61 protein-coding genes, 8 tRNA genes, 1 rRNA gene and 1 pseudogene (1 of these 71 running past the window's edge) are annotated in these 57671 nt (G+C 51.0%); 15 read left to right on the top strand and 56 right to left on the bottom strand.

From position 1 onward, the window contains the following. A protein-coding gene (locus OHJ21_RS20975; RefSeq protein ID WP_486021080.1) for an amino acid ABC transporter ATP-binding protein crosses the window boundary here: on the top strand, positions 1-541 show its 3' portion. Its footprint begins 188 nt before the window's first position; the window shows 541 of its 729 coding nt (coding positions 189-729); the start codon falls outside the window, past its left edge; the stop codon is at positions 539-541. Between the two features lie 46 nt (positions 542-587). Here OHJ21_RS20975 and OHJ21_RS20970 read toward each other — a convergent pair whose 3' ends face one another. From OHJ21_RS20970 to OHJ21_RS20930, 9 genes are all read right to left on the bottom strand, one after another. Continuing rightward, the gene (locus OHJ21_RS20970) at positions 588-890 is read right to left on the bottom strand and encodes a hypothetical protein (RefSeq protein ID WP_486021079.1); all 303 of its coding nucleotides are present in this window, start codon (positions 888-890) and stop codon (positions 588-590) included. A 738-nt stretch (positions 891-1628) separates the two neighbouring features. Next, complete coding sequence (locus tag OHJ21_RS20965; protein ID WP_486021078.1) at positions 1629-2708, bottom strand: HAMP domain-containing sensor histidine kinase; 1080 nt, start codon at positions 2706-2708, stop codon at positions 1629-1631. Further along, positions 2705-3388 carry a response regulator transcription factor gene (locus OHJ21_RS20960; protein ID WP_486021077.1) on the bottom strand — a complete coding sequence of 228 codons (684 nt, stop codon included), beginning with the start codon at positions 3386-3388 and terminating at the stop codon, positions 2705-2707. Before OHJ21_RS20960 ends, OHJ21_RS20965 begins: the two co-directional genes overlap by 4 nt. Positions 3389-3417: 29 nt before the next feature. Continuing rightward, entirely contained in the window at positions 3418-5226 is a 1809-nt protein-coding gene (locus OHJ21_RS20955) for an ABC transporter ATP-binding protein (RefSeq protein ID WP_486021076.1), read from the bottom strand. Between the two features lie 338 nt (positions 5227-5564). Further along, positions 5565-5834, bottom strand: a complete 270-nt coding sequence (locus OHJ21_RS20950) for an HPr family phosphocarrier protein (RefSeq protein WP_006207570.1) — start codon at positions 5832-5834, stop codon at positions 5565-5567. Between the two features lie 102 nt (positions 5835-5936). Further along, positions 5937-6866, bottom strand: coding sequence for a DNA-binding protein WhiA (whiA, locus tag OHJ21_RS20945; protein WP_100539578.1), 930 nt, complete (start codon positions 6864-6866; stop codon positions 5937-5939). Between the two features lie 5 nt (positions 6867-6871). Next, complete coding sequence (locus OHJ21_RS20940; RefSeq protein WP_174819264.1) at positions 6872-7813, bottom strand: gluconeogenesis factor YvcK family protein; 942 nt, start codon at positions 7811-7813, stop codon at positions 6872-6874. A gap of 57 nt (positions 7814-7870) precedes the next feature. Further along, entirely contained in the window at positions 7871-8779 is a 909-nt protein-coding gene (rapZ, locus tag OHJ21_RS20935) for an RNase adapter RapZ (protein ID WP_071219481.1), read from the bottom strand. A 52-nt stretch (positions 8780-8831) separates the two neighbouring features. Continuing rightward, positions 8832-9782: an ROK family glucokinase gene (locus tag OHJ21_RS20930; RefSeq protein ID WP_098741335.1), complete on the bottom strand. Its 951-nt coding sequence runs from the start codon at positions 9780-9782 to the stop codon at positions 8832-8834. Positions 9783-10092: 310 nt separating this feature from the next. On the opposite strand from OHJ21_RS20930, the gene OHJ21_RS20925 reads away from it, so the two are divergent. The 8 genes from OHJ21_RS20925 (at position 10093) to OHJ21_RS20890 (ending at position 16181) form a co-directional block, all read left to right on the top strand. Continuing rightward, on the top strand, positions 10093-11016 hold the full coding sequence (locus OHJ21_RS20925) for an ABC transporter ATP-binding protein (RefSeq protein ID WP_394057536.1): 924 nt from the start codon (positions 10093-10095) through the stop codon (positions 11014-11016). 2 nt (positions 11017-11018) lie between these two features. Beyond that, positions 11019-11765 (top strand): ABC transporter permease, encoded by a 747-nt coding sequence (locus OHJ21_RS20920; protein ID WP_100539576.1) that lies wholly within the window; start codon positions 11019-11021, stop codon positions 11763-11765. A gap of 20 nt (positions 11766-11785) precedes the next feature. Next, complete coding sequence (locus OHJ21_RS20915) at positions 11786-13015, top strand: sensor histidine kinase (protein WP_100539575.1); 1230 nt, start codon at positions 11786-11788, stop codon at positions 13013-13015. Continuing rightward, on the top strand, positions 12948-13559 hold the full coding sequence (locus OHJ21_RS20910) for a response regulator transcription factor (protein ID WP_486021075.1): 612 nt from the start codon (positions 12948-12950) through the stop codon (positions 13557-13559). Before OHJ21_RS20915 ends, OHJ21_RS20910 begins: the two co-directional genes overlap by 68 nt. Positions 13560-13732: 173 nt before the next feature. After that, positions 13733-14101, top strand: a complete 369-nt coding sequence (locus tag OHJ21_RS20905) for a GntR family transcriptional regulator (RefSeq protein ID WP_207797519.1) — start codon at positions 13733-13735, stop codon at positions 14099-14101. Then, a complete protein-coding gene (locus OHJ21_RS20900) occupies positions 14091-14987 on the top strand; it encodes an ATP-binding cassette domain-containing protein (protein ID WP_486021300.1) in 897 nt (298 codons plus the stop codon). The genes OHJ21_RS20905 and OHJ21_RS20900 overlap by 11 nt, the downstream gene beginning before the upstream one ends. Then, positions 14980-15669, top strand: a complete 690-nt coding sequence (locus tag OHJ21_RS20895; protein WP_100539571.1) for a hypothetical protein — start codon at positions 14980-14982, stop codon at positions 15667-15669. The genes OHJ21_RS20900 and OHJ21_RS20895 overlap by 8 nt, the downstream gene beginning before the upstream one ends. Before the next feature lie 59 nt (positions 15670-15728). After that, positions 15729-16181, top strand: coding sequence for a hypothetical protein (locus OHJ21_RS20890; RefSeq protein ID WP_100539570.1), 453 nt, complete (start codon positions 15729-15731; stop codon positions 16179-16181). Positions 16182-16272: 91 nt separating this feature from the next. Here the strand turns inward: OHJ21_RS20890 and OHJ21_RS20885 are convergent, their stop codons facing one another. The 14 genes and pseudogenes from OHJ21_RS20885 to OHJ21_RS20820 all read right to left on the bottom strand — a co-directional run bounded on the left by OHJ21_RS20885 (position 16273) and on the right by OHJ21_RS20820 (position 26964). Next, positions 16273-17286: a serine hydrolase domain-containing protein gene (locus OHJ21_RS20885; protein ID WP_100539569.1), complete on the bottom strand. Its 1014-nt coding sequence runs from the start codon at positions 17284-17286 to the stop codon at positions 16273-16275. 159 nt (positions 17287-17445) lie between these two features. Further along, positions 17446-17640: a hypothetical protein gene (locus tag OHJ21_RS20880; RefSeq protein WP_100539568.1), complete on the bottom strand. Its 195-nt coding sequence runs from the start codon at positions 17638-17640 to the stop codon at positions 17446-17448. Between the two features lie 270 nt (positions 17641-17910). Next, positions 17911-18720 (bottom strand): DUF368 domain-containing protein, encoded by an 810-nt coding sequence (locus OHJ21_RS20875; RefSeq protein WP_326111851.1) that lies wholly within the window; start codon positions 18718-18720, stop codon positions 17911-17913. 63 nt (positions 18721-18783) lie between these two features. Further along, positions 18784-18960 carry a hypothetical protein gene (locus OHJ21_RS20870; protein ID WP_009595674.1) on the bottom strand — a complete coding sequence of 59 codons (177 nt, stop codon included), beginning with the start codon at positions 18958-18960 and terminating at the stop codon, positions 18784-18786. A gap of 104 nt (positions 18961-19064) precedes the next feature. After that, complete coding sequence (locus OHJ21_RS20865) at positions 19065-19814, bottom strand: DUF3891 family protein (protein ID WP_100539566.1); 750 nt, start codon at positions 19812-19814, stop codon at positions 19065-19067. A gap of 26 nt (positions 19815-19840) precedes the next feature. Next, the gene (locus OHJ21_RS20860) at positions 19841-20044 is read right to left on the bottom strand and encodes a DUF4177 domain-containing protein (RefSeq protein ID WP_006207549.1); all 204 of its coding nucleotides are present in this window, start codon (positions 20042-20044) and stop codon (positions 19841-19843) included. A gap of 64 nt (positions 20045-20108) precedes the next feature. Then, positions 20109-20570 (bottom strand): NUDIX domain-containing protein, encoded by a 462-nt coding sequence (locus OHJ21_RS20855; RefSeq protein WP_100539565.1) that lies wholly within the window; start codon positions 20568-20570, stop codon positions 20109-20111. A gap of 191 nt (positions 20571-20761) precedes the next feature. Continuing rightward, entirely contained in the window at positions 20762-21238 is a 477-nt protein-coding gene (locus OHJ21_RS20850; RefSeq protein ID WP_486021074.1) for a hypothetical protein, read from the bottom strand. A gap of 45 nt (positions 21239-21283) precedes the next feature. Continuing rightward, positions 21284-21901 carry a cytochrome c oxidase subunit 3 family protein gene (locus OHJ21_RS20845; protein WP_243390886.1) on the bottom strand — a complete coding sequence of 206 codons (618 nt, stop codon included), beginning with the start codon at positions 21899-21901 and terminating at the stop codon, positions 21284-21286. 103 nt (positions 21902-22004) lie between these two features. Next, positions 22005-23111, bottom strand: coding sequence for a VanZ family protein (locus OHJ21_RS20840; RefSeq protein ID WP_486021073.1), 1107 nt, complete (start codon positions 23109-23111; stop codon positions 22005-22007). A 307-nt stretch (positions 23112-23418) separates the two neighbouring features. Beyond that, positions 23419-23832 carry a hypothetical protein gene (locus OHJ21_RS20835; protein ID WP_100539561.1) on the bottom strand — a complete coding sequence of 138 codons (414 nt, stop codon included), beginning with the start codon at positions 23830-23832 and terminating at the stop codon, positions 23419-23421. Positions 23833-23916: 84 nt separating this feature from the next. Then, positions 23917-24576 (bottom strand): annotated as a pseudogene (locus tag OHJ21_RS20830) (HAD family hydrolase). Between the two features lie 113 nt (positions 24577-24689). Beyond that, positions 24690-25376, bottom strand: coding sequence for a response regulator (locus OHJ21_RS20825; RefSeq protein ID WP_486021072.1), 687 nt, complete (start codon positions 25374-25376; stop codon positions 24690-24692). Beyond that, positions 25354-26964 (bottom strand): ATP-binding protein, encoded by a 1611-nt coding sequence (locus OHJ21_RS20820; RefSeq protein WP_486021071.1) that lies wholly within the window; start codon positions 26962-26964, stop codon positions 25354-25356. Before OHJ21_RS20820 ends, OHJ21_RS20825 begins: the two co-directional genes overlap by 23 nt. Positions 26965-27223: 259 nt before the next feature. On the opposite strand from OHJ21_RS20820, the gene OHJ21_RS20815 reads away from it, so the two are divergent. The 4 genes from OHJ21_RS20815 to OHJ21_RS20800 all read left to right on the top strand — a co-directional run bounded on the left by OHJ21_RS20815 (position 27224) and on the right by OHJ21_RS20800 (position 31752). Continuing rightward, positions 27224-28231 carry a Bug family tripartite tricarboxylate transporter substrate binding protein gene (locus OHJ21_RS20815; protein ID WP_486021070.1) on the top strand — a complete coding sequence of 336 codons (1008 nt, stop codon included), beginning with the start codon at positions 27224-27226 and terminating at the stop codon, positions 28229-28231. Positions 28232-28294: 63 nt separating this feature from the next. Next, a complete protein-coding gene (locus OHJ21_RS20810; protein ID WP_100539556.1) occupies positions 28295-28750 on the top strand; it encodes a tripartite tricarboxylate transporter TctB family protein in 456 nt (151 codons plus the stop codon). Positions 28751-28768: 18 nt separating this feature from the next. After that, positions 28769-30295 carry a tripartite tricarboxylate transporter permease gene (locus OHJ21_RS20805; protein WP_486021069.1) on the top strand — a complete coding sequence of 509 codons (1527 nt, stop codon included), beginning with the start codon at positions 28769-28771 and terminating at the stop codon, positions 30293-30295. Between the two features lie 35 nt (positions 30296-30330). Then, positions 30331-31752 carry an NAD-dependent malic enzyme gene (locus OHJ21_RS20800; protein ID WP_486021068.1) on the top strand — a complete coding sequence of 474 codons (1422 nt, stop codon included), beginning with the start codon at positions 30331-30333 and terminating at the stop codon, positions 31750-31752. A 134-nt stretch (positions 31753-31886) separates the two neighbouring features. Here OHJ21_RS20800 and OHJ21_RS20795 read toward each other — a convergent pair whose 3' ends face one another. The 5 genes from OHJ21_RS20795 to OHJ21_RS20775 all read right to left on the bottom strand — a co-directional run bounded on the left by OHJ21_RS20795 (position 31887) and on the right by OHJ21_RS20775 (position 35448). After that, positions 31887-32438 carry a GNAT family N-acetyltransferase gene (locus OHJ21_RS20795; RefSeq protein ID WP_486021067.1) on the bottom strand — a complete coding sequence of 184 codons (552 nt, stop codon included), beginning with the start codon at positions 32436-32438 and terminating at the stop codon, positions 31887-31889. Positions 32439-32482: 44 nt separating this feature from the next. Next, positions 32483-32977, bottom strand: a complete 495-nt coding sequence (locus OHJ21_RS20790; protein WP_100539552.1) for a GNAT family N-acetyltransferase — start codon at positions 32975-32977, stop codon at positions 32483-32485. A 19-nt stretch (positions 32978-32996) separates the two neighbouring features. Beyond that, positions 32997-33773 carry an aminoglycoside 3'-phosphotransferase gene (locus OHJ21_RS20785; RefSeq protein ID WP_394057515.1) on the bottom strand — a complete coding sequence of 259 codons (777 nt, stop codon included), beginning with the start codon at positions 33771-33773 and terminating at the stop codon, positions 32997-32999. Between the two features lie 169 nt (positions 33774-33942). Next, on the bottom strand, positions 33943-34281 hold the full coding sequence (locus OHJ21_RS20780) for a DUF2642 domain-containing protein (protein ID WP_100539550.1): 339 nt from the start codon (positions 34279-34281) through the stop codon (positions 33943-33945). Positions 34282-34629: 348 nt separating this feature from the next. Beyond that, positions 34630-35448, bottom strand: coding sequence for a methyltransferase domain-containing protein (locus tag OHJ21_RS20775; protein ID WP_100539549.1), 819 nt, complete (start codon positions 35446-35448; stop codon positions 34630-34632). 186 nt (positions 35449-35634) lie between these two features. Between OHJ21_RS20775 and OHJ21_RS20770 the strand changes: the two genes are divergently transcribed. After that, on the top strand, positions 35635-36087 hold the full coding sequence (locus tag OHJ21_RS20770; protein WP_100539548.1) for a GNAT family N-acetyltransferase: 453 nt from the start codon (positions 35635-35637) through the stop codon (positions 36085-36087). A gap of 83 nt (positions 36088-36170) precedes the next feature. Beyond that, positions 36171-36653 (top strand): spore coat protein, encoded by a 483-nt coding sequence (locus OHJ21_RS20765; RefSeq protein ID WP_394057512.1) that lies wholly within the window; start codon positions 36171-36173, stop codon positions 36651-36653. Positions 36654-36779: 126 nt separating this feature from the next. On the opposite strand, the gene trxB is transcribed toward OHJ21_RS20765, so the two are convergent. The 28 genes from trxB to OHJ21_RS20625 form a co-directional block, all read right to left on the bottom strand. After that, positions 36780-37733: a thioredoxin-disulfide reductase gene (gene trxB, locus OHJ21_RS20760; RefSeq protein WP_076326141.1), complete on the bottom strand. Its 954-nt coding sequence runs from the start codon at positions 37731-37733 to the stop codon at positions 36780-36782. Between the two features lie 111 nt (positions 37734-37844). Next, on the bottom strand, positions 37845-39581 hold the full coding sequence (locus OHJ21_RS20755; protein WP_411829505.1) for a tetratricopeptide repeat protein: 1737 nt from the start codon (positions 39579-39581) through the stop codon (positions 37845-37847). An 89-nt stretch (positions 39582-39670) separates the two neighbouring features. Further along, the gene (locus OHJ21_RS20750; protein ID WP_486021066.1) at positions 39671-40621 is read right to left on the bottom strand and encodes a ribose-phosphate diphosphokinase; all 951 of its coding nucleotides are present in this window, start codon (positions 40619-40621) and stop codon (positions 39671-39673) included. Positions 40622-40793: 172 nt separating this feature from the next. Then, on the bottom strand, positions 40794-41633 hold the full coding sequence (gene hisJ, locus OHJ21_RS20745; RefSeq protein ID WP_486021065.1) for a histidinol-phosphatase HisJ: 840 nt from the start codon (positions 41631-41633) through the stop codon (positions 40794-40796). A 12-nt stretch (positions 41634-41645) separates the two neighbouring features. Next, positions 41646-42347, bottom strand: coding sequence for a bifunctional phosphoribosyl-AMP cyclohydrolase/phosphoribosyl-ATP diphosphatase HisIE (gene hisIE, locus OHJ21_RS20740; RefSeq protein ID WP_486021064.1), 702 nt, complete (start codon positions 42345-42347; stop codon positions 41646-41648). Then, positions 42344-43102, bottom strand: coding sequence for an imidazole glycerol phosphate synthase subunit HisF (hisF, locus tag OHJ21_RS20735; protein WP_100539542.1), 759 nt, complete (start codon positions 43100-43102; stop codon positions 42344-42346). Before hisF ends, hisIE begins: the two co-directional genes overlap by 4 nt. A 68-nt stretch (positions 43103-43170) precedes the next feature. Then, complete coding sequence (hisA, locus tag OHJ21_RS20730; RefSeq protein WP_326111873.1) at positions 43171-43902, bottom strand: 1-(5-phosphoribosyl)-5-[(5-phosphoribosylamino)methylideneamino]imidazole-4-carboxamide isomerase; 732 nt, start codon at positions 43900-43902, stop codon at positions 43171-43173. Between the two features lie 54 nt (positions 43903-43956). After that, positions 43957-44565, bottom strand: a complete 609-nt coding sequence (gene hisH, locus OHJ21_RS20725) for an imidazole glycerol phosphate synthase subunit HisH (RefSeq protein WP_100539540.1) — start codon at positions 44563-44565, stop codon at positions 43957-43959. Between the two features lie 3 nt (positions 44566-44568). Further along, positions 44569-45174, bottom strand: coding sequence for an imidazoleglycerol-phosphate dehydratase HisB (gene hisB / locus OHJ21_RS20720; protein WP_009595657.1), 606 nt, complete (start codon positions 45172-45174; stop codon positions 44569-44571). 62 nt (positions 45175-45236) lie between these two features. Next, complete coding sequence (gene hisD, locus OHJ21_RS20715; protein WP_486021063.1) at positions 45237-46520, bottom strand: histidinol dehydrogenase; 1284 nt, start codon at positions 46518-46520, stop codon at positions 45237-45239. A gap of 125 nt (positions 46521-46645) precedes the next feature. Then, a complete protein-coding gene (gene hisG, locus OHJ21_RS20710) occupies positions 46646-47293 on the bottom strand; it encodes an ATP phosphoribosyltransferase (protein WP_100539538.1) in 648 nt (215 codons plus the stop codon). A 53-nt stretch (positions 47294-47346) separates the two neighbouring features. Then, entirely contained in the window at positions 47347-48540 is a 1194-nt protein-coding gene (locus OHJ21_RS20705; RefSeq protein ID WP_486021062.1) for an ATP phosphoribosyltransferase regulatory subunit, read from the bottom strand. A 338-nt stretch (positions 48541-48878) separates the two neighbouring features. Next, a complete protein-coding gene (locus OHJ21_RS20700; RefSeq protein WP_100539536.1) occupies positions 48879-50105 on the bottom strand; it encodes an acyltransferase in 1227 nt (408 codons plus the stop codon). A gap of 181 nt (positions 50106-50286) precedes the next feature. After that, positions 50287-50793, bottom strand: a complete 507-nt coding sequence (locus OHJ21_RS20695) for an acyltransferase (protein ID WP_486021061.1) — start codon at positions 50791-50793, stop codon at positions 50287-50289. Between the two features lie 13 nt (positions 50794-50806). Continuing rightward, positions 50807-51457 carry a pyrophosphatase PpaX gene (gene ppaX / locus OHJ21_RS20690; protein ID WP_127594982.1) on the bottom strand — a complete coding sequence of 217 codons (651 nt, stop codon included), beginning with the start codon at positions 51455-51457 and terminating at the stop codon, positions 50807-50809. Between the two features lie 7 nt (positions 51458-51464). Continuing rightward, entirely contained in the window at positions 51465-52592 is a 1128-nt protein-coding gene (gene lgt / locus OHJ21_RS20685) for a prolipoprotein diacylglyceryl transferase (RefSeq protein WP_326118283.1), read from the bottom strand. A gap of 20 nt (positions 52593-52612) precedes the next feature. Next, entirely contained in the window at positions 52613-53551 is a 939-nt protein-coding gene (gene hprK / locus OHJ21_RS20680) for an HPr(Ser) kinase/phosphatase (RefSeq protein WP_071219440.1), read from the bottom strand. Between the two features lie 548 nt (positions 53552-54099). Continuing rightward, positions 54100-55224 (bottom strand): ABC transporter ATP-binding protein, encoded by a 1125-nt coding sequence (locus tag OHJ21_RS20675; protein WP_100539532.1) that lies wholly within the window; start codon positions 55222-55224, stop codon positions 54100-54102. Positions 55225-55332: 108 nt separating this feature from the next. After that, a complete protein-coding gene (locus OHJ21_RS20670; RefSeq protein ID WP_243390885.1) occupies positions 55333-56553 on the bottom strand; it encodes a PucR family transcriptional regulator in 1221 nt (406 codons plus the stop codon). 139 nt (positions 56554-56692) lie between these two features. Further along, positions 56693-56765 (bottom strand) — tRNA-Lys (locus OHJ21_RS20665). A gap of 7 nt (positions 56766-56772) precedes the next feature. Then, positions 56773-56858 (bottom strand) — tRNA-Tyr (locus OHJ21_RS20660). Positions 56859-56870: 12 nt separating this feature from the next. Then, positions 56871-56943, bottom strand: a tRNA-Phe gene (locus tag OHJ21_RS20655). 75 nt (positions 56944-57018) lie between these two features. Beyond that, positions 57019-57095: transfer RNA gene (locus OHJ21_RS20650), tRNA-Asp, on the bottom strand. Between the two features lie 13 nt (positions 57096-57108). After that, positions 57109-57184 (bottom strand) — tRNA-Thr (locus OHJ21_RS20645). A gap of 25 nt (positions 57185-57209) precedes the next feature. Continuing rightward, a tRNA-Val gene (locus OHJ21_RS20640) sits at positions 57210-57285 on the bottom strand. Between the two features lie 9 nt (positions 57286-57294). Further along, positions 57295-57371: transfer RNA gene (locus tag OHJ21_RS20635), tRNA-Met, on the bottom strand. Positions 57372-57403: 32 nt separating this feature from the next. Then, positions 57404-57495, bottom strand: a tRNA-Ser gene (locus OHJ21_RS20630). An 80-nt stretch (positions 57496-57575) separates the two neighbouring features. After that, a 23S ribosomal RNA gene (locus OHJ21_RS20625) occupies positions 57576-57671 on the bottom strand; the annotation flags it as partial.

Below are 57671 nucleotides of genomic sequence, written 5' to 3'. Positions count from 1 at the left end.
TGACAAGGATATCAATGACCCTAAAACAGACATCAACAAGGCGCGCCAGAACATCGGCATGGTGTTCCAGCATTTTAATCTGTTCCCTCACTTCAACGTGCTGAAGAACATTACATTTGCCCCGGTCGAGCTGGGCAAGCAGAACGCATCCGAGGCTCGTGCCACGGGGCTAAAGCTTCTGGAGCAAGTAGGCCTCTCCGATAAAGCGGAGGCCTTCCCAAGCCAGCTTTCAGGCGGTCAGAAGCAGCGTGTGGCGATCGCCCGGGCGCTGGCGATGAATCCGGACATCATGCTGTTTGACGAGCCGACTTCAGCACTGGACCCGGAGATGGTCGGCGAAGTGCTCGGCGTCATGAAGGATCTGGCACGCGAAGGCATGACGATGATGATCGTCACGCACGAGATGGGCTTTGCCCGCGAGGTTGCGGACCGGGTGATCTTTATGGATGGCGGGTATATCGTAGAGGAAGGCCCGCCGGAGGAAGTATTCGGCCAACCGAAGCATGAGCGTACGATCAGTTTTTTGGAGAAGGTGCTGTAATCATGCAGCTAACCTATCTTTAACAAGCCGCTGCCGTGCGGCTGCATCATCCGTGCGCACAACTCCCTGTGCGCACGGTGCGTGGCCCTCGGGGTGTGCTTGGCATGGCAGCACGCACCTTGCGGGTTGCTCCTTGTGTGTACTGCTCTCTGTGCGTTCTGCTCCCTGTGCTCACAGCCCCCTGTGCGCAATGCTCCCTGTGCGGGCTGCTCCCTGTGCTCACTGCTCCCTGTGCGGGCTGCTCCCTGTGCTCACTGCTCCCTGTGCGGGCTGCTCCCTGTGCGCACTGCTCCCTGTGCGCACGGTGTGTGGTCCGGAGCAGGCTTGGAGGGCTGTCGACTAGATTCATGCAGTAACCAGTGACCCTTCCGGCTAGCCCGTTAGGGTGAGACTAACATACGGATAGTAATGGCATGTGCATTAAAATTAGAGTCGACTGCGGTGGCTGCACGCTGCTTTAGTGGAGCTAACGGACCGAGAGTACCTTATTTGAGGGAAAATGGCGGTTTTCCGGAAACTTCCGGACCAAGGATCCGCTATTCCTTACAAAAGGCGGCATTTACCTAAACAAATCCTAAGATAACGGATCTGGAGTCCGTTATTTTAGAATACGGCGCTTAATTCGGCAAATAAGGTCATTGGTGTCCGCTAAATTCGCGACCGTTTTAGCTAATTCACCTGCTTTAACCCAACTCGGTGAGTTTGTCCATATCGCATCACGCACAGCTCAAACAGGAGTAGGAGCGATCATAGCCCTTACTCCTGTTCTATGGACATATCCGGTTCAAGTTGTTCCAGATATGGCGGGTAAGCAGCCATATCCTCACACCTTAGTTCTAAATCTGCTTGGGAACATCCCCGAAACAGTCCTAATCCTCTATACCTTCCCGCCTTCCTGGAGGAGAGTCACACGATCAGCGTCCTTTTTATGTCAGCTCCCCACGTACTTCATTAAACCCATCTATTCTTCATATCCAAGCCCAACAATTCTTCATATTCGAATCTTCATATTCGAATCTTCATATCCAACTTCATGTCCATGTCACATCTTCACGTACAATTTTAATGTCAAACCTTCACTGCTCAATCAATGCTTCGTATCCGGAGATCGCTTGTAAGGCACCATCACGGTAAAAACAGATCCCTTTCCTAGCTCGGATTGGACCGTTATCTTCCCCTGATGAATATCGACGATCCGCTTCACGATGGATAATCCCAGCCCACTGCCGCCAGCGGCGCGATTGCGCGATTTATCGGCTTTGTAGAAGCGTTCGAATATATGCAGCTGATCCGACTCCGACATCCCGACTCCCGTATCCGTTATCGTAACTTCGGCCCCGTCTTCCCCTGCTTTCAGCACAATCGTGATCATGCCGTCTTCGGGCGTGAATTTGATGCTGTTGTGCAGCAAATTGGTCCACACTTGACTCAGCAGATCCTCCGTGGCCTCAATCTCTACCTCAGCGAGGTCCAGATCCACCTGAATCCGCTTCGCCAGCCATTGCGGTTCATTCGCCAACACGACCGCACGCAGCTGCCCGTCGAGCCGGTAACGCGCCCTTTCGAATGCCGGCTGCTCTCCTTCCAGGGATGACAGCTTTAACAGATTGTCACTCAGCTGCGACAAGCGGCGGCTCTCTCCTTCGATAATCTCCAGGTAACGGGCTCTCTTCTCCTCCGTGAGGCGGGGATTTCGGAGCGCCCTTGCAAACCCCCGAATCGAAGTAAGCGGGGATTGGATTTCATGGGACACATTAGAGATGAAATCCTGACGCATAGTCTCCATCCGCCCCAATTCACCGGCCATGTCGTTAATGCCGCTCGCGATCATCTTGAACTCCCCGCGCCATTCATTTTCGTTCATCTTTACATTGAAGTCCCCCTGCGATATCCGCCGCATGGCATCCGTAATGGAATTCAGCATGGCCATTTGCCGGTGCTTGAAGAACATGCCCACGACCAGCATGCACAGGAAGAAGATGATCACGCCGACAAACAAGTCGATCAGCTGGATGACATAATCCCACGGCGGGGTTCCCGTCCAGGTGTAAACAAACCGAGTTACATAGGTCGCCGCTGTCCATGACGCTCCCAAGACCGCGAAGACCAAGATCGTCTGAAGCGTTTCTCGAACGATCTTCCACAAGATATTGGGCGTTTTTTTCATCCGCCCTCACCTGCTTCCAGGCGATATCCCAGCCCGCGCACCGTCCGAATCCTGAATCTGTACTTCTCCTCCGGGAATCGCTCCCGCAGCCGATTCACGTGAACATCCAGCGTGCGTTCGTTCCCTTCAAAGTCATAACCCCAAATATCCTCGATCAGCCGGTCGCGCGGCAACGTGCTCCCCGGGTAACTGGCCAGCTTGAAGAGCAGCTCGAACTCCTTCAGCGGCAGGGTAAAGACCTCATCGCCCGCCTTGACCTCATAGGTTCTGCGGTTCATCTGCAGCTTGCCGATGGTCACCGTCTGTGATGCGGCTACCTGATACCGCTTCAGCAGCGCTTTGACGCGAACGACGAGCTCCGCGGGCTCGAAGGGCTTCACCAGATAATCGTCGGTGCCCAGCTCAAAGCCCTTTACGATCTGTCTCGTTTCTCCTTTGGCCGTCAGCATCAGCACCGGAATACCGGTGTTCTTCCGGATCTCCCGGCATAACTCCCATCCGTCCATATTCGGCATCATGATATCCATCACAACCAGATCGACGGATGTCTGATCCATGACGGATAAGGCCTCGACGCCGTCCGAGGCTTCGAACACCCCTTCCATCCCCGCTTCCTCCAGGAACACCTTTATGAGTTCGCGGATATTCGGGTCGTCGTCCACTACCAATATTTTTGCCATGGTGGCCATCCCTTCTTCCCCAGCATCTTCTAGGCGCCCTTAGGCTCGACCGTTTCATTCATCTGCAGCTGCTGCACGGCAAACTCTCTATACATATCATGCTGCTCAATCAATTCATCATGCGTTCCCCGTCCGGTTACCGTTCCTTTTTCAATGAAAATAATTTGATCCGCTCCTACAACCGTGGATAATCGGTGCGCAATAATAATTGTTGTCCGTCCAGCCATCAGGTTCTTAAGCGCCTTCTGCACTTCAATCTCGGAACGGCTGTCCAGGCTGGAGGTGGCTTCGTCCAGCATCAGAATTTTCGGATCCCGCAGCAGGGCTCTGGCGATGGCAATCCGCTGCCGCTGGCCCCCGGAGAGCTTCACGCCCCGTTCACCCACATCCGTATCAAAACCATGAGGCAGCTCGTCGATAAATCCATCGGCGTAGGCCATTTCTGCCGCTCTTCGGATCTCCCCATCGCTCACTTCCCGGTCCATCCCATAACATAAGTTGTCACGGATGGTTCCTGCGATCATGGGACTATCCTGTGAGACATAGCCGATCAATCCGCGCCATGAGCGTAAAGAGAACGTATCAATCGCCGTTTTGCCCAGTCGGATCTGTCCTTTTTGCGGAAGGTAAAAACGCTCCAGCATGGAGAACAGCGTCGTTTTACCGCCGCCACTCGGGCCCACCACTGCCGTGACCGTGCCCGGCTCCATCTGAAAGCTGATATCATGCAGTACCAGCTCATCCGGCTTGTAACCAAACGAAAGATTCTCGATGGACACCCGCTGATTCGCGTTCACCACATCGCTACCTGCCGAAATGGACTCTTCCTCTGCATCCAGGGTTTCCAATATTCGCTCCGTTGCTCCTTTGGCCTTCTGAAACTGGGTAAAAAACGTCGTCAACTGCGTCATCGGCATCACGATCTGAATCAGATACAGAATAAACGCTACCAGCTCGCCAGCGGTCAGTGCCCCTGTCGATACCTGAAGCCCGCCATACCCGATGACAACCACCAGCAGCATCATCAGCACGAAGGACATCAGCGGTGCGATCCAGGCGGATACTACGCCTTCCTTGATCCCGAAATTCAGCAGATTGGTGATACCTTTATGCCCATTCTCATACTCTCTGTCCTCAGCGTTAGAAGCTTTAACCAGGCGAATCTCCGACAGCACCTGACTGATATTCGCCGTAAACGTCGCCGTCTCGTCTTGCATGCCAAGCGATATTTTATACATTTTCTTGCCAAGCGGCACAAGGATCAGCGCTGCAATCGGAATGACGATGAACATCGTCAGCGTCATCTTCCAGTTTAAATAGAGGAGCACCCCAATGGAACCGACAATGGAGATCATCCCGCTGAAAAATCCGGCCACATGGTCCGATATGAGACTTTTGATCACGCCTGTATCATTCGTCATTCGGCTGACCGATTCCCCTGAACGGTTATGATCAAAGTAGCGGATCGGCAGCACAAGCAGCTTTTTCCACAGTCGCTCCCTAAGGGCAGCCACCATCTTCTGTCCGGTATAACTCAGCAAGAAAATCGAAACCCCGGCGGCAATCGTTTGTACCACAAACGCGATTCCAAGCCCGATGATATGGGAAGAATTCATATCCATTAAGGAGAAGCCATCCACCAGGCTCTTCGTAAACATCGGAATGACAAGTCCGACCAGGGTTGATACCACATTCAGCAGGATGGCTCCAATCAGCAGCAGCATCGGAGGTTTCGTTTCTTTCAACAGCCGGAAGAAGGCCTGCGAACCTGCTTTGCTGCTGCCGGCCGGCTTTTCCTGCGCTATTTCCTGTATAGAAGTATGATCCGTTTCTCTCATCGTTTCCTCTTCCCTTCCATCCCTGTTTATTGTCTGTAAGGAAAGAATAGTTCAACAAGTTAAACTGAAGTTAAACGAAGTCTTACTTTTGGGAAAACAACCTAAAACAACCCCACAAAGTGGAGCCTATGCTGCGATGCTTATTCAAATGCTTTGCGGGGACCCCAAAAAAACTTATGAATTCTAATATGTTGAAAAAAGGGCGGATAGCTCCGCCCCTTCTCGAAATCTATTCTTATGTACGCGAAAAACAAGCGAGAATCACAGCAACAAGAACTTGATAGCAAAAAAAGCCTTGCAGTAACAAGACTTTTCTTAAACTTCAATCACGGATACCCTTATTGGTTCTCGAGTTCCTCTTTGCTCACCAAGTTCACGAGTGAAGTAACCGCTTGCTCCGCGTCGGCTCCCTCAGCACTAATGTAAACTTCCGTACCAGAGCTGATCGCAAGGCTCATAATTCCCATGATACTTTTGGCATTTACTTTTTTATCATCTTTTTCAACGAAGATTTCAGATGAGTATTTATTCGCTTCCTGAACGAACAGCGCGGCCGGTCTGGCGTGAAGACCCGTCTTTAACCGAACGACTACCGGGTGCTTTGTCATGAAAATTACCCCCTATCTAATAAATCTGCTGCATTGAAAGCGCGATTGACATTTTATAATATTATACCATTTTACCATACAGGACACTAGAAGAAAAAATTCTTACCCATTCCGAATCTTTTCGGCCAATTCATCGATTTTGCGCAGACGGTGATTGACGCCGGATTTGCTGACGGTTCCTTTAAGCAGCTCGCCGACTTCCTTCAGATTCATGTCCGGATGAGCCAGCCGAATTTCCGCCACTTCCCGCAGTTTATCGGGCAAATTCTCAAGACCCATTTCCCTTTGGAGCAGCTTGATGTTCTCGATCTGCCGGACGGCCGCGCCGATCGTTTTGTTCAGGTTGGCGGTCTCGCAGTTGACGATCCGGTTTACCGAGTTGCGCATATCCCGCATAATCCGGACATCCTCGAACTTGAACAATGCCTGGTGAGCACCGATCAGATTGAGGAATTCGATAATTTTCTCGCCTTCCTTAATGTAGAAGATAAAGCCTTTCTTCCGCTCGATGCAACGTGCGTTCAGATGAAATTCATTCGCCAGGTCCACCAGGGACTGGCAGTGCTCTTCATACATTGAGGCAATTTCCAAATGGTACGAAGATCCCTCCGGATTGTTCACTGAACCGCCAGCCATAAAGGCACCGCGCAAATAGGCGCGTTTACAGCAATTTTTACGAACGATTTGTTTATCAATCCGCGATTGAAACAGAAAGCCTTCGGAAACGATGCGCAGTTCTTTAAGTATCTCCTGAACCTGAGCGGGAATACGAACGATATATACGTTATTCTTCTTCAAACGCATTTTTTTACGCACCAAAAGTTCAGTATGCGCCTGGAAATGCCTCTTAATTAAGGAATAAATACGTCTTGCAATCGCGGCATTTTCCGTTGAAATATCCAGGATTACCTTTTTGTTCGAAAGCTGAACAGAACCGTTCATCCGAATGAGCGCGGACAGCTCGGCTTTTTCACAGCAGTTCTGGCTTTCGATCATTGTCAGTTCTTTCTTCGTCTGTGCCGCAAAGGACAAGGTACTCACCCCTTTCGTGTAATCCAATCCTGTACCAGCTGAAAAATATGATTGCTCAGCTTGTCAGCGTCATGCCTTAAGTATGTTCTAAATAGCACAAGCTTATCTGCAATGAGTTTGTACCCTCTGCTGGTCACCTCATCACGATCCAGGAACACGGGCTTTGCCCCCTTCTGGGCATACTTATCCTGAACCTGAGGCGGGATTTCTCCATCATTTACAATAACATAATCGAACAGATGAAGACCAATATGGTCGTAAACGGCCTGCAAATGATCGCTCACCGTATAATTATCGGTTTCTCCAGGCTGCGTCATCACATTGCACACGAACATTTTGATCGCCTCAGAGGATACGATGGCTTCAGCAAGCTTGGGAACAAGCAAATTGGGCAAAATACTGGTATACAGGCTTCCCGGACCGATCAGAATCGCATCGGCCTGCTGAATCGCCTCCAGCGCCTCCGGCAGCGGCTCGACATGCTCCGGCTCCAGGAAGATCCGCTTAATGCGCTGTCCAGCCTCCGGGATTTTGGATTCACCGGTCACAATGGAACCGTCCTCCATCTCCGCATGCAAAATAACAGCTTCACCCGCCGCGGGCAGCACCTGTCCACGAACAACAAAAACCCGGCTCATCTCCTTGACTGCCGTGACAAAATCACCGTGCAAATCCGTCATGGCAGCCAAGATTAAATTGCCGAGGCTGTGCCCGGCCAGTCCCGAGCCATTCTTAAAACGGTATTTCAATATATCGGATAACAGCGGCTCCACATCGGCAAGCGCTGTAAGTACATTTCGAATATCTCCCGGGGGCGGCATCTGCAATTCGCTACGCAGTATGCCGGAGCTTCCCCCATCATCAGCGACGGTAACGATGGCCGTAATATCGAGCGGCTTTTCCTTGAGTCCCCGCAGCATAACGGACAGCCCGGTTCCTCCACCCATCACCACGATGCGGGGACGCTTTCTAGCTTGCACAGCCACATTTATCACTTCCCTTAATTAATGCCGATCCCGATCAGAATCACGGTGACTCACCGATACCGTCTCCGTTTCGCTAACGCCCAGCATTTTGCCAAGGTATTCCGCTATCGCAACGGAGCGGTGCTTCCCGCCGGTACAGCCAATGCCGATAATAACCTGGCTTTTGCCTTCCTTCCGATACTGCGGGATCAAGAAATGCAGCATATCGAGCAGTTTGGTCAGAAAAGCCTGCGTCTCCGGCCATTTCATCACGTATTCATATACATCACTGTTCTGGCCGGTATTGGGGCGCAGCTGCTCAACATAGTGCGGGTTGGGCAGAAAGCGCACATCAAACACCAGATCAGCGTCAATCGGAATACCGTATTTAAACCCAAAGGATGTGATATTTACCGATAACGTGCTGCTCTCCAGATGTGTGAAGCGTGAGATAATCTTCTCCTTCAGTCGTACAGGCTTCATATTGCTGGTGTCGATCACCTGAGTGGCCGAATTCTTCAGCTCATCCAACATTTTGCGCTCCAACCTTATTCCGTCAAGCGGCATGCCTTCCGGAGCGAGCGGATGGCGACGGCGGCTTTCCTTGTAACGTTGAACAAGCACGGAATCCGTTGCATCCAGGAACAGAATCTCGCAGTGGATGGTGAAGTGGTCCTTGATGTAACTCAGAGACTCTGATAGAGCCGTGAAAAATTCGCGGCCACGCAGGTCGATGACCAATGCAACCTTGCCGATCTTACCCTTGGATTGATCGATCAGCTCCGCGAATTTGGGAATGAGCACCGGAGGCAGATTATCGACGCAAAAAAATCCAAGATCCTCCAGACTTTGTACGGCCAAGGTCTTACCTGCTCCCGACATCCCGGTGATGATGATCAGGGTGGCCATGGATGATGTGTTGCTGCCGCGGTTGGCTGCTTCCAGCATCAGCTTTCCCTCCCTTATAAGTTTAGATCAGACGATGTATGGTGAATAATGACTATGAACGCAAATGCAGGCCAGCAGCGCCTACAACGCCGGCATCGTTGCCAAGCTCAGCCGGAACGATGCGTACACCTCGTTGAAGCGGCTCTGGTGTCAGCTTCGCAAATACAGCACGGACTTCGTTAAACAGAATGTCGCCGGCTTTGGATACGCCGCCGCCAATAATAAAGGCTTCCGGATTCAACACAGCCGCAACGGCTGCCATGGATTTGCCCAGGTAATACGCTGCGCGATTCACGATCCGAATGGCAACTTCATCGCCGGCTTTTGCAGCATCAAACACTTCCTTCGCCGCAATGCTCTCTACATGGGCAAGGGAAGTACGGTCGCCACGCTCTACGGCATCCTTCGCCATGCGGATAATGCCGGTTGCCGACGAAACCGTCTCCAGGCAGCCCATTTCACCGCATCCGCATTGAATCGCTTCCAAGTCCGGCACAACCGAGATATGTCCAAGCTCGCCAGCCATGCCCCCGAAACCCTGATAAATCTTGCCATTAATAATAATGCCTCCGCCGACGCCGGTACCCAGCGTGTAGCATACGCAGTTCTCAACGCCGCGGCCTGAGCCGCTCCAGGCTTCACCCAATGCAGCCACATTGGCGTCGTTGTCTATTTTGACGGGCTTGCCGAGACGCTCTTCAAGCAGTGCGCGAATCGGTACATCTTTAAATCCTACATTCGGTGCCAGAATAATGATGCCTTCACGAATATTCGTAAAGCCGGCGAATCCAGCTCCCACACCAGCAAGTTGATCCCAGCTGTATGGCGATTCTTCTACAATGTGACGCACATATTTCTCAATGTTGTCAATAACCGTGTCAACGCCTTTGGCTGTTTCCGTCGGCCCCTCATACTTATGCAGAAGATGCCCTTCTTCGTTGCAAATTCCAACTTTAATTGCTGTTCCGCCCAGATCGACACCGACGTAGATGTTCTCAGACATGTTTCAAGCCACCTTTTTCCTTCTATATTATAGATTGCTCCTACTGTACCCACTATAATTGAAGGCACTCCTGCGGTCAAGAGAAGACAACGTTACGGAAAATCGTAAGCAGACCTTTAATCGCGCTTATGTAAGCGCATACAACCTGCCTCGAAACCGCCCTTATTTGTTATAATCACCCCCCCTCTAGCCTTCATCAGATCACACATGACAAATGTCACTCCGAAGTGATGACATCCTTTACTAACGGGTATCCCTTCGCTTTCGTATGATGAATTCAGATCATTTCGATGACAGAAGGAGCGATACCATGTCAAAACCAATCCATGAACCTATTGCGGAACTGCGGCAGGTAACCAAAATGTTCGGAAGCAAAAAAGCCGTCAACCAAGTGTCGTTTACGATAGAAAAAGGATCTATCACGGCCATTCTCGGGCCAAACGGAGCAGGTAAATCAACCGCCATCTCCATGATGCTCGGTCTGAAGGACGCCAGCGAAGGCGAGGTCCTCCTGTTCGGTCAAAGCCCGAAGGACTTGAAGGTCCGCGAGAAGATCGGCGCCATGCTCCAGGAAGTCAGCGTCATGGACGGGCTCCGCACACGCGAGATCATCAACCTCATTCGCGGCTACTATCCGAATCCTCTGTCGCTTGACGATATCGCCCTGCTTAGCGGGCTCACAACGGAAGAGCTTAACAAATGGGCTGTCAAAATGTCCGGCGGCCAAAAACGCAAGCTCAGCTTTGCACTGGCGATTGCGGGGAACCCCGAGCTGTTATTCTTCGATGAACCCACGGTCGGCCTGGATACATCGGCACGCCGGTTATTCTGGCAGACGGTACGCAAGCTTGCCGATCAGGGCAAAACAATTCTGTTCACCACCCATTACCTGCAAGAAGCAGACGATATGGCCGACCGCATTGTGCTATTCCACCAAGGTCAGGTTGCTGCAGACGGCACACCGGAAGCGATCAAGGCTAAGCTGACCCGAAGGTCGCTCTCCTTTATCGTCGATGCGGATCACCAGCAGGTCAAGGAGCTGCTTCATGAGGTGCCCGGCGTAACGGATGTATATGAACTGAACGGTCGGCTGAACGCCGTAACGGATAATACGGACACGGCACTAGCGGCTCTGTTCCGGGCCGGGCTGGCCGTTCGTGACATCCGCATCGATCAAGGAAGCCTGGATGAGGCATTCGACCAATTAACGATGAATCAAGGGGAGGCCGTATAATCATGACAACCTGGAAACTGATGGCCACACAGTGCAGGATGGAACTGCTCCGGATGGTACGCAATCCATATTATATTTTCTGGTCGCTTGCTATGCCGATTCTGTTCTATTTCATCTTTACACGGGTCGTGAATACGGGAGCCGACGATACCGGACAATGGCAGGCCCATTATCTCATGTCGATGGCATCCTTCAGTGTCATGGGCACCGCCATCATGTCGCTCGGCATACGCCTCGTTCAGGAACGAGTCCAGGGCTGGGCCGTATACATGCGGGTAACACCGCTTCCCGGCAGCGTGTATTTCTTTGGCAAAATGTTTGTGCAGACGGTCATGCATCTGCTCTGCATCATTGTGATTTTCGTAGCCGGCTATCTGATTAACGGCGTCTCCCTCACCTTCGGACAATGGCTGCTCAGCGGTCTGTGGATTCTGATCGCATCCGTCCCGTTTCTTGCCATCGGTACCCTGATCGGCTCCATGAAACGGGTCGATACGGCAAGCGGTGTCAGCAACGGCATCTACTTAGGGCTGGCCGTGACGGGTGGGATGTGGTTCCCGATCGAGGCGATGCCTTCTATCATGCAAGCTATCGGCAAGTGGATGCCCTCCTACCATTTCGGCGGAGGTGCCTGGTCGATCGTGCGCGGAGAAGCGCCGGGCTTGGATAATTTCATGGTTTTGGCAGGATATTTGGTAGTATTTATGTTACTATCCACCTATATTCGGAAAAAACAACAAGCCGATTAAGGGGTTAGGATGATGGCTTTATGAAAAAATTGAAAGACGCGAAATCTGCAGGGTTTGAGGTGTTTCCAACGCAATTGGGGTTTTTCCCCTATTTATGGCTCATTTATATATCCCTGCCCGTGATCAACATGATGAGCGAACAAGGATGGAAGATGGGGATCGGCTTTACGCTTATTGCCTTGTTTCTCGTCACGTACCGCCAGCTTTACTTCGCCGCCGGCACGCCTCGTTTCTTTGCGTGGCTGGGCGTTCAGATGTCCATCATTTTCATTCTCTGTATGTGGTACCACCCAACCTACATGTACATGGGCTTCTTTACGGCCAATTTCATCGGCTGGTATACCGACCGGCGTAATTTCACGATCTCCCTCGTATTGTTCGGCATCATCGAGACCGTTCCTTTAATCAAAAATGCGAGCATGCTGGGCTGGAAGGATCTGGTCTTCATGATTCCTTTCTTTCTCATCATGCTATTCTCACCCTTCGGTATCCGCTCACTGAACCGGCGGCAGGAGTTGGAGAAGGAGCTCGCGCAGGCTAACGAGCAGATTCGGAATCTGATTAAAGGCGAAGAGCGGATGCGTATCGCCAGGGATCTTCATGATACCTTGGGGCATACCCTCTCCCTCATCACGTTGAAGAGCCAGCTTGTCGAGAAGCTGGCAATGAAGGATCCCGAGAAAGCCCAATTGGAGGCCCGAGAGATTCAGAACACCTCGCGCGCGGCGCTGCGCCAAGTGCGTGAGCTGGTATCCGATATGCGGACCGCCACCTTGCCCGAGGAATTGGTAGAGGCCCAGATCATTCTGGAGAGTGCCGATATCCGGTTTATCTGCAGCGGCGATCCAAAGCTGGACGGAATATCCGACCTGGCCCACAATATTCTGAGTCTCTGCTTGCGGGAGGCCGTAACCAATGTGGTGAAGCACAGCCAGGCAAGCCAGTGCCGGATTGCCATTGAGTCGCTTGATAATGAGTGGCGTCTTGAGGTGGCCGACAATGGAGTGGGTCTTCAATGCAAGGAAGAGGATGCATCCTCCTCCAACAGTAATGGCCTGAAAGGCATGGTGGAGCGACTGTCCCTCATCGGAGGCACCGTTGAGGCCAGCTCCGACCAACAAGGCACGATATTGGACATTCGTGTTCCGATCATCATCAAGAACCGGAAGGAGGACACATCCCATGAGCATCAAAGTGCTGATCGCCGAGGATCAGCGAATGCTGCGCGGCGCTCTGGCTTCCTTGCTTGATTTTGAAGACGATATTGATGTGATTGGTCAAGCCGGCGACGGCGATGAAGCTCTATCCCTGATTGCATTGCATCAACCCGATGTATGCCTGCTGGATATCGAAATGCCTGCGCGCAGCGGTCTCGAAGTGGCGGAGGAAGTGAAGCTGCGCGGTTATGCCAGCCGGGTCATCATCCTGACCACGTTTGCCAGACCCGGTTATTTCGAGCGGGCCGTACAGGCGGGGGTTCAGGGATACTTGCTTAAGGACGAGCCCAGTGAACGGCTGGCGGAAGCCATCCGCCGGGTAATGGATGGACGGCGGGAGGTCTCCCCTGAGCTCGTATTCGGTACGCTTTCGGGTGCGGGTGCCAACCCGCTGACCGAACGCGAACGGGAAGTGCTGCGGTTGGCTGCAGACGGTAACAGCTCCAATGAAATTGCGTCGAAGCTCCACTTATCCTACGGGACGGTCCGCAACTATATGTCCGAGATTTTAAGCAAGCTGAATGCCAAGAACCGGATCGAGGCCATCTCGATGGCGGAAGAGAAGGGCTGGATATAGCCTCCTTGTTGCTTGATCACACACCTTCCCCTCGTCTTGAAGAGACGAGGGCTTTTTGTACTTCACAGCGCAAACAGGCCCATTCGGGTCTGTTTTTTTCTTTTTGATTGACACATCCTCCCATCCGGCATTATAGTATGTTACAAGACTAACATACCGACAGGGTGATATCCATGAATTCCAGGTTTGACGAAGGACAGCCGATTTTTCAGCAAATCGCAGATATGATTGAAGATGACATATTGAACGGGACATACCAAGCGGATGATCAGATTATCTCGATGTCGCAGTTCGCGAGTACTTTTCAGGTCAATCCCGCAACAGCTGTAAAAGGCATTGCCCTGCTTGTCAATGAAGGGATTTTGTACAAGAAAAGGGGGCTAGGCATGTTTGTTGCAGCAGATGCCAAACAGATCATATTGACCAAACGACAGGATCGGTTTTACAACGAACTCGTATTGAAGCTGCTTGATGAAGCCGAAAAGCTTGAATTGACCACCGAGGATGTTATTGAAATGATCAAACAAAGAGATAGGAGATGAGCGGGATAAAAACGCAATACTTACCTGTTCCAACCTGAGCAAGAGTTACGGGCGTACGGAAGCGGTCCGAAATCTGGAGCTCCAACTGGAAGAGAATACGATTTATGGTCTGCTGGGCCGCAATGGCGCCGGAAAGACTACGCTTCTTAATATGATGACGGGCGGATCTTTTCCCGACTATGGCAGTATTCAGGTTTTGGGGGTAACGCTTAAGAGTGGGGAAACTCCCAAAGGAATCTGCTACGTTAGAGAGAAAAATTTGTTCTTCGGCGGTGCCAAGGTGATGGATGTGTTGCGCCTGGCTTCGGCCTTTCACGAGAACTGGGATTGGGACTATGCCCAGAGCCTGCTGAAGACATTCAAGCTAAACCCGGACAAAAAAATCCGTCAGCTATCACGGGGAATGGAATCTCTGGTCGGAAACATAATCGGTCTGGCGAGCCGGGCCCCGATCACCGTATTTGATGAACCGGTACTGGGATTGGATGTACTCATGCGAGAGAAATTTTATCGCGTCCTGGTTGAGGATTATGCCAATCATCCCCGGACCATCCTGCTCTCGACCCATCTGATTGATGAGATCGCAACCGTCGTTGAGAAAGTCTATATCATGGATTCCGGCGCTATGTTATTGCATGACGATGTTGACCATATCCGCGCCAATTCTCATCTGTTGACCGGGAACCAGGAGCAAATCGAACAATTTACGAAGGATCGTCACGTGATCTATAAAGAATCTTACGGTAAGGGTTCCTTAACCGTGATATATGGAGCCATTCATGAGGCAGATCGTACACAAGCCAACAAGCTTGGTATTGCTATTGACGGTTTACCGCTGCAAAAATTTTTCTCCTATTTAATCGAAGGAGGGCAATCCATTGAATAAGACCACCGCACTCATGAGGGCTTCATTTCTTCAGCTTCGACCTTATCTCTTGGTAATGCTCGGCACCATTGCGATTAGTATGATTGCAAATGTGATCATAAGCCTGTCTCTTGGAGACAGTTCGGAGAATACGCAGGTGTCTGCGGCCAACCTCCTTACGGTGTTCCTGTTATTTGTAGGCAGTGTACTCCCGGCAGGCTTGTTCCGGCGGGTGATGAATTTAGGAGCTACTCGAAAAGAATATTATATTGGCATGCTCCTGGTTTACTCCATTTGGTCCGCCATCTTTGCTGTCCTCAATATCATCTGGCTTCAGGTGGAGATCGGCTTTATACGGCAATATGAAAATACCTTCAACATCCTTGAAATCTTTGGGTGGAATCAATTCGGAATCGTTGGCATGTTCTTCTATCAATTCGGAGCGTACCTGCTTCTTATTTCGTTACTGAATCTGCTGTTTTCCGGTCTGCGTCATGTACTGGGCTGGGTGGTCTGGGTGGTATTTATTGCGGCAATCCCTATCTTTACATCCATTCCTTCACTCCGGCATACGCTGGCTGATGGCTTGCTGGCCCTTCTCTTCAACGATTCGCTGCTGCAAGGACTCGGACTCACGCTGATCATCTCCCTCGTTCTGCTCGCAGGAGGCTGGTGGTTCACGGCCAGACGCACCATCGTTTAAGCTTGTTTCTCCTAACAACGCGTTATTGGATCATTCTAACACGAAAGGAATGATGGATCTTGAAAAAGGATGCTGTCCCCCATGAAGTGTTCCAGTCTTTTCTGTTATGGATCATTGCCATTGGTGCAGGGGTATTCGAGATGACCCTGGCTGTCATCGATTCGATATCCAGCCTAACGGGTACTGGAATTGTCGGTATTCTCATTCAAGTAGCAGCACGAACAATGATGTTCGCTGTCCTTGTCTACATCATGTTCAGAATGCTTCGGGGTAAAAATTGGGCGCGTATCGCACTGGCTTTGTTTTTAGGCGGGTTTGGCATTCTCTCCCTAATCATTGACCCCATTAAATGGCTCATTACAGGAGGTTCCCTTTGGAACGCTTTCGCTAATGCAGACAATATTTCCATACTATTTGCCTCCAGCCGTACCCTTCATATTATAGCCGTTGTTGCAGCCTTGGTTTTTATGTTCCGACCCGCGGCGAATCGGTACTTCAAAGCTGAAACGTAACCAACCCACCAACACCGGCTTGATCTTGGGATCCACAGAACAACAGCCCCTGGCCTATTCAAGGCCTGGGGCTGTTTCATGTAGGTCAAGCTCATTTCAACCATTCTTCCTCGATGAACTGCATCATTTCAAAAGCGCCACCACCGGCATTGGAAGCCACTACAAGGGTATAACCGGTAGCCGGATAATAGGCAGACCGAAAATTCACACCCGGATCATAGCCCATGACGTGGTATTTAAACACATCCTCATTTCTCAAGCTAATCCACACGCCAAGTCCATAATGCAGGTCACTGTCCGGAACTTGCATTTGTGAAGCCAGCAGCTTCTCCGTCATGGATGCGGTGAGCAGCGTATTATTCATAAGCGATTTCCATAACTTCACCATGTCCGGTGCCGTCACATACGCCCCGCCATCGGCATAACCTTGAATCGGAATGGCATACTGATTCGTTCTCCACGTGCCGTCTTCCTCATCAATATACCCGTAAGCCGTATTCGCAGGCAGACGATCCAACGGGAAATAACCTGAGTCCTGCATGTCGCACGGCTGAAATACATACTGCTGGACATAGTCGCGAAACGGCATTCGGGCATGCTGTTCAACGATCAAGCCAAGCACCACAAATCCTGCATTGTTGTAATGAAATCTTTCGCCGGGCTGAAATTTCATGCGCTCATCCTGGAACAGAGGAAGGAAATCCCTTCCGTTCCGGAGTGTATACATGGGAACCGCTTTCCACAGATCTTCAAAATCATCCATGATCTCTTCATCAAAATAATCCGGAATACCCGAGCTGTGGCTCAACAAATGAAAAACGGTAATCTCCGGGCTAAAATGAGGCAGTGAAATATCCAGGCAATCGCCTAGCTTGCTGTCCAGCGACAGCTTGCCCTGTTCGATAAGCTGACAAACCGCAATAGCGGTAAACAGCTTACAGCCTGAGGCAATGCCAAACCTGGTGTCTGCTTGATTCGGGATGCGATCGGCCCGGTTTGAATAACCGAAGGCACCGTCCCATACGATGTTGTCATTTTCATCTGTTACGAGCACAGCTCCCGAAAACCGGATGCTGGCGGCAAATTCCTTCATTTTATGTATCATCACGAACCCCATCCCTTATCTGGTTAGGGGTATTTTAACATGATTCGGGATGAGGGTCTCGGTACAAGATCAGTATAATGAAATATTCCCCCTCATCACTTGATGAACGCTTCGATCACAGTCTTCTAGTGGGGATTATAAAATGTATTCGTTTCTATCCTAATGTCTCCACATCATCAGCAGGATCACCGGGACCGCAAAAATAAGAAGCCCGGCACCAATCATCGAAGCAACCTGCAGCATGAATGTGTGCTTGGTTGGACCAAACGTCTGCAGCATTCCGCATTGAGCGCATCTGTTAGAGGCAGGGTGTACCTCGCCGCCGCAGCTGACACAATTCCCATTATTCCTCATGAATAACGCTCCTTTACTTGGAAAGACAACATCGACATCTAAGCATTTCTTTATCGTTTAACATGTCTTATGGACGGAATCCTCACGGATCCTATCCATGAGCACTTTAGTAAAATTCATTTAATTGTGAATATTATCACATAAATGTGATAACAAGTAAAGGCATAAATGATTTATATTCCATCTCAACCCTCCGCTCCTCCAGTGCAGCGTTGCTCCGTGCCAATATAAAAACAGGAAGTCTGCGGCTCCCTGTCTTATACTTCATTCTTATTCTTTTCTGCCCATGAATACTGCTACGATAAGTCCCAGCAGCAAGGTTCCAATACTGGTAGCCTTCATACCCGTTCCGGATGGAATTCCCGGAAACACGATAACAATAGATCCTAATATCAAGCCAATAATAACGGCATACGTCATACGCGGAAAACGGTCAAGCAGGTACCGAATCAACCGGCTGCTAACCACGAAGCCAATCACCACTCCCGCCCCAATGACAGCTATAATCCCTATATTTAATGAAGAAAGTGCTGAGATGGCAGTCGAATACACGCCCAGAAGGAGAAGTACAAACGACCCGCTAATGCCAGGCAGCAGCATCGCCATGCTGGCCAACCAGCCGGATAAAAACAGTCCGATCCCGTTGGACCAGGTCAGTGTCGATATCGGATCGGATGTGGCATCCGTTCTGAGAAAGGCCGTGGAAGCCAATAAACCCGCTGCCACTATCAACACGACCACATGCACGGCTTTGAATTGGGTTCTCGCCTCCGCTTTACGCAGAATAAGAGGCAACACCCCTAAAATCAATCCCGTAAAGAAAAACTGGGTGGGCTCATAATAGCTTGCCAACAGGTATTCAATCAAGCGGCTCAGCAACAATAGAGCTGCTCCAATTCCAACGCCAAGCGGAATCAAAAAGCCCAGCTGCTTCTTCCATTCCCTGCTGAAAAATCCGCTGATAGCCGCGAGCAGACGATCATAGATACCCAGCACGACAGCAATCGTGCCGCCGCTTATACCTGGAATCAGGTCACTGATTCCCATCAGCACACCCCGATAAAGGTTCTTCCATTCCATCAAAATCATACTCCTCCTGCCTTACAAAATGAATCTTATCGTGATAGCCCTGCGAAGGAGGTTTTACTTGTTCTTGGCATGCAATACCAAATTCCCTACTCCACCAATCGCAAACAACAGTGAAACGATTCCAAATCCCCATTGCCAAGAGCTTCGATCTGTAATGAAAACGACCACCAAGAACGCTATCGCGGCCAAAAAATTAAGCAGCGCAACGATCAAAAATTCCTTTTTCTTCATTATTCATCCTCTACATTCCTACAGAATCAAATCTGTTCAGTCTACAAACCACTGTGGTGATCATATCATATTTTTGCTTATGAAGTATGATCGTTTATATGAACTTACGGTACAAAAGTAACCGTCTGCTCCGTCCACGCCGCATCATCAAATGCCTTGGCCACTCCCTGTTCATCAATCTTCGCCTTCAACACATATTTCCACTTCACCGAAGCCGACCATGGCTGTTCGAACAGAAACGGACTCAATCGAATCTCGTGCTCGCTGGCCCATGCCGCCATAACCCGTTCCCCATCGATCGACATATCAAAACCCTCTTTAAACCAAGGATGCTCCTGATCCTTGGAAACACCGGGTGCATTCATGTTTACATAGAGCGAGATATCATCGCACAGCTGCAGCAGGCCAAACTGCCTGTTAACCACGTCTTCATCGGGAAATGGAAATTGATCACGCAGCCGTTTTTGCCGATCCAACTCTTCATGGTAGAATTCCACCAGCGGCGCTTCGGTCGCATTTTTCATAAATGACGCAAAATGAAGGCTGCAGAGATACCCTGCATAAGGACTCATCGCTTCGATCTCATCAACACCCTTCGTATACATTAGCATTTTTGGCAGGACCGGATAATCGATAAAAGTGAACGGAGTCCGGCTCTCGTCATTCCAGATCGGTGTATCATCCATCCGAAGCCAAGCGCGGTCATGCTCGGTTATAGCCAGCAGTACTTCTTCCAATACAGACTCATCCATAAACAGGTCTCGCCGGAAGCCCCGGGCAACATCCCCCGAGAATCGGCCATGGTCATCCTGGGCCGTCATGACAAAAGCATCCTCTGTCTCGCGAATGATCATCAGATCGTCTCCCCTCTATTCCTTCCTTACCCCAGATACGCTCTTCGCTTCATTACGGCAATGATGTCTCTGGACTGGCCTTGATGCACGCTCGTATCAAAACACGAGATCAATTCCCAGCCGTCAATCCCGTAGCTGTTCAATAAATCCTCGAATTCCTCCTCGTTTACCTTGCCTCCAAGGAATCCTCCGGTTTTGTATTTCAGCGTTTTGTATTCCCATTGATCCATATTCAGCATCCTCCATCATCCATTGATTTTTGACCACAAACTTCAAGAATCTCTGTAAATAAAATTAGTTCGTATCGCCAACATAGCAAACCACGGGGCGCGCAGCCTTATCCTGAAGTGGCTTGACCAGGGAGCGAGGGTATACTCGAATCTCATCCAATGCGGACAGATCGATCCATTCCACACCCACCTGATATTCATCCGGGTTATGGCCAAGAAAGGTATCCCCTGCATCTGCCAAGCTGCACTCAAAATAAAACTCCACTTGGTGCACGTCGGAATCCCATTCCGCGAACTCGTGGTTGGACCCTATGTATTCACGGACATGCAGCAGATCGCGAACTTCAACCTTACGTCCGATTTCCTCCTGGCACTCTCTAATCACCGCCTGCACCAAGGTTTCCCCCTTCTCTTGTCCGCCTCCAGGGAACAGATAGAAGTCCCCCAAATGGTCTACGTTTTTTGTTAGAAGAATGTGATGATTCCGCATAATAACGGCCTTGGCCGAGTTTCGTATCGGTTTCATGGGCTGTCTCCTTATCGTATCGGTTTCTAGTTCTATTTTCTATTGTAGCAAATATAAATCCTCCATAGGCCAACCTGCAATCCGCACAGATACATGAATATAACAAGCCGGTGTCCTATGAGCACGCTCAAAGAATACCGGCTGTGTTATTGCGCATCGTGAATAAGTGTCTGCCCAGCTCCCGAAGCCATCTAGCGCCTATATGAGCCACTCTGCCGCTTCTTTCGAACAACGGCACTCACCCACACAACGATCAGCAGGATCAGCCCCGCCGCAATCCAATTCTTGATGACTTCCCAAGGAACATGAGACCCGCCATACTCACCCTCATAACGAGCCATGACATAACCTTCCTGCGTCTCAACCGCAATGGTGGATTCAGGAGCAATTCCTTGGATGGCATAGTATTTCGTTCCCTTTGGGTAAATATTAGAGAAGTTGCCGCCGTAGGTCCCTTCCTGATCCGTATGGTAGGTGACCTTCCCCACCACGTCTCCAAGAGTGGACTCCTCCACGCGGTCCTCTGACACAACAAAAATCTTCCCGTCATTCACGACAAATGGATATGCCCAGGAAGCAACCGCAGCGGGCGAAGAACACATCACCAGCAACAGCAGCGTGAACAGCGATATCGGCATAAGCCGACCCGCTCGGCGAATATCAACCATGTTCACCCCACATTTCAGAGTCATGTTATCTGAAGAACCGGATGGCTATTTCACCTGCTTGCTTCTGCCATCCACGATCAGCTCGATGCCCGGCTCGTTTATTCCGCCCGAAACACCGTATGAAGCATCGATTTGCTCTGTTGAACCCTCGAAGGTTTCATGGACCTGCACCACCCCTCGTGGCCGAACCGTAACCACCTTAGGCTTGAAATCAACCATCCTCCCGCCAATATCAACGCTTAGCGGTCGTACCGTAACCTGTTGCTCGGTGCCATAGCTGTAAATATGAATCTGGCAGTGTGCCCGAATAGCATCGTCCTCTGTACGATAGTCGCATTTGCTGTCTTTTTTGGAATAGGCGACGGTGGATATTCCGCTCGAATTGAAGTTCGCCACAAACATGGCGGACTCCGATACGAATGGAAAAACAACGATCCATGCGACGCAGCCGATCATCACCCGGCTCATGATCTTCGGATAACGGGGGCGATATATGCGGACCACCCACAGGATACCGACCATCAACAAAATTAGACCGGTAATTACAGGCAGATGAAAGCCATAATTGCCTTTCTTAGTCCATGGCGAGACCCCTGCCCAGCGGAACAGATCATCCCCGAACGAATAGCCCAGATGCTGGTTGGAAATAAACAGCAACCCCACGATGATTGCGGAAATGGAGAGGATTTTACCTTTCAGTTATATCTCCTCCTTGCGAACCCGTTTTCCACATTATAACAAATAAGAGACCCTGTGGTAGCCTTAATTAATCAGTCTTGGTTAATGGTTTATTGAATACGATAGCGAGCCTTGTTCCACTCTTGGCTTCATGCAGCAGCTTCCGGTCGCGATGGATGAGACATAACAGCACGTGAAGGAACACAACGCCGTCCAGCAGCAATATCCCCAGTGCGTACATCGCAAGCAGGACATGAGAGCCGGTGACATTAACCGTAATGAACAGGGCATGGAACCCGCCCCATACCACATACAGCAGGCCGTTGCGGACAATTACTTCCTTCAGCTTCAGATGTTCGCCCGCTCCGCGGATCTGGACCCGGACGACCCATTTCCCCAGCGTCTGCCCCTGCATCATATAAGGCAGCACGATATGATATAAAATCACGGCAAAGAAGTATGCACCCCTCACGTTCATCACGGTCAGCACACCAATGATCGGCAGCATGACCGCTGCATCTATGCCAAATGCAATGGCCCGGCGCGTATAACTGACCCTCTTCTGCGACAGATCCACCTTCTCATCCAAACGATCCAGGCGGGGCAGGTGGTTTTTCATCCAATCCGCGAGCACAAGGCCCATCATTCCGCCCAGGGTATTCATCAGCAGATCGTCCACGTCAAACAATCGGTAAGGGTGATCATAGAAGCCGTAAATGCCGGTTACCTGGGTCACCTCTAAGAACAACGACAAACCGAACGAGGCCGCCAGACATACAACCCAGGACGCCCGAGCGTAATAACGCAGGAACATGCCGAACGGAATCACGAGAAATACGTTAAACACGACCTGCAAGAAGGCTCTTTCCTTCAACAGATGCATGTAAGTCGAAGGCTCGCCCCATACCACCTTGGTCTCCTTCAATATATCTTGTATAAAATTCAGCGGAATCCACTGCATAACCGAGGCGACATTCATCGGAGCATTATGCCGCGAGGCAGGCAAAGGAAGGAGCACCAGATACACTGCGTTCATCATGTAGAGCAAAAATAGATACAACAGAAATCCCCGGAATTTATTAAAATAACCATATTTGCGATACTGCACAATCAGAAAGGGAACTGCGCACAGCAAAGCCGCTATGGGAAAGGTTAAAAATGCATAAGATATTGGAAACAGGTAGGCTTCCAGCATGCTTTTGTTCACTCCCTCATTGATGTTCTACTTATAAATTACAGGATCAAGTTTAAATGACGGGGATTTCTTCGTTTAAAATGCGTTTAAAAAACGCACACCCGCGTCATAATCAGCCCTGCTGTTATCCTGGGGGTTTATGGCTATAACCCAAAACCGAATAACCCACACCAACAGTGTGGGCAGGATCACCATATGCAAAAAAGCATTTGATGCAATATCATTGGAATAATGTGGTCGTCATACCCGCCTTACGCGTAAGTGATGATGGAAGAGTCGGCCCCTGTCCTGCTTCCATGAAGTCCCGCTATTCCTTCCGCTTACGGACCACTTTTCCAAAGCCGATCTTCCGGGGAAGCCCCAGCGTAAACTCTTCACGGTGCCCGTTCCACTCAATCTTTAGGGTTAGAACCTTGTTTGGGTTCATCATATCGAGCAGATGCTCAAAATCCAGCTTCCCCTTGGTTTCCTTCATGGCAGCATGATCGATCCCCACGACAATTCCGCCCTCCATGGAGTGGCCCGTCATATCTTCTAGCCGATAGTCTACCTTGCCATGGTCGAGGAGTTCCTTTCCTAAGTACTGCAGCTTCAGCTTTCCGCCAAGCGAATCCTGAAACACGGTAAACTTCGCATTGACCTTATCCTGATGGGTAATGGCATAAGTCGCTTTCCACTTCTCACCCTTGCCTATAAAGGTCATGGTTTTATTACGATTCACGGGGACACCCTCCTCACGCAGAACAACCGGTTATCTCGATTCGGCTTATATAAATGATAACGAGTAAAAGAATGAAATGGTTGTTCAATTTTTCAAATAATCGATAATCTCAAGCAAATCGGTAATCTCCCCATCCTTGGCGAAGTCCTGATCATAATAGGGATCCCGCTTCCAGATGCCCTTCATGCCGATACGCCGGCTTGCAGTTACGTCATTGTCCGGATGGTCTCCAACATAGATCGATTCTTCGGCCTTTGATTCAAGCCGATGTAATGTATGGAGGAAAATCCTAGGATCCGGCTTACGTAAACCTTCCCACTCGGAAATCGCGATCATATCAAATTAAGGCTCAATGCCAAGTCCCCTGATATTGCTGTATTGAAAATCGCCGTACCCATTGGAGATCAGTCCGAGCTTTATCCCTTTACTCCTCAAGTAAGCTAACATTTCATGCAAATGGGGAAAACCGACGCAATGTTGTTGAAACCCCGATATGTAATCCCGCAGCAGAGCTTCCCAACCCAGGGGGAGCGCAAACTCCTCGGTTAGCTGACGATATACTTGGTCCTTCCATACATAACCTCTGCGATCAAGCTCGACAAACCGTCTTACGTACTCATCTCTGCCCACAACTAAACCTCCATGGAGCGCTAGACGATCATACTGATCTTGAACGAAATGAACCAATGACGTGTCGCGGTCAAGCAGCGTCCCGTCCAAATCAAAAACAACGGTGGTAATCATCGCGTCACTCCCTCCTTTCTATAAATTTCGAAACCAAGGAAAGAATCCAAGCGATATGCAGCTGCAAGTCTAGGCGGAATATCCCAGTCTCGCATCCGGTAATTTAATTAACCCTACGCTCTCCGGTACACCCGTTCCGGCCTGCCTACCGTGCCGTATGAAATATCCGCTATCAGCACGCCTTTCTCTACGAAGTACTCCAGGTACCTTCTAGCAGTAGTACGGCTAAAGCCGCCGCGCTTACCCAGCTCCTCCGCGGTCCACACATCCTCCGACTCCTCGATGTAGGACAGGATCTTCTCGCTTGTCAGCTTATCGATGCCTTTCGGAAAATACGTCTCTTTGTCCATTCGTTCACCGGAACGCCATAACAGCTGGTCGACGCCCTGTTGGTCGATCTGCTTATTCGCACCGCCGAGCTGCTTCATCTGCTCGTAATATTTCCGGTAGGCTTTCAGCTTCTCCTGAAAACGGTCGAAGACCACCGGCTTGATCATGAAATCGTACACCCCACCGCGAATCGCCTCCCGCACCGTATCGAATTCCTTGGCTGCTGTTATGATAATAACATCGGTATTCGGATATCCCCACTGTATATGCTGCAGCAGATCCAGTCCCGACATATCCGGAAAATACAAATCCAGCAGCACCAGATCAGGTGCCAGAATGTCCAGCTGCTCATGCGCCTGGGCCCGATCCGTTGCAATGCCGACGACCTCGAAGCCCTCTACCTTCTCTACGAACCGTTGGTTAATGCTGGCAATACGCACATCATCCTCAATGATTGCGACCCGAATCATGGATATCCCCCCTTGTTTTTGGAATCTTGACCGTGAATACCGCCCCGCCCTCAGGTGCGTTACGGTAAGCAATCGTACCATGCAATTGCTGTACGGTCCCGTTAACGATAGATAGGCCAAAGCCCCGATTGTGCTCCCCTTTGGTGGAGTAACCCAGCTCAAACAAACGATCCGTATCATTCTCGGCAATACCGTTCCCGCTGTCGGATACTTCGATCATTAATTCATGATCCTTGTCGTGTAACTCTACTCTTACCCATCTGTTATCCGATTTGGATCCCAATGCCGCCTCCATGGCGTTGTCGATCAGATTACCGATAATGGTGACCAACTGGTTCCGGCTAATATGACCGGGGATGTCTTTGAAGGAACTGCTCCGGTCGATCTCCACCTTCACTCTCAACTCGCTTCCGCGATTAAACTTTCCGATGAGAATACCACCGATGATAGGGTCCGGTATCTCTTGCAGCAGAAATTGAATGAGGTTCTGATGCACATCGGTCTCATGCGTAATCAGATCCATCGCCTCCTGATATGATTCCAGCTGAATCAGACCGTAAATCGTATAGAGCTTGTTGGAATATTCATGCGTCTGCGCGCGCAGCGCTTCCGTATATCTCTTCACCTGCGTAAGCTCTTCGGTCAGGCGCAGAAGCTCGGATTTATTGCGGAAGCTGGAGACTGCCCCTACAATCCGATGTTCATGATCATAGATAGGCAGTCGGTTCACCACAACCGCATGATCGTTAATGACCATCTCCTGATCCTTCTCCGCTACCCCGGTCTGCATAACCTCCAGCAATCGGGTGCCCGGGATGACATCCTGAATATACTGCCCGGCGATCGCCTTTCGCTCCGCCGGATCAATCAGCATCATCGCTGTATGGTTGGCCAGGGTTACCATGCCCTCCCGATTAACGGCGATAATGCCTTCATGAATCGTTTCCAGAATCGCGCGTTTCTCTTGGTACAATAAGCCGATTTCCTTCGGCTCCAGCCCGTGAATGGATCGCTTGACGCTGGACGATATCCATATAGCGCCGCCGCACCCCAGGATTAATGCAATTCCCGCAAAGAACAGGACTCGATTGCGGTACGATTGTGCCGATGTCTCGATATCTCTCATTAGAATGCCGACCGATACGATGCCGATGATTTCGTTCTTGTCATTGTAAATCGGCGTCTTCCCCCGGAGCGAGGGCCCCATGGAGCCATTCGCCTTCGATATGATGCTCATGCCCTCCAATACCGGGCCGTTGTCGCCTCCGACCATCTCTTTGCCGATCCGATCGGCAAGAGGATGCGCATACCGGATCCCTTCACGGTTACCGATGACGATATACTCGGCGTCTGTCTCCAGCCGGATTTCCTCCACGACGGGCTGAATAATGGCAGACGGGTTCTCCTCCTCGAACGCATCCTGAATGACGTCCATTTCCGCCACGGCCTTCGCCAGCTTTAATGCCGAAGCGCCGATGCTCTTCTCCAGCGTCGTTACGAGCAGTCGCTCAAAACTGAAGGTCAAGGCGACAATGACGGCAAACAACAGGGTGCCAATAAGCAGAATAAGCCTCGTCTGTAAACGCATTCAATCTCCCCCATCCGCATGGTCGCCTAAACACACATGTCTCTGATTTTCCTATTGTATTCTAGATCATACCTCTAACATAGTCCTGTAAAAAAATCAGCCGTAAATTTTATGAACAAAATTAGCGAAATGAAGTTTTTTCAACTTATGTCGCAATTCTATTCAAGCCAGACGCTCGATGATAGTATGAAGGAACTTCATTAAGTAAGCGCTTACAGATATTGTGAACTCTCGGTCAACGATAAGGAGGAATTTATCCATGCTTAAACGAAACGGCATAAAAATCATAACCGCTGCGCTTGTCCTGGCGATGAGCCTGACAGCCTGCAGTACTTCCGGAAGCAGCACAGGCGAATATCCGAAAAAACCATTTATCGTGACCGCACCTTCAGGGGCGGGCGGCGGATGGGACAAAACCGCCCGATCTCTCACCAAGGTATTAACGGAAACCAAGCTTATCGAACAGACGATGACCGTTGAGAACAAGCCTGGCGGCGGCGGAACCGTGTTTCTCGCGGAATACGTAGCTAAAGACAACGAAGACCCCTACAAGCTGTTCGTCAGCTCCCCGCCTATTCTAATTAACAATCTGAAAAAAGAAGGGAACAGTCCATTCGGCTACAAGGACGTGACGCCGCTCGCCCAAATGACCAAAGACTTCGGAGCGATTGCCGTACCGGCAAACTCCAAATTCACCGATCTGCAATCGCTGATCGACGCGATCAAAGCCGATCCGACCTCCGTCACACTAGCGGGCGGTTCCGCTCCGGGCTCGATGGACCATTTGATCAGCGTTCTGCCTGCATTCAAGTCGGGCGTGGATCCGAGAACCGTGAAGTACTTATCCTATGATGGCGGCGGCGAGGCCATCGCGGCACTCCTCGGCAACAATGCCGATGCGATCGGCACGGACATCTCTTCGCTCGGCAGCTACTTGAAGGCCGGCAAGATCAAGATCCTGGCCGTTACTTCAAGCGAACGACTCGGCGGAGACTTCGCGGATGTACCGACCCTGAAGGAGCTCGGTCTGGACGCCGAATTCACCATTTGGCGCGGTGTATTCGGTCCGAAGGGACTGACGGAAGAGCAGTTGGCCTTCTGGGATAAAACGCTGAAGGACCTCTCCGAGAACGCAGTATGGCAGCAAGAGCTCGTTGCTAACGATTGGGCTAGTGAGTATCGTAACGCCGCTGACTTCAAGGCCTTCCTTGAAGAGCAAGAACAAGACGTGCAGGAGCTGCTTACGGCTCTAGGCATGCAGAAGTAACGCCTTGGAATGAGGGGGTGGCGCACACTCCCTCTCCCGTTTCATCTTGAGGAGGTGTCAACCTTGAACAGAACGTTTGACCGTTACGCCAGCATCGTATTCCTGCTCCTTGGCATCGGCTTTATGTGGCAGAGCGCCAAGATCAGCTCATCCGCGTACGGAAGCACCGTCGGCCCTAACATATTCCCGTTCGGCCTCGGCCTGGCGCTTGTGCTGCTCAGCATTCGTTTGTTTTATGAAGCCCTGAAAGCCAAGCCGACGGAGAACCATACAGAGAAACTGGACTACAGAAGGTTCTTCATGATTTTTGCGGCAGCCTTTCTCTATGCTTATTTCCTGGAATTCATCGGATATATCATCGGTACCTTCCTGTTCCTCCTGTTTGCGTTTCAGACGCTGGAACGAGGCAAGTGGCTGAAATCCATTCTAATCTCCGCGCTGTTCTCCGGCGGCGTGTACGTCATCTTTGTTATCTTGCTGGAAGGCTCCATGCCGGGCTTCCCGTCTTGGCTATCATGAGCATGGGAGGAATCTACAATGAACGTTCTGGATTATTTGGCGGATGGCTTTATGACCGCCTTGCAGTGGCATAATCTGCTCTTCGCCTTTTTAGGCGTGCTGATCGGCACTTCGGTCGGGGTCCTTCCCGGCATCGGTCCGATGAGCGGCGTCGCGCTTCTGATCCCCGTCACCGCCTCCATGACTAGCGGCTTGCCGGCGGAAGCGGCAGCAACCAGCTCGATTATTCTGCTGGCAGGCGTCTATTACGGAGCTATGTATGGCGGATCTACAACTTCGATTCTGCTGAACACGCCGGGAGAGTCCTCGTCTGTCGTTACGACGCTGGACGGCTACCAGATGGCGAAGCAAGGCAGGGCAGGCCCTGCCTTGTCCATCGCTGCGATCGGCTCGTTCGCAGCCGGGCTCTTCGCGCTTGTGGCATTGATCGCACTGGCGGAGCCATTATCCAATGTAGCCATTAAATTCGGGCCAGCTGATTATTTCTCGCTCATGCTGCTGGGACTCTGTGCAGTAAGCGGACTTGCAGGCAAATCGATCACGAAGGCACTTATTATGACCGTATTCGGTCTGCTGCTTGCTACCATCGGCATGGATACCGTATCCGGCGTCGCCCGGTTCACCTTTGATATCCCCATCCTGTACTCCGGACTGGAATTTCTAACGATTGCCGTCGGTTTGTTTGCCCTTGGCGAAGTGTTTAAATCCATTCTGGAGAGAGACTACGCAGCAGGTCCAACTTCCAAGATCGGCCGCATCCTGCCGACACGCCAAGACCTGAAGGATAGCGCGGGACCGATTGCCCGAGGCTCGATCCTCGGCTTCTTTATCGGTATTCTGCCGGGCGCTGGCGCAACGCTTGCTTCCTTTTTCAGTTATATCGTTGAGAAAAAGGTCAGCAAGCATCCGGAATCCTTCGGCAAAGGCAACATCGCTGGCGTGGCTGCACCCGAATCGGCCAACAATGCGGCATCAGGAGGCGCTATGATCCCGCTGCTGACGCTTGGCATTCCAGGCTCCGGGACAACTGCCATCCTGATGGGGGCGCTCATCATGTACAACATCCAGCCAGGCCCGCTGCTGTTCGAAGAGCACCCACAGGTTGCATGGGGACTGATCGCCAGCATGCTTATCGGCAACCTGCTTCTGCTCGTGCTGAACATGCCGCTGGTCAAGGTTTTCGCCAAGGTCATCCAGACCCCGGCCAAATATCTCATTCCGATCATTATTGCCATCTCCATCTTCGGCGTTTACGCCGTTCAAGCACAGATCTTCGACCTGGTCCTCCTGCTCATCTGCGGCATTGCCGGCTTCCTGCTGGCCCGCAATGACTTTCCGCTCGCGCCGCTGGTGCTCGGACTCGTGCTGGGTCCCATGATCGAGAACAATATGCGCCGGGCGCTGACCACATCCAACGGCGACTTTATGATCTTCCTGCAGAAGCCGATGTCGCTGACATTCCTCATCATCGCCCTGTTCTGGATTATCGTTCCGATTCTGCTCAAGCGAAGAGGCAAGGAAGTTGTCGTGAACGAAGAAGGCTAACCATCATACGTATATCGTAGGCCAAGGAGGCAGTCATGAATACCAGCAAATTAGGCGGCAAAAGTGTCATCGCAAGAATCGAAATGCATATGGAAGAAGCCAACTTCGGCCAAGTCGCGGCCGCCATCTTCGAGGCAGGCGGCGATATCGTCGCCATTGACGTCATTCAGACGAGCAAGCATGCCACGATTCGAGACGTTACCATCACCGTGATGGACACCGTCGACATCGACATTATTGCCGAGCGCATTCGCAGCATGTCCGGCGTTCAGCTGCTGCATCTATCTGATCGCACCTTCCTGCTGCACTTGGGAGGAAAGATCGAGACCAAGCTGAAAGCGCCGATCCAGAACCGCGCCGACCTCTCCCGCGTGTACACCCCGGATGTCGCGCGCGTGTGCATGGCCATTCACGAAGAGCCCCGCAAGGCCTTTACGCTAACCGTAAAGCGCAACACCGTGGCCGTAATCTCCGACGGCAGCGCCGTCCTGGGGCTTGGCAATATCGGCCCCTATGCGGCCATGCCGGTGATGGAAGGCAAGTCGATGCTCTTCAAGCAGCTGGCAGACGTGGACTCCTTCCCGATCTGCCTGGATACGCAGGATACCGAGGGCATCATTACGGCGATCAAAGCGATCGCTCCCGCGTTTGGCGGTATCAATCTGGAGGATATCTCCTCGCCGCGATGCTTTGAGATTGAGCAGCGCCTCCGCGAGGAATTGGACATCCCGGTGTTCCATGACGACCAGCACGGAACTGCCGTCGTCCTGTATGCAGCCTTGATCAATGCGCTGAAGGTCGTCGGTAAATCCGTGGATAATCTGAAGGTTGTCGTCTGCGGCATTGGCGCCGCCGGCATAGCCTGCAGCAAAATACTTATGTCAGCGGGCGTGAAGAACATCATCGGCGTCGATCGCCTCGGCGCGCTGACCGCTGATCAGACGTATGACCATGCCATGTGGCAGTGGTACGCCAGCCATACCAACCCCGAACGGCGTTCCGGATCACTCCAAAACGTCATCCAAGGCGCCGACGTGTTTATCGGCTTGTCTGCCGGCGGAATCCTGAAGAGGGCGGATGTTCAAGCGATGGCAGAGCATCCTATCGTCTTCGCGATGGCCAATCCGATCCCGGAGATTCTGCCGGAGGAGGCCGAGGATATCGCAGGCGTCATTGCAACGGGAAGATCGGATTATCCGAACCAGATCAACAACGTGTTATGCTTTCCGGGAATTTTCCGCGGCGCCCTGGACTGCAGAGCCTCCACCATCAACGAGGAGATGAAGCTCGCCGCGGCCGAAGCTATTGCTTCGGCGGTCACGGACAAGGAACGGAGCCGGCATTACATCATTCCGAGTGTATTCAACCAGCAAGTCGTCAGCGGCATCCGGGACCTTGTCATCCAGGCAGCCATCCGAACCGGGGTAGCGCGCCGAATCCCAAGGGAATACCGCTAACGGTTACTAATGATATGAGTATTTTAAAGAAAAAGAGCAAAAGAGTACGGTATCCCCTAGGACCGTACTCTTTTGCTTCTTACCTACACTGAAAACTCAGCCGCTTAGGCCCATCCCTTCAATGCCCAATCTATTTAGTTTCGCTCCGCCCGATACTCCATAATCCAGCAGTCCCGCAGTTCTCCCTCATGCTGTTCATGCTTCTCCAGCAGCCTGACCTTCCGGAAACCGCACTTCTCGTAGCAGGCAATCGCCCGTTCATTCCAAGCCTGCGGGTCCATTACGATCCGATCGGCCTGCCTCTGAAACACGAGATAATCCACCATGGAAGTCACGAGCTTCGTACCGATGCCTCGGTTCCAATAATCCGGCTCCCCGATGAATTGATCCGTGGCAAATGTTCTTCCGCCCGAATCACTCCCATCATACCCATACTCGCCTAACGTCTTTTCATCCAAAAGATAGAACTGGATATACCCGATCGGCTTCCCCTCATATTCAATGATGCAGCGAGTCTCATCATCATCCACGTAAAAATGCTCCCGCACCCGCTCCACGTCGTGAGGATGGTCCCGCCCCCCATAATACTGCAGCACATCCGGATTGGACAGCCAAGAAGCTAAGGACCATTCATCTTTCTCCTCCAGCTCGCGAACCGTTATCGGCCCTGCCTCGTACACCAGCATCGTAATCCCCCATCTTCCTTATTAGATCATCCAATTCCCGTGTCTCAGATGACATCCGCAACCATCGTGATAGAGGTTCCGCTCATGCCTACCTCTTGAAATCCGAAACGCTCATATAATTTCATAGCTGCTGTATTCTCCGGAGCGACGCTTAACGATACCTTTTGAATCCCCTGCTCCTTCATTCCTCTGAACAATTCCTTCATCAGGGCCGTTCCAAGCCCCTGCCCGCGGGATTCCGGCAGCAGCGCCATGCCCAGCTCCGGGATGTCATCGCTCACGTAACCGAACCCCTTGTTCCCTTCATCAAAATAACGGATGGTAATCGAGCCTGCCGGCTTGCCTGCGGCATTCACGGCAATGTAGCCCAGATCGCCCGCTCGCCCCCAGTCCTCCACGTATTTTTTCATGAACGGCTCTTCGAGTATGTCTCGGCTAAAAGGCTCCTCTCCCTCGGGCACATACAGAGACTCATACAGCATTTCCCGCAAAAAGGATTCATCCTCCCGGCCAGCGACTCGAATATGATATGAATTCATGTGCATCTTCCTTTCCACCCTAGATACGATCCGTCAATGCGGTCCATAACGCCAATCTCTCCGGATCAAAATCGTTCCGACCGTAATGGTCGAGAAAAATATCCTGGTAGTCATCGCTCCCCAGGTTATATCGCAGCGTCCATATTCCCCAATAGAGATCGTAATGAAGGTCCCCGATCCCGCCATTGCCCAGATCGATAAAACCTTCAAGCTGGAAATCTCTCATAATCAAATTCGGCAGGCAATAATCGCCGTGGAGCAGCACATCATGATCAGCCGTTCCCTGCAGCTTCTCAAGGCATAATAGGGCCTGTTCTCTTCCACCCGGAAACCCTTTGACATCTTCCATTTTGTTCATGATGCCTTCCTGATACTCCTGGACAAGTTCAGCCGTTCGATTCGGAAAGGGACAATCAGTTGCAGATACAGAATGGAGATAACGCAAACTCTCCCCGAACACGGAAGCCAGCCTCTTCGGATCCTTCAGATGACCTCCGGACACTCCATCTTCCCCTTGCAGCGCAACGGTGAGCAGGTAATCGTTCTCGCCATGCTGCTCATAAGCCAGCACCTTGGGAGCCAGGCCTTTTCCGTGTAAATAATCCGACATCAACCCTTCTCTCATAAGTTCATCCCGTTTCGTTATCTTTAAAAACATCGATTGGTTCGCTCCCTCGATGTACAGGGTTCTGGCCTGTTCCGAGGAGCTGCTGTCATAGACGACAGCTGTCTGGATATATGGCTGCAAGCTGACAGGCAGCGTCATGATGTCGAATGGAATGCGTACTTTTTTCATCGTTCCTCCACACCGACCCATCCAATCGGTCGGCCTCAGTTCAATAGAATAAAGACGTCCCCATCGGAACGCCTTCGGATCTGTATTGTATGAATTGGCGATTTGCCGGCCTAATCCTTCCTTTCCAGCCGGTAATTTTCCGTTTAAACTATTTTTGCTCACCTGTTTATTAGTACGGAACGCCTTCGAAGTATACCACCTCGGCTAACCGAATGTGCAGCGCCTTATGATCCCCGACCGTCAATTGGAGATGGTCCACCGCAACGCCGGATAAGATCCCATCGACTTTCCCCGCGGTGGTCATGATGACCACCTTGGCTCCTTTATGCCGCAGCAGATGCTCAATAAATACCGGTTCAACCAGCGCTGCGTAGTGGGCTGGCTGCGGAATTTCCGGGGTACGCGGCGCGTAATACGGCGGTATAGGTTGGGGCGGGGGATAGGCATAGTAACCCGGTGCATAACCCGCAGACGGCGCTGGATAACCAAGATTGTTATGGTTGTTCATGAAAGACCTCCCATGCCAATATTAATCCTACACCCTTATGTATGTCCGGGAAGGAGCCGCTATGTTAACAATCCTCATATTTATACCAACAAGCAAGAAAAACGTCTATCGACGCACCTTCACAGATGACAGACCGCAGTTAGAAGAAGTTTTTCTTGCGATATCAGGAAGTCACAAGCTTCGAAGTGTATACTTTCTGATATCTTAAGAAAACCGCCAAATTGGCGGTTGTGATGATGCTTGATGCTAATCGTTAGCTCTCCAGCATCATCTTCTCGTTGGTGGATTACCATTCTTGCCGTACCCGGATTGGTAACCGTCTATACTCGGCTTTTCAAGTCGCCTTCCTTACGCCTTCTGTGCAATCAACTTACTCATCGCATGACGGTGCGGTATACCCGACGAATTGCAATCAAAAATCACCTCAGGGCAGCTGTGAATCAACCAATCGTGATAATGCATCATAAGCTCCCCGGACCTCCAGTCGTAAGCGTACGGCTCATCCTCGGGAGGAGGCGCAATGAACGGCTTTTGTACGAACACATTAAGGCAATGAAGTCCCTCTGCCGACGTGAATTTTTTATAATTCGCAAAGATCTCTTCACGATACTCGGGTCGGATATAATGCAGCACGCCGCTGGAATACAGCACGTCAAACTCCGAGTCCAGACGGTAATCGGAAATATCCGCCTTGAATACGTTCACGTGAACCCCGATGTGATCGGCCAATCGCTTCGTTTTCTCAATCCCCGCATCCGAAATGTCGAATGCTGTGACATCATAGCCGTTACGGGCAAAAAACACGGCATCCTTCCCTTCACCGCACCCGATATCCAGCAGCTTTACCCTTCTTGTGGGCGGGATCATTTCAAGCACCTGATAACAGGCTGCGTTCGGCTCCGTGCCCCAATAGTACCCTGGTGTTTTATACTCCTCTTCATATATGCTGATCGGCTTGCCCGCCCCAGAATAACCAAACAACTTATCGATGCTGACATCAAGCAGCAGTGAGAGCTCGGGAAGCAGCGCAATATCGGGCATGGTCTGTCCCGTTTCCCATTTGGATACCGCCTGGAACGTAACGCCCAGCTTGTGGGCCAATCCCTCCTGCGTAAACCCCCGTTCTTTGCGGTAACGATGAATATTTTTGGCTAACATGTCTCTCATACGTATCACACTCCTATATAACCACATTGTAGGGGGCCTGCACGGGGCACACAATAACCCGATCTTTGAATCCCGGAAGAATTCAACCGCCAGTTGAAATCATCCAAATTCAGGAATTCAGTGCCCAGGCATGTTACAATAAACCTGTTTTAAAATCACTATAGATGATAATAAGGGAGAACGCTCGTGAACATTAGAAAGCTGAATACTCATGAAAAACCCCCTATGGACCTGCTGCTCCTTGCAGACCCGTCGATCAGGCTTGTAGAGGACTATGTAAAACGAGGTCATTGCTATGTGGCTGAAGAGGACTCGCATCCAATCGGGGTCTACGTTCTGCTGCCGACAAGGCCCGATACGATCGAGCTGGTTAACGTTGCCGTAAGCGAGAATCTGCACGGCCAGGGATATGGCAAACAGCTCGTGAATCATGCCATCGGGCAAGCACGAGAGCTGGGATATGCAACGATTGAAGTTGGCACAGGGAGTACCGGCGTGGCGCAGCTGGCGCTGTATCAGAAATGCGGATTTCGGATGACAGGCATCGATCGGGACTTTTTTGTCCGTCATTACGAAGAGGAAATCTATGAGAACGGCATGCTGCTGCGCGACATGGTGCGGTTGTCGTTAGATTTGTAAGGTTTCGGGGCTGGGCTATGCACCACTCCTTCATTCGGTGAATAGGCTATCGCATATTGATTATGGAGGAGAATCTATTGAGCATGAGTCAAAACCCGAGGCATCTTGCTTGGCATGAAACGCTGGAGATTCATGAATTAACCGCCTTTCAGGCTAACCACCTGATGGGGTTCAAAATGTCATTGCATGATATTAAAGATCCTCAGCTCCATGGACTATACACCGAGGCGATCCAAGGAGTAGAACAAAACTTACGAGAGCTTTTACCTTACTATTCGGAAGCCCCAACCGGAACCCGTAGTCTTTCCGGTGCCGATATGACGGCGTATTACGCTGGCCATCTCTTGGGCTTTGCCAAAACCTCTGTCCGCAGCTACGCTATTGCCATTACCGAAGCCGCAACGCCTAGCGTAAGAGAAACCCTGCAGAAGCAGTTGAACAAAGCCATTGAGCTGCACGGGAAGGTCTTCTATTTTATGTATGCGCGCGGTCTGTATCCATCTTACAATTTGAAGCAGCTGCTGGAGAATGACGTGAAAAATGCCAACAAGGCATTAAGTCTCTAACCTCAGCAAAAAAGCCCCGGGCTACACAAGACAGGTTTTTACGAGATGTTATTCTCGCCAATACCGTCAGCTGTATAGCTCAGAGGCTTTTTCTAATTTACATATCATCCCTCAAAAAGATAGGGATTATTTATTCAGCGTTTCGCTCCAGTCATGCACCATATGACCCTCGAGATATTTCTCACAGTCCATAGCGGCCATACAGCCTGTGCCTGCAGCCGTAATCGCTTGACGGTAACGCGTATCCTGAACGTCACCACAGGCGAATACGCCCGGGATGTTCGTCTCCGTCGTACCCGGTTTAACCAGGATGTAGCCGGTCGGATCGGTTGTAATCTGATTGCCAAGGAAGCCCGTGTTCGGCGTATGGCCGATCGCCACGAACACGCCTTCCGCTTCAATCAGTTCATCTTCTCCGGTCTCGTTGTTGCGGACCTTTAGCCCCTTAACACCGGTTTCGCTGGTAACCACCTCAACCGGCGTACGGTCCAGAGCCCACTGGATCTTCTCGTTCTCACGTGCGCGATCCTGCATGATCTTGGATGCACGCAGTTCGGTACGACGGTTCACTACCGTTACGCTGGAAGCAAAACGCGTCAAGAAGCTGGCTTCCTCCATCGCGGAGTCGCCGCCGCCGATGACAATGATCTTTTTCCCGCGGAAGAAGAATCCGTCGCATGTTGCGCATGTGCTTACGCCGCGGCCAACGTTCTCCTGCTCTCCCGGAATTCCAAGATACTTCGCGGAAGCTCCTGTCGAGATAATCACGGACTCAGCCAGAAGCTCGCCCATGCCCTCGACATTCACCTTGAACGGACGCTCGGAGAAATCAACGGACTCGACCCAGGCACTCTTGAACTCCGCACCGAAGCGCTCCGCTTGTTGACGCATATTATCCATCAGCTCAGGACCCATGATTCCTTGCGGAAATCCAGGGAAGTTCTCAACCTCCGTCGTTGTCGTAAGTTGACCGCCCGGCTGCATTCCTTCGATAACGAGCGGCTTCAAGTTCGCGCGTGCCAAGTAGATGGCTGCCGTCAATCCGGCAGGTCCTGTTCCGATTACGATTGATTTGTACATAGATACGGCCTCCTTTAAGGTGTCGATTTTTGTTGCGTGCTTCATTCTATTCTGGACTTATGGAATCTTCATGTACCAAGGTCTCCTAAGTATCCGAATATGGGTTCTTACTTAAATGTTTTCCGTAAATGGCCGAAAATTATCATCCGGCTGTGCTTTCGTTTCACATACGCTATCCATTTGACGTGCGTAACGGCTAACGGTTGATGGCGATATACCATAACGGACAGCCACCTGTTCATAGGTCAGGGTTCGTCCGCGCTTCTTGGCCGTCAGATATTCCAATGCCGCTGCCCAGCCCTCCACATTCCGAATGTTCGGAATATCAGGATACAGCCGGCTTAGGAAATCGGACCAGAGATTCTCCATCTCTTTTTTCCAAAAAGCGTCTACCCGCATGTCCATCGTCTGCTCTGCCTTCTCCAGCACCGCTTTCCAGGAAGGCAGCCAATCCGGCAGCACCTCGCGGGTCTTGCTGCTGGATACATCGCGATCGTCGCGGCGTTCCTTCAGCCGATTGCTTGCGGCCTCCATCTGCTGGAGTACCAGGCGGGCGGCATCCTTCAGCTCCGCATCCTCTCCCGGCTCCTGCAAGAACGACTGCAGCGCATGCTGCACCTCTTCATCGGCAATCAATTCCAGCGTCCGGATCACCTGCAGCTTGGTATGGGGATCGCCATGTCGGAGCGCCCAGAAGAACGAAGATCGAATCAGCGGATTCTGCTTCGCTTCCTCCGTCAATTTGTCGCCGTCATGCTCCCAGCGTTTGAACTGCTCTTCGAATGGAAGATGATAGTGATAACTTACCTTCATCTGGTCCGTACCGGTCTCTTTACGCTTTTGCAGCTGTGCCAGATAGAAATTCGGAATCACCGAGTCTCCGTCCAGCTTCAATGCTTGCCGCCAATATTTCTCGGCCTTATCATAATAACCGCTATTGCAAGCCGCAGCAGCCGTATAATGATACAGACTAGGATCTCCGCTAAACTCCTCTTCCTTCAACAAGCGGCGAAAATGACCGTAGGCAATTTCATGCTGCCCCAGTATTCCCATCGTTGTCGCCAGCTTAAATACATGCTCCTGATGAAAAGGAACCGTTACCGTTAGCATGTCCATCAATCGGTCGCGCTGTTCCTGATTTCCTTCATGCTGAAAGAAGATAGCCAGATTGCATAGACCGTGCAGATTGCCCGGCTCCTGATCCAACACCTCGCCAATCGTGCGCTTCGCGGTATCAAAGCGCCCCATATAATAATAAGCCAGAGCCAGATTGTTGCGCGCAGCCAGAAAATCCGGATTATCCTTGACGATTTCCTCCAACAGCTTGACCGCTTGTGCGAATTTCCCTTCCTCAAGCAGTGCCCGGGCATGCTCATGCTCGACCACGCCTTCACGACTCTTGATCCGGTTCAGCTTGGCAGGACGATTCAGCTCGTAATGAAGCAGCTCCATCATCTCCTCGGCCTCATCCAGAAACTGACCGCTGGGATCCTCCTCCAGATAGGTGACAAGCGCTTCTTCCGCTTTCTCGAACTGTTCCATATTGGCGTAGTTGTTCGCCATATAGAAATAGCACTCCGTCATCAACGGGTCAACCTGCTCCAGAACGTGAGCCAGCACATCGTTGGAAGCTTTATAATCTCCCGTCTCTGATAATATACCCGCCATATTGCAATGATTCACCGGATTATCCGGTTCATATTCAACAGCTTTGCGAAAATATTTCAGAGCCTTGTCATATTGGAAACGATCAAGCGAACGAACCGCGCGATCGAAGAAGAAATTGGCATTCATCTCGATAGATATAACATTGTGGGGGTCACTGGACCCATATGGATGACCATTCACGAAAAGCAAGGCACCTCCTTTAACTTGCTCCTCTATCCACAACAGTATAACACAAGTTTCAACGTCATTTGCAGAAAAAAGACACCAGTTTACACACCGGCGTCTTTGAATAAAGTGGCGATCGATCCGCCCTCGATAATAATGTGGGTTGCCTGGGCCAACATGGGCGCAACAGACAGCACCTTAAGCCGCATCTTGCAGTGATGATCCGGGAGCACGATGGAGTCTGTGACCACGATTTCCTCGATGTGAGCATGGTCCAGACGGCTTAGCGCTTCACCGGAGAAGAGCCCATGGGTCGCACAAACGATGGCATCGTTAGCTCCCCGTTCCTTAAGACCTTCGACCACTTGCACGATGGTGGTTCCGGTATCAATCAAGTCCTCGATAATAATCGGCGTACGCCCTGCCACGTCCCCAATCACATGGGTGATAACGGCTTCGTTATGGGCAGGACGCTGCTTGACCATCATGGCAAACGGCGATCCCAAGCGGCTTGCGAGCTTCTCGGCTGTCTTCGCCCGCCCGGCATCGGGGGATACGATGACCGGGTTCTCGATATTCTTGGACTTCAGATACTCCGTAATCAGATCCAGTGCAGTCAGATGATCCACCGGTATATTGAAGAAACCTTGAATGGCGGGCGCATGCAGATCAATCGTAATCACGCGGTTGGCCCCGGCTGTGGTCAGCACATCGGCTACCATTTTGGCCGATATCGGTTCACGCGGCGCTGACTTTCGTTCCTGTCTGGCATAACCGTAGTAAGGCACAATGATATTGATCGTTCTGGCGGAAGCACGCTTTGCGGCATCAATCATCACCAGCAGCTCTACGAACATTTCATTGATCGGGTGAGAAAAGGACTGCAGTAGAAAAACATCGCAATTGCGGATGCTCTCTTCAAAGTGTACATAAACTTCGCCACTCTGAAAGCGGGAAATCTTGATCTTTCCCAGTTCAACTCCCAACTGCTGGCTGATATTTGCGGCAAGCGTCGAATTGGAAGTTCCGGCGAACAATCGTAATGAACGATACATGAGGACCTCCTGACGAGAGTGGTTGATAATGTCGGCTGATGCAGCGATCTCGTTGAAAGCGCTATCGTCAAATCAGGCCGTTCCCGCCTCCTTCAACCTCTTCGAAGAAGGTCTCTAGGAGTAGAAAACAGCCGTCTGCAATAAACCTGTTTGCAATTAGAGCTTTTCTTTATTATACATCGTTTCCCTCAACATTCAAAAGCACCATCTCCCGCTTCCGGTTACGGAAGGTCGCGATCTCCCGAACGCCAAGCTCCCAGAGCAGTGTCCGGGCCTTGTCCAGATGCTCGCCCAGTTTCATCGGCTGATGGGCATCCGACCCTAAAGTCAACGGAATGCCAAGCTTCATCGCTTCCTCCAGCATGCGGCGGCTCGGAAACATTTCCTCACAGGCCTTCGATAAACCGGAGGCGTTCAGCTCCATGGCTCGCCCGCTTTGGGCCACGGCCGCAAGCGCGGCTTGCTCCAGAGCGATCACGTCCGGCTTCTGCTCAGGTCCTGGCCCATATCCGAACCGCTTAATCACATCCAGATGGCCCATGATATCATAAAAGCCGGTCGCGGCGGCCTTCTGCACCGCATCATAATATTGTTGATAGACCTCAAGCGGATCCTTGCCCTCCCAGCCTTGGGTCTGGCGGTAATCCGTAATATCCCATTCACCAAGAAAATGAACGGAGCCAATGACATAATCCCACGGATAGTCTTTCACGATCCGCTCGATCTGTTCTTCATATCCCTCGATATAATCGCCTTCGATACCAATCCGAATGTCAATCTGTCCTTTGTAACGCTCCTTCAGCTGCAGGCACTCTTCCACGTAACGCGGCAGCTCGTCCATCGGCATGGCCATCTCCGGATAATACGTCTCCGGGTTGACGTGAATCAAGGGCATATGATCCGACAAGCCCAATTGATCCAACCCGAGTTCAATGGCGCGCCGAACATACTCCTCCAGCTGCCCCTCGGCATGCCCGCACCGGGCATGGTGGGTATGGTAATCAATATGCATCGAGCAGGCCTCCTAATCGCGGCGCGGCCGTTCATGGCGGCGGCTCAGCTCATCCATGATCTCATCCAGCGGGAGCTTCCGCTCCTGAAGAAGCACCAGCAGATGGTAGATCAGATCGCTGATCTCAAGCTTCAGCTCGGCGTTGTCTTTATTTTTGGCGGCGATGATCGTTTCAGAGGCTTCTTCGCCCACCTTCTTAAGGATTTTGTCCACCCCTTTATCAAAGAGGTATGTCGTATAAGCCCCTTCAGGCCGCTCCACTTCACGCTGGGCAATGACCTCTTCCAACTCGGCAAGAACCGCAAACCGCCCGCTCTCAGCAGCTGCAGGATTACTCCCTGACCCGCTTTTCTGCCCCTGAACGGTAATCTCATTGTGGAAGCAGGTCGTTTGTCCGGTATGACAAGCCGGTCCCTTCGGATTCACCTGCAGTAAGAGGGTGTCTCCATCACAGTCGTACGTCATGGATACTACCGTCTGGACGTTCCCGGAAGTTGCCCCCTTATGCCACAGCTCCTCGCGCGAACGGCTCCAGAACCAAGTTTCGCCGCTTTCCAGCGTCAATCGAAGAGACTCCCGATTCATATAAGCCATCATCAGCACCTGCTTGCTCTGTGCATCCTGTACAATCGCCGGCACCAGGCCCGAGGCATCCCAACGGATGTGCTCGCTGACCTGCTCCAGGGATAAATCCTTCAACATATTTTCGCTCACCGTATATCCACTCCTTTTTGACTAAGATGCAACTTCAGATGAGGAATCGAGATCTCTTTATAGTGAAAAATCGTTGCGGCAAGACCCGCATCCGCCTTCCCCTTGGTGAACACGTCATAGAAGTGATCCTCTTTGCCGGCGCCGCCGGACGCGATGACCGGGATCTGCACCGTCGAAGATACGGCAGAGGTTAGCGACAGATCGAACCCATCCTTTGTACCGTCCGCATCCATGCTGGTCAACAAAATCTCGCCCGCACCCAGGCTCTCCGCCTGTTTTACCCAATCCAGCGCTTTGATGCCGGAAGGCGTACGTCCGCCGTGCGTGTACACTTCCCATTCTCCCCACGTTTCGTTGTACTTGGCGTCGATCGCCACGACGATGCATTGGGAGCCGAATTTGCGTGCTCCGGCGGAGATCAGCTCAGGCTGCTTGACCGCGGCCGTATTCATCCCGATTTTATCCGCGCCCGCCCGCAGAATCCGCTTCATGTCCTCGACGGACGAGATCCCTCCACCCACGGTAAAAGGAATGGCGATTTCCCCTGCCGTTCTCCGAACGACTTCTTCCATCGTTGCCCGACCTTCAACCGAAGCCGATATATCCAGAAAGACTAGCTCGTCTGCGCCTTCCCGGTCATAGAGCGCCGCCAATTCCACGGGATCGCCCGCATCGCGGAGATTCACAAAATTTACGCCCTTCACCACCCGGCCGTCCTTCACGTCCAGGCAAGGTATGATCCGTTTTGCCAGCATGTCTTTCCCCTCTTCCCCTATGAACTCTATCAATCCATCGCTTATTTGAACGGACCCAAGGTCCAGCCTCACTTGATTCGCGAAATGGCCTCGTTCAGGTCAATATTGCCAGTATACAGCGCCTTGCCTACGATTGCTCCGCCTACACCGTCACCGCTGTGCGCGCTGAGTGCCAGCAGATCGTCCAGCTTCGTCACGCCACCCGAAGCGATGACCGAGCGGCCGCTGGCTTTGGCAAGCGAGACAATCGCCTCTACGTTAGGCCCCTGCATCATCCCATCGCGGGAAATATCGGTAAAGATGAAGGTTTCCGCTCCTTTGGCTGCCAGCTCCTTAGCCAACACCTCGGCTTGAACCTCCGACGTTTCCAGCCAGCCCCTTGTTGCGACGTATCCGTTGCGCGCGTCGATCCCGATGGCCACCTTATCGCCGTATTTTCCCAGCACCTCTTCCGTAAAGACACGGTCTTCAATTGCCGCCGTACCGATGATAACCCGGCTGACGCCAAGCGAGAGCAGCCGCTCCACATCCGCCAGCGTACGCAAGCCTCCGCCTACCTGAACCGGAACCTGGACGCTGGATGCGATCTTCCCGATGATATCGTCATTCACTGGATGACCAGCCTTCGCTCCGTCCAAATCTACAAGATGAATAAAGGTGCCGCCCTGCTCTTCCCACGATTTGGCTACCTCGAGCGGATTGTCATTGTATACCGTTTCTTGATTATAATCACCTTGCACGAGCCTGACGCATTTGCCACCACGAATATCGATTGCCGGATATATGATAAAAGAGGACATCCCCATTCCCACTTTCCTTCTGGTCTATTTGATCGCCTTACATTACGTTAAAGCCTATGTTAAAGCTAAAAAATTCCGAAGCAGGCTCATCCCAAGCTCCCCGCTCTTCTCGGGATGGAACTGCATGCCGTACACCGAACCACGGCCCACGATGGCCGTCACTGGCTGACCGTAATCGGTAACCGCCAGCAAATCAGCCTGAACCTCAGGAAGAACATGATACGAGTGGACAAAATACACATGACCTTCCTCAAGCCCCGCAAACAGCGGATGCTCCCGCTTCTCGAACTGCAACGAATTCCAGCCCATATGCGGCACCTTGTAGTCACCACCCGCAAACCGTACAACCGATCCGGGCAAAATATCCAGTCCTTCATACTTGCCATGCTCCTCGCTTCGGCTGAACAGGAGCTGCATGCCGAGGCAAATCCCCAGCAGCGGCTTCCCCGATTCCGCAGCTTCCTTCATGACCGAGTCCAGCGAGGTTTCGCGCAACTGCTCCATGGCATCTCCGAACGCGCCGACCCCGGGCAGAATGATGCCATCCGCCGCCAGAATCTCCTCACGCTCCCCCGTCAGAAGTGGCTTATATCCAAGCCGCTCCACTGCTTTACTGACGCTGTGCAGATTGCCCATGCCGTAATCCACGATTGCAATGGCCATCGATTAGAGCACTCCCTTCGTGGATGGCACGCCGGTCACTCGCGGATCCACGGTAGTCGCCTCATCCAATGCACGGCCGAGCGCCTTAAACACCGCTTCAATCATATGGTGGGTATTGTGTCCGTAATGAACGATGACATGCAGCGTGATCCGGGCTTCCAGCGCCAACTTCCACAGAAATTCATGGACAAGCTCGGTATGAAAAGAGCCTACCTGCTGCGAAGGATACTCGGCCCGATACTCAAAATGCGGGCGGTTGCTGATATCCACAATGACTTGAGCAAGCGCCTCGTCCATCGGTACAAACACGCTGGCATACCGCTTGATCCCTTTTTTATCGCCCAGCGCTTCCCGGAACGTCTGCCCCAGGCAAATCCCGATATCCTCCACCGTGTGGTGGTCATCGATCTCGATATCGCCTTTCGCCTTGACGCGAAGATCGAACTGGCCATGCTTCGTAAACAAGTCAAGCATATGATTCAGAAACGGCACATCGGTCTCCAATTCCGAAATCCCGGTTCCATCGACATTGAAATCCAGGGCAATGTCGGTCTCATTGGTTTTACGGCTCACGCCGGCTGATCTTGCTGCTGCATCCAAACTGCTCACGTTGATTGCCTCCTCTTAAACGTATCTAGTATGCACGAATCATTCAAGTTCCTCTTTGATGCTTAACGCTCCTGTTCAAGCCGAATCTCGATCGCCCGGGCATGGCCTTCAAGCCCTTCGCGCCGGGCCAGCTCCATAATCTGCTCGCCGTCGCGCAGCAAGGCTTCCTTGCTGTAGTAGATCAAACTCGATTTCTTAATGAAATCGTCCAGATCAACCGGCGATGCGAACCGTGCCGTCCCATTCGTCGGGATGATATGATTCGGTCCTGCAAAATAATCGCCTACCGGCTCCGAGCTGTATGGCCCCAGGAAGATTGCACCCGCGTTCTCGATCTGGCCCACAATCGCCATCGGCTCCTCCGTCACGATTTCCAGATGTTCCGGCGCCAAACGGTTAATAACCTCGATCCCTTCTCTAAGGGATTCCGTTATGATCACCGCACCGTAAGTGTCAACGGAAGCTCGGGCGATGTCGCGCCGCGGCAGCAGCTCAAGCTGCCGCTCCACTTCAGTGGCAACAGCCTCGCCCAGCTTGCGCGAAGGCGTCACGAGAATGGCGGATGCCATTTCGTCATGCTCTGCTTGGGAGAGCAAATCCGCCGCAATATACGAAGCATCTGCGCTGTCATCGGCCAATACCGCAATCTCGCTCGGACCAGCCAGGCTGTCAATATTGACCGCCCCGTACACTTCTCGCTTAGCCAGCGCAACGTAAATATTGCCGGGACCGCAGATTTTATCAACGGGGGAAATGGTCTCCGTGCCGTAGGCCAAGGCTGCAATCGCTTGAGCTCCTCCTACGCGGTAGATCTCCGTAACACCCGCTTCGGCCGCAGCGACCAGGATATAGGGATTAATCCCATCCTTCCCGCCGGTAGCCGGAGGGGTGACCATGACAATCTCGGGCACGCCTGCCACTTGCGCCGGGATCACGTTCATCAGTACGGACGAAGGATAGGCTGCTTTTCCACCGGGTACATATACACCCACGCGCTTCAACGGACGAATGATTTGTCCTAAGATGCTGCCATCCGGCTGTAGATCCATCCAGGAATTTCGCTTCTGCTTCACATGGAAAGTCCGAATATTATCCGCCGCGGCCTGAATCGCCCTCACGAACGAGGGCTCCACATGATCATAAGCCGCTTTGAGCTCTTCTTCCGTAACTCGAAGCTGATCTGCGGTCAGACGGACACGGTCCAATTGCTCGGTATGCCGCAGCAATGCAGCATCTCCTTCAGACCGAATATCCCGCACGATCGCCTTCACGACTTCATTCTGCTCTGGTGTGCCGTAATCATTTTCCCGTTTTAGCTGAAAGTCCCGTGCTGATACAACCTTCACCTTAATCTCCCCCAATCCCGCTGCTTGCATCACATCTTGTTTCGATACACGCTTAGCGTTTCTTACGAATCGTCAATCTATTTGTCCGATCTATCCATGCACATCTTTGTTTATACCTTCATTTCTTATCGCTGTATATCGGCTCCCTCAGACATAATGACCGTTTGCAGCCGATCGCACAATGCCTGAATTTCATCATTCTTCATCCGATAGCTGACACGATTGGCAATCAGGCGACTTGTAATTTCAAAAATGCTGGTCATCTCTATAAGTCCGTTCTCCTTGAGCGTTTGGCCCGTTTCCACCATATCCACGATCCGGTCCGCCAAACCGATTAGCGGTGCAAGCTCGATCGAACCGTTCAGCTTAACCACTTCAACCTGCTGGCCTTGTTCACGGAAATATTGTGATGCCACGTTCGGATATTTGGTGGCAACCCGCTGACGTATGCCCGGCTTCCAGTCCGGCAAGCCGATAACCGACATCCTGCACCGCGCAATGCCGAGATCCAGCAGCTCATATACGTCTTTGTTCTCTTCCATCAGCACATCCTTGCCAACGATTCCGATATCCGCGACACCGTATTCCACATAAGTCGGCACATCCACCGGCTTCGCCAGAATAAATTCCATTCCTGCCTCCGGCAAGGGAATGACCAGCTTGCGCGTCTCATCCACATCGAGGGGAATCGGAAGTCCGGCTGAACGGAACAGCGCGGATGCTTTTTTATAAATACGCCCTTTGGGCATCGCTACTTTCAACGTTTCCGCCACGTTCACATCCTCCTGACCTTAACCTATATAAAATAGAGTGATATATCAGCGTTCTATTGAAGGGTAATGATCTCCCGATAGCCTCGATTAAGCAGACTGCCGGATACTACGGGTACCCCCGCATCGCTGACACTCGCGGAGTCCGGCATGATCGAGGTGATGACGGTATGGCCCTGTGCCCGCAATTCTGATGCTTTTGCCAATCCCTCTTTGCGATAGGAGGCCGTGTACCGGATCAGAATCGGCAGTTCCTCCGCAATCTCTTCCCCTTGCACCCCATCCAGAATGCGATTAGTCTTGAGTGCAAAGCCGGTTGCCGGAACCGCACGGCCAAACTGCTGCAGAAGCTTGTCGTAACGACCACCGCTTGCGACGGGCGAGCCCAGTTCGGCAGCATATCCCTCGAACGTCATTCCCGTGTAATAGGAGAAGTCCCCGAGCATCGTCAGATCAAACAGAACATGCCTGGAGACATCGTAAGCCTCCAGCACCTCCCATACTCTGCACAGGTGCTCAATAGAAGCTCTTGCGAGATCGTTGCTGCTAATCTCAAGTGCTTGCCCGGCAATCTCCCTGCCCCCGCGCAGCTTCAGGATTCCCTCCAGCTGGTTCTGCTGTGACTCCATAAGGCGCAGACTGGCAATGGTATTTCGGTATCCGACATAGTCGCGGTTCAGCAGATCCTGCTTCAGGCTCTCTTGATCCTCCGTACGCTCAGGCAGCACCTCCTGGAGAAGGCCATTAAGATAACCCATATGTCCCATCGCGATTTTGAATTTCTCCACGCCTGCCGCCTTCAGGGATTCGATGGCCAGCGCAATCACCTCGGCATCCGCCTCCGGCGTATCATCGCCTACAAGCTCGACGCCGGTCTGGAAGAACTCAGCCTCCCGGCCTGCTTCCTCTTCGATTGCGCGAAACACATTTGCATGGTAAGACAAACGCACCGGCAGCGGCTCATCCTTCAGCAGCGACGACATAACCCGTGCTATGGGAGCGGTCAGATCGGACCGCAGCACCATCGTCGTCCCGCGTTTATTCAATAATTTAAACAGTTTTTGGTCCGACGTAGAGCTTGCCACGCCTACCGTATCGTAATATTCCATCGTTGGTGTCATAATCTGCCGGTAACCCCAGCGGTCCATGCATGCAAGCACTTCGCGTTCAATCCGACGCAGCTTGGTGACCGCATGAGGGAGATAATCACGAACACCTGCCGGTTTCTCGAAGCCTTTCGGTTTAGACATGAAGCTCCACCTCAAATTCAGTAAAGTCTTTAATATGGTAAAGTGGTACCTTGCTAATAAATTAAAGGATATTGGCTATATTACCATGAACCCAGCCTGATCGTCAATGCATCAGGGATGCGTTCTGCTTATGTATCGTTCTCAGTTGTCATCCAGCCTAGCCGCCAAAGAATCCGCTTCACTTCTGGGTATAATTGTAACACAAGAACATGCTGGAGTGGCTTGCTTGTCTATGGATGAACTCTGCTATGTGCATGCGGCATAATAAAAAAAGCCGCCCGGCTGCCGGACGGCTTTGCTTCATGATGATAGAAAAGAAAAAAGTATGCCTGCTTTGGTTATAGATCAACTGATTTCTTGCTGTCGCCTGCAACGGTGTCTTTTCTCTGCGATGGTGCTTTCGGTGCTTTGGATGATGGCTTCAATGATCGTGGAACGCTGCCAAGCAGCATCCAGGAGCCTGGAATCCACCGGAACACCGTTTGTACCACCAGTGCGCTGACAATGAGCGCAGTTACCATGCCGCCATATATCCAGATGAGATAGTCATCGGTTACCGGATTCAGCTTGAGATCGTACTCCCGATACAGGAACAGCCAAAGAGGATGCACCAGATAGATCGCGAAGGACAGCTCGCCAATACGTGTCAGAACCCTTACGATGAGTTTCCAACCGCTGTTGTACAGCCAGCTGGCCAGCTGCATCAGCACAATCGCGGAGAAAACCGTGTGCAGATTCCACAACAGCTCGTACAACAGGGAATCGTATTTGGCACCGTGCAATCTCTGATTGTACCAAATCTGCACATGCGTTAGCGCCATCGCGAGCCAGCCGGCCCATAACACGATCGTACCTGCTCTTTGACCTGAAGTTTGCTTTTTCCAGGATGATGTTAGCCAGCCCTTGAACTTGTCATAATTCATCGCCAGATAAGCACCCAGCATATAGTAGGCTAAATACGAGATGGCCAAGCTTCCTTTAAACGTGTAGTGCAGCTCGTATTTATTCCAAATGATAAAGCCCCATTGCAGCAGGAACCCGATGGGAACCGCCCACCGTACAAGAAACCGTGACGATTTGAACAGCTTAAGGAAAATCGGGAACAGGATATAGAACTGCAAACTGATAAATACAAAATATAAGTGCGTGTAGTTCTGTCCCCGAATTAAACGTTCAAAGAAAATCGGCATCTGTGCCCATAGATCAAATGAGCTGTTGAGCAGCCCGTTCTGATACATCCGCACAAAGAAATAGATAATCGAGAACAACACATAAGGCAGCAAAATATACAAGAGCCGCCGTTTGTAGAAGTTTTTGATCAGATCCTTGGTCAGTGGCCGGTCTGCATAGTTATAGAACAGCACAAAACTGCTTAGGAATATAAACGAGGGTGTACCGTATTTAAAGAAAATATTCAAAAAATTAATAATATAATAGAATCGCGAATCAATCGCATCAACCGTTGCAAATGAAGTCGCATGAACGTGAAGCACGCCCAGGATGGCCAGCGCACGATAAATATCGAGCTGCGGGAGCCTTTCCTTTTTGTTCAGCGTTGCACTCATGTCAGGCGTCGCCTCCTTGATTTCAAGTATTTTCATAGAGCCAGTGTTTAAGGATAGGCGGGCAAAAAAGTCCCTCAAGGCTATCATACCCAGGGGACTATAGAATCGCTTTGTGTCATGTTATCCTCTACTCATTCTACAATAATTCAGGCAGATTGAGAACCTAACTTGTCACATTACCTCAAATTGACTCACTTTCCGTCGATGTCCTTTTCAGCTCTCGCAATGGATTGCCGCCTACAAAAACACCCGGTGCCACATCTTTATGTACGACAGACCCTGCAGCAACAACCGCTCCATCTCCGATCGTTACGCCAGGCAAAATCGTGGTGTTCGCACCGATGAGCACGTTCTCCCCGATCCGCACTTCACCCAAACGATATTCCTTTATTAAATACTCATGAGCAAGAATCGTTGTATTGTAGCCGATGACCGAATTCTCGCCGATGGATATTTTCTCCGGAAAAAACACATCCACCATGACCATCAATCCAAACGCGGTATGCTTCCCCACCTTCATCCCGAGCATATGGCGGTATATCCAGTTCTTCAAGGGCAGGATAGGACAATAGCGGGCCAACTGGATAAAGATGAAGTTCTTGACGCCCTTGAACGGGCTCACGGTGCGGTAGATTTGCCATAACGCGTTGGGCCCTTCTACAGGATAACGGGTAATCTTTCTGGCCATGCTGCCAAAACTCCTATTCCTCTTGAAGTCCTACGATTTCATACAGGTCTTTCATATCCCTTAAAACATAATCCGGACCATACTCCATCAGCTTCTGCTCACCCTTCAGGGACCAAGCTACAGCGGCGGCCTTCACGCCCGCCGCCTTGGCAGATTGAATGTCAACCGGGCTGTCCCCGATCATCAATGTCGTAGCCGGATTGGCGCCCAGCCGCTCAATCGCCGTCAGAACGGGCTCAGGATGCGGCTTCGGATGCTCGACGTCGTTCACCGTAACAATCGCCGACATGAAACGCTCCAGATCGTACTTTTCCAAAGTCATCATCGTGGAAGGACGGATCTTCGTGGTTACAATTCCCAGCGAAAGCCCGTGACGATGAAGACGCTCCACGACTTCATTTACATGGGGGAACGGTCTCACCATCTCATCATGATGAAGCGTGTTGAAGGAGCGGTAGGCTTTGACAAGCGGACTAACATCCTCGACGCCTCCCGAGAACGCCTGCAGCTGCTGTTCCAGCGTGGTTCCCATATGTGGAATGATCTGCTCCCTGGTTAACGGCCCCGGGGCCTGAGCCTCGAAGACATGCAGAAACGACGAGATAATCAATTCATTCGTATCGATAATGGTTCCGTCCAAATCAAACAGTACGGTTTCGATCATGCTGCAACTACTCCTTTTTGTCCTCCGTATCCGGTTTTATTGCCGGAGTATCTTCTACTCGGGACGGTTTGACTTCCGTCTCCTGGGTTAGAGAGCTTTTATCAGCCGTCTCTTCTGGATCTGCTGCCGGTTTGTCCTGCTTAGCAGGTGCCTGCGCGGATGGCTTCACGGCTTTATTGGTCTGAAGGTCCGCTTCAGGCGTAGGGCCTGCTCCGGTCTTCGTCGACACGATCGGGTCCAAATACCGCACATTGGCGCGACCTGTCACGCGGCGTACAATGATCAGTACGATGCCTCCAATGACAATCAATACGGACAGCAGCTGGGAGATCCTAATATTGCCGTAAGCCGGATCCAGATGGCCCAGTTCAAAGCCCATCCAAGTCATCGGTGCCCATAACGTATTGTTAATGAAGTCGGCAAGTCCGGTGGCTCCTTGGAACGCCAAACTGTCCGTGCGCACCGCTTCAATGAAGAATCGGCCGATGGAATACCAGATGAAATATCCGATGAAAAGTTCGCCTGCGCGCAGGAATTTCTGTCTGCGGAGGATAAGCAGTATGACAATACCCACCAAGTTCCATAAGGATTCATATAAGAAGGTAGGATGATGGAATACGCCTTGTACATTCATTTGATTGACGATGAAATCAGGCAGGTGCAGTTGTCCGCGTAAAAAGGACTCGCTTACAGGACCGCCATAAGCCTCCTGGTTAACGAAGTTCCCCCAGCGTCCAATGATCTGGCCGGCCAACAGGGACGGAGCACAGATGTCAGCAATCCGCCAGAACGAATAGCCTTTGCGGCGAACATAGATCAACGCACAGATAATGGCACCAATAAGGGCACCGAATATGGCAATCCCGCCGTTCCATATTTTGAACACATCCAGGAAGTTGTCTTTATAGTCTTCCCATTTAAAAGCTACATAATAAATACGCGCACCAATGATAGCGGAAGGAACGCCAAGCAGGAGCAAATCCATGAAAAATTCTTGCGGAATGCCAAAACGCTTCCCCTCGCGTATGGCCAGTAACAGGCCCGCCAAAGCACCCAAACCCAGAATCAAGCCATACCAATGAACACGCAGCGATCCGATGGAGAACGCCACCGGATCGATGAGCAATGTTTGCATCTTTTATAACCTCCCTAGTCCTAGTCCAAATCGTCCATATCTTCAGCGATCGTAGCTGTCAGTTTGTTCGTAAACTGCAGTGCAGCATTCAGTCCCATTTGTTTCAATCTGTAGTTCATAGCTGCCACTTCAATAATAACCGCAAGGTTACGTCCTGGACGAACCGGAATGGTGACCAGAGGGATGTCTGTCTCGATAATTCGTGTTGTCTCTTCATCTAACCCCAGACGATCATACTGTTTATCCTGCTGCCAGGCTTCCAATCGAACAACAAGCGTAATCCGTTTATTATTCCGAACGGCTCCTGCACCGAATAACGTCATCACATTAATAATACCGACTCCGCGAATCTCCAAAAGATGGCGAATGAGCTCCGGCGCAGTTCCGTGAAGCTGAAAATCCGATGTCTGACGTATCTCCACCGCATCGTCCGCAATTAGACGGTGTCCGCGCTTGACGAGCTCCAGTGCCGTCTCGCTTTTCCCGATACCGCTTGAGCCTGTTATCAGCATCCCTACGCCATAAACATCACACAATACCCCGTGGATGGTTGTAGTTGGTGCAAGTTTACGCTCCAGGAAGCTTGTGAATCGGCTTGTCAGAATGGTTGTCGCCATGCTGCTGCGCAGTACAGGCAAACCTCTCTCATTCCCGAGTTCCACCAGTTCTTCCGGCACTTCCAAGGAACGTGTAACCACGATGCAAGGTGTTTCTTCCGTGCACAGGCTGCGCATCCGCTCTTTCCGCTCTTCTGGCTTCAGCATTCCGAAGAAAGCCAACTCCGTGCGCCCCATTAGCTGAACCCGTTCCCGCGGATGGTATTCAAAATAACCGGCCATTTCCAATCCCGGGCGATTCAGATCGTCCGTTGTAATCTGACGTTTCAAGCCTTCCTCACCTGCGATGACCTCCAGCTGAAACTGCTGGACCAGCTCGGATACCTTCACTTTCTTGGCCATGGTCTTACCCCTCTTCTTCCATTGTATGTTGACATCACAACGCAACCGTCACCACGGCTCGTCTTATGATGATATATTTCATGATTCGGTTATGTCCTTCTACAAAACAATGCTTCACATGCCGTACAGCCGTTTGTTACTTAGCATAAAATACGCTTCAACATCCCATGTGATCCATACTTATGTATCCCTTGCTTTGTGCTTATCTTATCGAAAAAAGCCAATGAATGCAATTCTCTTCGACTATTCGCTAGGGACATTCGGCTCATATCGGGGTGAACCGACGCTACAATTACGTACTATAACTTGAATAATATAAATGTAATGTTTTATTACGAAAGGCATTATTAACTCTATTCTTTTTCCGCCTCCGGGTTTACTGTTTTATATAATCTGCTATTCCATTGAATATATCTACTACCTTCCGCGTAAAGCGCCTTACACCTTCTTTAGGGGTGAATACGAATACTACCTTGATTTATGTCTTTTCCTCCTAAAAAAACCGCCCCTTGAGGGGGCGGTTTCCAAGAGATCCCGATTGCTGAAGATTAGTCTTCGAGCAATACGTTCAATTCAGACTCTTTATCAAAGATATGAACTTTGTTCATGTCGAGTGCCAATTTCACATTGTCGCCTTCACGAGTAGTCGAACGTCCGTCTACACGGCCGATAACCGTATCGGTGCCCAAACCGCTCAGGTACAAGAGCATTTCGTGACCAAGGTTCTCGGTTACGTCAACTTTTGCAGTGAAGATTGTGTTCGGAGAAGCTTCCAAGAAGACTGGCTCTTCATGAATATCTTCCGGACGAACACCCATGATTACTTCTTTGCCAATCATGGATTTATTTTTGAGCAATTGTGCTTTACCGCCTGGTACTTGAACGTTCAAGCCCTGGGAAGTGAAGTATACGCCACCGTTTTGCTCGGACAATTTGCCGTTGATGAAGTTCATGGTTGGGGAACCGATGAAACCAGCAACGAACAGGTTGTTCGGATTGTTGTACAGTTGCTCTGGGGAATCCGCTTGTTGAATAATGCCGTCCTGCATAACAACGATACGGTCACCCATCGTCATAGCTTCTGTTTGGTCATGCGTTACATAGATACAAGTGGTTTCAAGACGCTTAACCAGCTTTGTAATTTCGGCACGCATCTGACCGCGGAGTTTCGCATCCAAGTTGGAAAGCGGCTCATCCATCAAGAAGACTTGTGGATCACGGACAATCGCACGACCCAAGGCAACACGCTGACGCTGACCACCGGACAGAGCCTTTGGTTTGCGCTCAAGCAAATGCTCGATATCCAGGATTCTCGCTGCTTCACGTACACGTTTATCGATTTCGTCTTTCTTCACTTTACGGAGTTTCAAACCGAATGCCATGTTCTGATATACGTTCATATGTGGATACAAGGCGTAGGATTGGAATACCATCGCGATGTCGCGATCTTTAGGTGCTACATCGTTAACAACGCGGTCGCCAATGTAAAGTTTACCCTCAGAAATTTCCTCAAGACCTGCGATCATACGCAGTGTTGTGGACTTACCGCAACCGGAAGGACCTACCAATACCAAGAATTCTTTATCTTTAATATCCAGATTAACGTCAATTACAGTTGCTTTATCCGCACCTGCATACTTTTTGTAAATATGCTCTAAGCGTACACCAGCCATGTGCATTTGCCCCCTCATATGAATGTTATGAAATCGAATACAATTAATTTATAATCTTATATTACCCCATAGGCACCTGACTTGCTATACACAATCTGCACAAAAAACCTATTTCCTTTTCGTCACTTTATACAATAGAAGCGTTATTTTCACTAAAACCGCATCACTGAAGCTGCGAACATCAAGCCCCGTCTCCTGTTTGATCTTATCCAAGCGGTACAGCAGCGTGTTACGGTGGATATACAGGTGCTTGGCCGTCTCACTCACGTTACAATCCAATTCGAAAAAAGACTCCAGCGTTGACAAGGTCTCACTATCCTCGAATAAATCGGTATGTCCGGCAGCGTACTCTCGCAGGAATTGATTGCGCTGGTACTCGGGAATGCTATAGACCAGACGCTCCAGATGAAGTCCAGTCGACAGATGGATGTGTTCCTTCACCTGGAATGTACGGCCGATGGTCATGGTCTCTCTTAACATGCTAACGGTCTGTGGCAGAGCATGGAGAGCATTAACTGCCGGTATCGCGGAGATATGGAAATCCCCCACCCATTCCGTTGAGATAAGCTCGTAGAGCCCCATACAGAATAAGGAGAGTAAATCCTGATCGCCTTCTGCCGGAGTATCCTCTTTATCATCGGTCGTTATACCGTCCAGCAATTCTTGGTCGGCTAGAATAATCCATTCTTTATCAAGCAGTGGCACCAAAATGATGTCCCCGTCAAAATAGCTTCGCAACAACCGATGCAGCGCCTTATAACTTGGAGTGGGAGCATGCTCACTCTCATGAATAAGAAGAAAGGGAACCATGTCCTCCGTCAAGCTTGTCCGAATCAACAGTTCCTCTGGTAACTCCGCTAGCAGTTCACCGGCCTGCAGGCGTTCCTTTAACCAACCACCCAACTGTTGGGCGCGCCGTTCTTCTTCTACCTTACCGGCATTCTTTGACGTTAACCCTGGCGTCGTATCCTGAAGGCTGGACAATAGCAGAGTTATAAGCCCAATCTCCGACTCCGTCAAAGTACCTTGATCCGCTACGATTACCCGGCGAGGATCCTGTTGATTCACCGGAATCCAAATCTCACCGAGATCCTTGTGTACATAGATGCCTTGAACCCTTCGTGATTTCTGTGAGGTTCCATTACGGTTACTCGATCCCTGGGCTCCTTCCTCATGAACAATCCGATCACCGAATTGCGGTGAGGTCGCCATTGATTGTGTTAACCATGCTGCTTCCTGATCATTCAATGTTTTTAAACCGAGTGAGGTACCCAAGGTCTGCTCTAGTTTCTGAACGATGTGCTCCATCTCCACCATTGATGACTCCACCACTTTATCGTTTTTTCTTATTTTAGCATAACACCCTGTACAAACGACAATGCCTTCTCTCTATATCCACCTACATTGGGGAAAAACAGCTTAAAAACAACACAAAAAGAGCCGTCAACGTTGTTGACGACTCTTCGGATGAGCCATGAAGGACTCGAACCTTCGACACCCTGATTAAAAGTCAGGTGCTCTACCAACTGAGCTAATGGCTCTTATTACTGGTGGAGGATGATGGATTCGAACCACCGAACTCGGACGAGAACAGATTTACAGTCTGCTGCGTTTGGCCACTTCGCTAATCCTCCAGGATATAAAGGTGGCTCGGGACGGAATCGAACCGCCGACACGAGGATTTTCAGTCCTCTGCTCTACCGACTGAGCTACCGAGCCTTACATAAAAATAAAGCACGGATTCCCACTTTAATCTGTGGAAAACCGACCATTTTTATTCCTTAAAATTAATAATGGCGGAACTGACGGGATTCGAACCCGCGATCTCCTGCGTGACAGGCAGGCATGTTAGGCCTCTACACCACAGTTCCACATTATTAAAAATGGTGCCGGCGAGAGGACTTGAACCCCCAACCTACTGATTACAAGTCAGTTGCTCTACCAATTGAGCTACACCGGCATGGTAAGGTGATAAAAATAGTACATGGTGGAGGCTGAGGGGATCGAACCCCCGACCCTCTGCTTGTAAGGCAGATGCTCTCCCAGCTGAGCTAAGCCTCCAGGTATGTATGGTAGCGGCGGAGGGGATCGAACCCCCGACCTCACGGGTATGAACCGTACGCTCTAGCCAGCTGAGCTACACCGCCATATAAACCTATTTGCGTTCAAGTTATTCAAATGGCGGAGAGAGAGGGATTCGAACCCTCGCACCGCTTACGCAGTCTAACCCCTTAGCAGAGGGTCCCCTTATAGCCACTTGGGTATCTCTCCATCATAACTTGTATGCAGTTACAGAGATTGATTCCCTGAAAACTAGATACGAAACGAAATTTGCAGCACATTGAAATATGTTGGATAAGCCCTCGACCGATTAGTATTGGTCAGCTCCATGCATTGCTGCACTTCCACCTCCAACCTATCTACCTCGTCGTCTTCAAGGGGTCTTA

This window comes from Virgibacillus sp. LDC1 (assembly GCF_025792345.1).
Classification (GTDB): Bacteria; Bacillota; Bacilli; order Paenibacillales; family Paenibacillaceae; genus Paenibacillus_AQ; species Paenibacillus_AQ lautus.
Note: the sequence above shows the minus strand (reverse complement) of the source record. Positions and strands in the feature narration are given on the sequence as shown.

Bases quoted from the DNA above. Each gene is read 5' to 3' on its own strand.
- OHJ21_RS20700 (WP_100539536.1), bottom strand. From the start codon at position 50,105: ATGAGTGCAACGCTGAACAAAAAGGAAAGGCTCCCGCAGCTCGATATT.
- OHJ21_RS20825 (WP_486021072.1), bottom strand. From the start codon at position 25,376: ATGATTCGGGTCGCAATCATTGAGGATGATGTGCGTATTGCCAGCATT.
- OHJ21_RS20905 (WP_207797519.1), top strand. From the start codon at position 13,733: ATGAATTCCAGGTTTGACGAAGGACAGCCGATTTTTCAGCAAATCGCA.
- OHJ21_RS20790 (WP_100539552.1), bottom strand. From the start codon at position 32,977: ATGAATTCATATCATATTCGAGTCGCTGGCCGGGAGGATGAATCCTTT.
- hisF (WP_100539542.1), bottom strand. From the start codon at position 43,102: ATGCTGGCAAAACGGATCATACCTTGCCTGGACGTGAAGGACGGCCGG.
- OHJ21_RS20675 (WP_100539532.1), bottom strand. From the start codon at position 55,224: ATGGCTGGTGTACGCTTAGAGCATATTTACAAAAAGTATGCAGGTGCG.
- OHJ21_RS20765 (WP_394057512.1), top strand. From the start codon at position 36,171: ATGAGTCAAAACCCGAGGCATCTTGCTTGGCATGAAACGCTGGAGATT.
- OHJ21_RS20885 (WP_100539569.1), bottom strand. From the start codon at position 17,286: ATGATACATAAAATGAAGGAATTTGCCGCCAGCATCCGGTTTTCGGGA.
- OHJ21_RS20785 (WP_394057515.1), bottom strand. From the start codon at position 33,773: ATGAAAAAAGTACGCATTCCATTCGACATCATGACGCTGCCTGTCAGC.
- OHJ21_RS20840 (WP_486021073.1), bottom strand. From the start codon at position 23,111: ATGCTGGAAGCCTACCTGTTTCCAATATCTTATGCATTTTTAACCTTT.
- OHJ21_RS20775 (WP_100539549.1), bottom strand. From the start codon at position 35,448: ATGAGAGACATGTTAGCCAAAAATATTCATCGTTACCGCAAAGAACGG.
- OHJ21_RS20875 (WP_326111851.1), bottom strand. From the start codon at position 18,720: ATGGAATGGAAGAACCTTTATCGGGGTGTGCTGATGGGAATCAGTGAC.
- hisA (WP_326111873.1), bottom strand. From the start codon at position 43,902: ATGTCCTCTTTTATCATATATCCGGCAATCGATATTCGTGGTGGCAAA.
- rapZ (WP_071219481.1), bottom strand. From the start codon at position 8,779: ATGCTGGAAGCAGCCAACCGCGGCAGCAACACATCATCCATGGCCACC.
- OHJ21_RS20870 (WP_009595674.1), bottom strand. From the start codon at position 18,960: ATGAAGAAAAAGGAATTTTTGATCGTTGCGCTGCTTAATTTTTTGGCC.
- hisH (WP_100539540.1), bottom strand. From the start codon at position 44,565: ATGGCCATTGCAATCGTGGATTACGGCATGGGCAATCTGCACAGCGTC.
- OHJ21_RS20965 (WP_486021078.1), bottom strand. From the start codon at position 2,708: ATGAAAAAAACGCCCAATATCTTGTGGAAGATCGTTCGAGAAACGCTT.
- OHJ21_RS20880 (WP_100539568.1), bottom strand. From the start codon at position 17,640: ATGAGGAATAATGGGAATTGTGTCAGCTGCGGCGGCGAGGTACACCCT.
- OHJ21_RS20925 (WP_394057536.1), top strand. From the start codon at position 10,093: ATGTCAAAACCAATCCATGAACCTATTGCGGAACTGCGGCAGGTAACC.
- OHJ21_RS20860 (WP_006207549.1), bottom strand. From the start codon at position 20,044: ATGGATCAATGGGAATACAAAACGCTGAAATACAAAACCGGAGGATTC.
- OHJ21_RS20930 (WP_098741335.1), bottom strand. From the start codon at position 9,782: ATGTCTGAGAACATCTACGTCGGTGTCGATCTGGGCGGAACAGCAATT.
- OHJ21_RS20940 (WP_174819264.1), bottom strand. From the start codon at position 7,813: ATGGGTGGAGGAACCGGGCTGTCCGTTATGCTGCGGGGACTCAAGGAA.
- OHJ21_RS20750 (WP_486021066.1), bottom strand. From the start codon at position 40,621: ATGTATCGTTCATTACGATTGTTCGCCGGAACTTCCAATTCGACGCTT.
- OHJ21_RS20795 (WP_486021067.1), bottom strand. From the start codon at position 32,438: ATGCTGGTGTACGAGGCAGGGCCGATAACGGTTCGCGAGCTGGAGGAG.
- OHJ21_RS20920 (WP_100539576.1), top strand. From the start codon at position 11,019: ATGACAACCTGGAAACTGATGGCCACACAGTGCAGGATGGAACTGCTC.
- OHJ21_RS20820 (WP_486021071.1), bottom strand. From the start codon at position 26,964: ATGCGTTTACAGACGAGGCTTATTCTGCTTATTGGCACCCTGTTGTTT.
- OHJ21_RS20805 (WP_486021069.1), top strand. From the start codon at position 28,769: ATGAACGTTCTGGATTATTTGGCGGATGGCTTTATGACCGCCTTGCAG.
- OHJ21_RS20705 (WP_486021062.1), bottom strand. From the start codon at position 48,540: ATGTCTAAACCGAAAGGCTTCGAGAAACCGGCAGGTGTTCGTGATTAT.
- OHJ21_RS20850 (WP_486021074.1), bottom strand. From the start codon at position 21,238: ATGGTTGATATTCGCCGAGCGGGTCGGCTTATGCCGATATCGCTGTTC.
- lgt (WP_326118283.1), bottom strand. From the start codon at position 52,592: ATGCAAACATTGCTCATCGATCCGGTGGCGTTCTCCATCGGATCGCTG.
- OHJ21_RS20910 (WP_486021075.1), top strand. From the start codon at position 12,948: ATGAGCATCAAAGTGCTGATCGCCGAGGATCAGCGAATGCTGCGCGGC.
- OHJ21_RS20800 (WP_486021068.1), top strand. From the start codon at position 30,331: ATGAATACCAGCAAATTAGGCGGCAAAAGTGTCATCGCAAGAATCGAA.
- OHJ21_RS20855 (WP_100539565.1), bottom strand. From the start codon at position 20,570: ATGAAACCGATACGAAACTCGGCCAAGGCCGTTATTATGCGGAATCAT.
- OHJ21_RS20780 (WP_100539550.1), bottom strand. From the start codon at position 34,281: ATGAACAACCATAACAATCTTGGTTATCCAGCGCCGTCTGCGGGTTAT.
- OHJ21_RS20815 (WP_486021070.1), top strand. From the start codon at position 27,224: ATGCTTAAACGAAACGGCATAAAAATCATAACCGCTGCGCTTGTCCTG.
- OHJ21_RS20915 (WP_100539575.1), top strand. From the start codon at position 11,786: ATGAAAAAATTGAAAGACGCGAAATCTGCAGGGTTTGAGGTGTTTCCA.
- OHJ21_RS20950 (WP_006207570.1), bottom strand. From the start codon at position 5,834: ATGACAAAGCACCCGGTAGTCGTTCGGTTAAAGACGGGTCTTCACGCC.
- OHJ21_RS20865 (WP_100539566.1), bottom strand. From the start codon at position 19,814: ATGATCATTCGCGAGACAGAGGATGCTTTTGTCATGACGGCCCAGGAT.
- OHJ21_RS20960 (WP_486021077.1), bottom strand. From the start codon at position 3,388: ATGGCAAAAATATTGGTAGTGGACGACGACCCGAATATCCGCGAACTC.
- ppaX (WP_127594982.1), bottom strand. From the start codon at position 51,457: ATGATCGAAACCGTACTGTTTGATTTGGACGGAACCATTATCGATACG.
- OHJ21_RS20970 (WP_486021079.1), bottom strand. From the start codon at position 890: ATGAATCTAGTCGACAGCCCTCCAAGCCTGCTCCGGACCACACACCGT.
- hisJ (WP_486021065.1), bottom strand. From the start codon at position 41,633: ATGCATATTGATTACCATACCCACCATGCCCGGTGCGGGCATGCCGAG.
- OHJ21_RS20955 (WP_486021076.1), bottom strand. From the start codon at position 5,226: ATGAGAGAAACGGATCATACTTCTATACAGGAAATAGCGCAGGAAAAG.
- trxB (WP_076326141.1), bottom strand. From the start codon at position 37,733: ATGTACAAATCAATCGTAATCGGAACAGGACCTGCCGGATTGACGGCA.
- hprK (WP_071219440.1), bottom strand. From the start codon at position 53,551: ATGGCCAAGAAAGTGAAGGTATCCGAGCTGGTCCAGCAGTTTCAGCTG.
- OHJ21_RS20695 (WP_486021061.1), bottom strand. From the start codon at position 50,793: ATGGCCAGAAAGATTACCCGTTATCCTGTAGAAGGGCCCAACGCGTTA.